Consider the following 55,312-nt stretch of genomic DNA (forward strand, 5'->3'; position numbering starts at 1 on the left):
GCGGCTGAGGCCGGGGTCGAGGCCGTCATGGGCCGCACCGGTCCAACCGACCCAAGTCCAGGGCCGGAACATCGACCTCGTCGAGGGTTGCAACGACGAGGCCGGCGCCGGCCGTGGCGAGCAGGTCCGTTTCACCGCGGCGGGCCACGCCCAGAGCCTGCATCCGCGCAGCGCGCGCGGCGGCGATTCCGGCCGGGGCGTCCTCAATAACGAAACAGGATGCCGGCGCTGCCTGCATTTCGAGGGCGGCGAGCAGAAAGAGATCTGGGGCGGGCTTTCCACGGGGCACCGCGCGTCCGGACACGTCGGCGTCGAAGAGATCGAACAGGCTGCCGCCGCCGTCGCCAGGGATGGATCGCATCATGGCGGTGGCGTTGCGTGAGGACGATGCCGCGGCCAGACGAAGACCTCGACCTTTCAGGGCCACGGCGAACCGGACAGCATCTGGAAAGGCCACGACGCCGCCGGCGGCGATGAGCTCTTCAAGCCGCGCCTGTTTGCGGATGGCATAGGCCTGCGCCCGCGTCCCGGCATCGGGCACGCCCAATATGGTCAGGGCCGCGAGAGCGCCGTCGAGGCGGGGCTTGCCCGCGACTTCGGTTTGATAGATCTGCGCGGTGAAGCGGCTGGGATCACAAATCCCGTCGAGCGCCTCGCGCCATGCCTGCTCATGCGGCGAGCGTAGGAGGACTCCGTCGACATCAAAGATCGCGCTGGTCAAGCGCGCCGTTGGCGTGGATCGGCCAGCGATCTCATCATCGGGCGGGGTTGAACTCATCGAGGCCATCTCATGGCGCAGATTGTGATCTGTCCGGATCCGTCGCGCCTTGAGCCAGATCAATGACCGATCCTCGTCACGCCCTGGCCGGGCTCACGGGTGGTGCGCGGCTCGCCCGCCAGGCGTGGGTCAGCCAGCGAGTCGGAGCGGCCCAGCCCCCGGTTACGGCGGCCACGCCAAGGGCCATCGCCAGGACCTCCATAGGGGGCGCTTCAAAGCGGAACAGGGTCTCCAAGGGTGGAACAAAGACGCACAGTGTCAGCACCGCCGAAGCCGTCGCCACAATGGCCCAGAAGATGCGGCGATGGGGGTCGAACAAGGGCACGCCAGAAGACGCGGAGTCCGTGAGCGCCAGCACCATGTTCGCCATGGCGAGGGCGACGAACGCCGCCGCCCGCGCTTGGGTCTCGGGGATCTGTTGCAGGGCCCAGAGATAGAAGCTCAGCACGCCGAAGAGGATCACGAGCCCCTGAAGGACGCCGAACGCGATCTGCCTCGGCCCAAACAGAGCGGCGTCGACCTTGCGCGGCGGTTTGCGCATGGCGTCCTTCTCGCTCGGCTCGGCCTCAAAGACGAGCGAGCAGACCGGGTCGATGACCAGTTCGAGGAAGATGACGTGGGCTGGGAAGAGCATGGGAGGCGCGCCGAGCAGGATTGGAAGGAGCGCCAGGCCCGCCAGCGGGACATGGACGGCCACGATGAAGGTCAACGCCTTGCGCAGATTGGCGAAAATCCGCCGGCCAAGCCTGATGCCGCCCACAATCGAGCCGAAGCTGTCGTCAAGCAGGACGATGTCGGCCGCTTCGCGCGCGACGTCGGTGCCCCGCCGGCCCATGGCGATTCCGATATCCGCCGCTTGAAGCGCGGGGGCGTCGTTCACACCGTCGCCGGTCATGGCGACCAGTTCGCCATTGGCGCGGAACGCCTCGACCAGCGCCAGCTTCTGGTCCGGCTGCACCCTCGCAAAGACCCGGATCCTGCGGACGCGATCTTGTAGGGTGCGCCCATCCAACCGGGCGAGATCATCGCCAGTCAGGACCCCCGCCTCGACATCGATCCCCGACTGCCGCGCGATTTCCAACGCTGTCGCCGGATAGTCGCCTGTAATCATGGCCACCGCGATCCCGGCGCGACGGGCCTCCGCGAGGGCGGCCGGGACGTCTGGCCGGACCGGGTCCAGGAACCCGACGAGACCCAGGAAGGCGAACGTCGCCTCCTTTGGGTCTTCAAATGCCGCATCCTTGCCCGAGACGTCGGCGACCGCCAGGACGCGCAGACCCTCAGCGGCCATGACGTCCAGCCCCCGCGCAATCGGGGCGGTCTGTTCGGGTGTCAGGCGGCAGAGGGCGAAGATGGCTTCAGGCGCGCCCTTGGCCGCCGCAATCAGGCCGCCGTCCTGCAGACGCCACTGCTGGACCACGGCCATGCGACCGCTTTTTAACGGCCAAGCCCCCGTGAGACGCGCTCCGTCTGAAACCACCGGGCAAAGAGCGCGGATGGCCCTATCCATGGGATCCGTCGGGGTGACTGCGCTGGCGCGGCCCGCCGCCGCCAGGATCAACTGAGCCCCTTGCGTGGGCTGGGCTGAGCGCAGGTCGCTGATCCCGTCCCGATGCCAGATCTGCGTCAGCGACATGCGGTTTTCCGTCAGGGTGCCGGTCTTGTCGACGCACAGGATCGTCGCCCCGCCCAAGGTCTCGATCACCGCGCCGCGTCGCACCAGAACGCGGTGCTGCGCGAGCCGCCAAGCGCCCAGCGCCATGAAGACGGAGAGCACCATCGGGAACTCCTCGGGGATGAGCGAGATGGCGACCGTGATCCCGGCGAGCACGGCCTGAATCCAGTCGCTTCTTAGAACACCGTAGGCGACGGTCACCGTGCCGCTCAGGGCGACCGCGAGGAGCCCGAACACCGCGACAAGCCGCCGTGTCGATTTCTGGAGGGGCGTCGCACCGGTTCGAATGGTCGCCAGCGACGCGCCAATCTTGCCCAAGGCTGTCCGGGGTCCGGTCTCAAGGACCTTCATAACCGCTTGCCCGCTGGCGATCAGGGTGCCGGCGAACAGTCGATCGTCACACGCAGGGCCGTCCAGGTCCGTGCGCGCTGTCGCCTTGGCGATCGGCGCCGATTCTCCGGTGAGCGCGGACTCATCGACGCTCAGCACATCGCCGTCCACGAGGCGACCATCCGCAGGGATGCGCTGGCCTTCGCCAATCAGAATGATGTCGCCTGGGACGAGCCCGTTGACGGGCGCGACCCTCTCTATCCCGTCCCTGATCAGCCTCACGCTCGGCTCCGCGAGGTCGCGCAGCGCTTTCAGGGCGCGTTGGCTGCGGGCCTCCTGCACCACAACGAGACCAACCGTCGCAGCAGCCGCCAAGGTCAGAAAAAGCCCCTCCCCCAGGTTGCCGATGAGGAGGTAGAGGACGGAAGCGGCCACCAGCAGCAAAAACATCGGCTCACGCAGGGTGCCGGCCAGGATCCGGCCCACCCCGCGTGAGCGGACCGGGGCGAGCGCATTGGGTCCAGACGTCCGAAGGCGCGCGAGCGCCTCGGTCTCGCTCAGGCCCTGCCATACGGTTTGCACGTCATCGTCTCCGGCGCGCCTTCTTTGGCGGCGTTCGGATCCTAGGCCAGGCCGACTCCGGCGCCTTGATGCAGGTCAAGCCTCAAGCCGCTCCAAAGGACCCTGGACCTCCGGAGCGCGCGCTCTCGGGACAGCCCCGCCCGCACCGTCAGGCTCACCCGGACACCCTCTCAGGGGCAGTACATCTCGGCAAGGACGGCGATCACCCGCAGAACAGAAGGCTCGGCGATGCGGTAGAATATTGTTGTGCCGTTCCGCCGTGTGGCGACGAGCCCCTCTTCGCGCAGTTTCGCCAGGTGCTGGGACAGGGCTGATTGGGACAGGCCGAGAACGGGCATCATCTGGCTGACGGCCAACTCCTGCTCGCCCAGCTGGCATAGGATCATCAGCCGCTTCTCGTTGGAGAGCGCCCGGAGCAGACCCGCCGCGTCTGCGGCGCTGGCTTGAAGGCGGGCGAGATCAGCATTTTCGAAGTCGGGCACAGCGTCACAACATTTATGTTTGCTAAATTAGCCTATACTAATATATAGGGCTTTCCCAGAAACTTACAGTCTTGGGAGCGTCAAGCGAGAGCCGTCTGCCTGCCATGCCTTTGCAACCTAGCGACCAAGCGCTTTTCCAACAGCGTCTCATCCCTTTCCAACCCGGAGCGGTCGTGGCGACCGCCGGTTGACCTGGGTCAACGACCTGCCCCGACCGCTTGTGTCACTGCACCTTCATCGCCCCTCTTCGATCCCTGCCAAACTTGGAGCCCGACATGCAAGACATACCCCTTCAGGACGCAGCGCGCCTCATTTCGCACGCACGGTCGGGCTCCGCCGCGGTTCCGACAGTGAGAAGCTTCTTCGACGAACCGACCAATACCGTCAGCTATGTCGTCCACGATCCGGCGACCCGCGAGGCGGCGGTGATCGACAGCGTTCTGGACTACGACGCGGCGGCGGGCCGGACGTCCTTCGCTTCGGCGGACGCCATCATCGCCCATGTGAAGGTCGAGGGGCTGAAGGTCGCCTGGCTGCTGGAGACCCACGCCCACGCCGACCACCTGTCGGCCGCGCCCTATCTGAAGGACCATCTGGGCGGACAGCTCGCGATCGGTCGCGAAATCATCCACGTCCAGACTGTCTTTGGAAAGATCTTCAACGCCGGCGCCGCATTCGCGCGCGACGGCTCGGAGTTCGATCGCCTGTTCGAGGACGGAGACGTTTTCCGGATTGGCGGGCTTGAAGCCATCGCGCTTCATGTGCCCGGTCATACGCCAGCGGACCTGGCCTATGTGATCGGCGACGCCGTCTTCACCGGCGACACCCTGTTCATGCCCGACTACGGCACGGCGCGCGCCGACTTCCCTGGTGGCGACTCCCGCCAACTGTATCGTTCGATCCGCCGCCTCATGGCTCTGCCCGAGCAGACGCGCCTGTTCCACTGCCACGACTATAAGGCCGCCGGACGCGACACCTTCGCCTGGGAGACCACGGTCGGAGCCCAGCGCGCGGGCAACGTCCATGTCCATGAAGGCGTCGGAGAGGATGAGTTCGTGGCCATGCGCGATGCGCGCGACGCCACCCTGTCCATGCCCAAGCTGATCCTGCCTTCGATCCAGGTGAACATGCGCGGCGGCCATCTGCCCGAGCCGGAATCCAACGGCGCCCGCTACCTCAAGATCCCGCTGGACGTTCTGTGATGACCGACCTTCTCGCCAACGCCATGCCGGTCCAGGGGCTGATCGGCGGCCTGATGATCGGCACGGCCTCGGCCATCATGCTGCTGGGCCTCGGACGCATCGCGGGTGTCAGCGGCCTCGCGGCGCGAGCCACAGGGATCACCGTCGACGGCGCGCCCCGTCCGCTCGCGATCGCCTTCGTGGTCGGTCTGCCGCTGGGCGCCCTGCTCGTGGCGCTGATCCTCGGACCCGTCGAAACACGGTTCGAACAGGGTTTCGCCGCCCTCATCATCGGCGGCCTGGTGGTCGGGTTCGGCACTCGGCTGGGCAGCGGCTGCACCAGCGGACACGGCGTTTGCGGCATGTCCCGACTGTCGGCGCGGTCGCTGGTGGCGACCGCCACCTTCATGCTCACGGGCTTCGCGACGGTCGCCGCCATGAACGCGATGGGGCTGGGACAATGAAGCGCCCGATCGTCTTCGCCCTGATCGCGGGCGTTCTGTTCGGCGCCGGTCTGGCCGTCTCCGGCATGGCCGATCCGCAGCGCGTGCGCGGCTTCCTCGACCTGTTCGGCGCTTGGGACCCGACGCTGGCCTTCGTCATGGGCGGGGCCCTGATCCCCATGGCCCTCGCCTGGCGAATTCAGAAGCGGATGCCTTCGCCGATGGCGGCCGAGCGGTTCGCTCTGCCCACCGCCCGCGATCTCGACCCCCGCCTGATCGGCGGAGCGGCCCTGTTCGGCATCGGCTGGGGCATCGCCGGGCTCTGCCCCGGCCCCGCCATCGCCGACCTCGCCATCGCCCCTGTCCCCGCCGCCCTCTTCGTCGCGGCCATGCTGGCCGGGATGATCCTGCACCGCCTGCTGCCCGCCGCCCCGGCGAAGCAGTCCTCCCTGGAGACATCCAATGTCTGAGATCCAAAGCACCGTCGGCCTGCCGCGCCTGAACGCGCCCGCGCCGAACTTCTCCGCCAAGACCACGCACGGCGACCGCTCGCTGGCCGACTACAAGGGCCAGTGGCTGGTGCTGTTCTCGCACCCGTCGGACTTCACCCCGGTCTGCACGACGGAGTTCATCGGCTTCGCCAAGGTCGCGGCGGAACTGAAGGCGAAGAACTGCGAGCTTCTGGGCCTGTCGATCGACAGCATTTTCTCCCACATCGCCTGGACGCGGAACATCGCCGAGAAGTTCGGCGTCAAGATCCCCTTCCCGATCATCGAAGACCTGAAGATGGACGTGGCACGCGCCTACGGCATGATCCACGAGGGGGCCAGCGACACCTCGGCGGTTCGCGCCACCTTCATCATCGATCCCGAAGGCGTCCTGCGCGCCATGCTCTATTATCCCATGAGCAACGGCCGCTCGATTCCCGAGATCGTCCGCCTGGTCACCGCCATGCAGACGAGCGACGCCAACGGCGTGGCCACACCCGCCGGCTGGCAGCCGGGCGACGACGCCATCGTGTCTCCGCCGAAGACTGTGGAAGCCGCCAATGCTCGCGAGGGCGAAGGCTTCAAATATACCGACTGGTATTTCTCGACCCGCCCGATCGCTGCCTGAGCCTTATATCGGCGCGGTCGCATCGACCGCGCCGGCGCCCTTTGAACCCAAGGACCCTCGCCGTGAAGAACATGGGAACGCTCGACCGGATCATCCGGCTCGTCGCCGTCGCCGCCGTCATCGGAGCCTATGGACTGGGCCTGATCGGCGGAACCCTCGCCCTGGTTCTCGGAGCCGTCGCCGTCGCCCTCTTGCTGACCAGCCTTACGGCGACCTGTCCGGCCTATTTGCCGTTCGGCCTGTCCACGCGCGCCCGACGCCGCTGAACCCAGTCACTCACATATCCTTTCGAGGACCATCGCCATGCCGTTCAAGACCCTTTCGGCGTCCCTCTCCGTCGCGCCCCAACTCACCGCAGGGGACGTCGCCGAGGCGGCGCGCGCTGGCTTCCGCGCCATCATCGACAACCGGCCCGACGGCGAGGAACCCGGACAGCCGACGGCCGCTGAAATTCGGGATCTGGCGGCATCTCACGGCATGAGTTTCGCTCATGTGCCGACGCTTGGCGGAGCGGTCGCGGACGAGCATGTCATGCAGATGGCGCAGACCCTGGCGCGATTGGACGGCCCGGCCCTCGCCTACTGCCGCACCGGCATGCGCTCGGCGACGCTTTGGGCCCTGACCCAGGCCGAGGCGCAGCAGACGGACGTCCTGATCATGACGGCCGCCGCGGCCGGCTACGATCTGTCGACGCTTCGCTCTCGGCTCGACGCCCGGCGCGACGCGAAGACTCCCATGGGGCCCAAACATCCCTGCGGGCGCCTCGGCTTTGAAGCCGCCGTAGCTCACCAGGATGACGTCCCATGAGCTTGGACCCTCTGCAGTATCTGCTCGGCGCCCTGTCGGGCGGTCTGGTCGGTTTCACGCTTGGCCTCGTGGGAGGCGGCGGGTCCATCCTGGCCGTGCCCCTGATGGTCTATCTGGTCGGTGTTCCAAACCCGCACGTGGCCATCGGCACCAGCGCCCTGGCGGTGGCCGCCAATGCGGCGGCAGGGCTGATGAACCATGCCCGGAACGGCACGGTGAAGTGGCGTTGCGCCGGCATGTATGCGGGGGCGGGCGTCGCCGGAGCCTTCGCCGGATCGACTGTGGGCAAGGCGTTCGATGGCGAGAAACTGCTGTTCCTGTTCGCCCTCGTCATGATCGTGGTCGGCATTCTGATGCTGCGCGGGCGGGCCGCAATCGGCAATCCGGGCGCCGAGTGCGACCGCGAGAACGCGCCCAAGGTGCTGGGCTTCGGCCTCGGGACCGGGGTCTTCTCGGGCTTCTTCGGAATCGGCGGCGGCTTCCTGATCGTGCCGGGCCTCGTCGCCTCGACCGGCATGCCGATCCTGAACGCGATCGGCTCGTCGCTCGTCGCCGTCACGGCCTTCGGTCTGACCACGGCGCTCAACTACGCCTTCTCTGGACTGATCGACTGGCCGCTCGCGGGGGTGTTCATCCTCGGCGGTCTCGCGGGCAGTTTCGGCGGCGCCCTGGTCGCCAGGAAACTGTCGGGCACCACCGGCCTGCTGACGACCGTTTTCTCGGTCCTCATCTTCGTGATCGCGGCCTACATGCTCTGGAAGAGCGCTGGCGCGTTCATCGGCGCAGGCGCCGCGACCTAAGTCCGTCGCCTGGGGCGCGGGTCTTGCTCGCTGGACCCGGATCGTCGCGCGGCCCTGAGCCAATAGCCCATCGTGCGCGAGCGCCAAGACTGCTGAGAGCGGTTGGTCGGCTGTGCGATCGCTCGGACAGCCTGGCCCAAGCGATGCACTCAAACCGCAGTTTTGAGAGGGTCTGGCTTCTTTCCGTCAGGGAGGAGGCGTCTCAGTTCTTCGTGGACCACCTCAGCCGAGAAGGGCTTCGTGATGAACGCCGCCTTTTCAGGTATGTCTTCCGCTGCGGGACGGACATTGCCGCTGGACACGACGATTTCAATGTGGGGCCAATGCTCGGCGACATGACGCGCAAGAGCGAAGCCGTTCACGGATCCTGGCATTTCGACATCCGTGAAGAGCACGACGATCGACTCCGCCATCTGAGAAAGGTGTTCCAGCGCTTCATCTCCGGAAGCGGCTTCGAGACAGCGGAACCCCGCCTCCTCAAGAATCTGATAGACATCGCAGCGGATGATCGCGTCATCGTCGACAGCCAGGGCGTACGGAATGGTTGACGTCTGCATCCCTAGACAATCCGACCCGGAGCATTGGGTTCAACGACACATGCCGTCGCGAACATGGATGGCGCCAGGACACTCCAAAACCGGCGAAGCGCCCTGAAGGTCGCCGACACTTTCCGCGATGCCTTGCGGCAGGCGGCTTGCGAGGTACTATGCCTGCGGCGGGCCTCGACCGGATAGCCTTCGATCTTGAGCCAGGGGACGTTCTGCGTCGGCGGCGATCGCGGGTGAAGACGTTGAGCTTCACACAGAAGTTCCCGGCCCGCCCCCTCCCCTCGTCCAATCCATTACGGACGTCGTGGTCACCATCGGGCTTTGCTTAGCCGGAGCCATCGCTCTTTCTCGGACATCGGCACCTCCGCCAAATCCGCATGGTCACGCCAGTGCGTAATGACGCCCTGCTCGACTTCGAAGATGCTGATGGCCCGGACGTCCAGCACGCCTCCGCGGCGCGCGGTCAGGAGGTAGGCGCTCTCGGCGATCACAAGATCATCTTCGGCGACGCATTTGAGAATATGAAGTTCGAAAAGCGAATAGGTCTGAAAAAGCCGGCGCCAGAACCCGAGCAGCGCTGTTCGACCGATCAGGTCGCCCGCGATGTCGAACCGCGCCACGACATGCTCCGCAAGATAGGTCTCAAGCCGCCGCACATCGCGAAACGCGATCTCCTGGGCGAAAGCTTGAACGACGGTTCCGGGCATCTACGACATGATCACGGTTCAGAGGATCGATCATGATCCGATTCTTGATCAAAAATCGCGTAGGGCGTGTGGCGCCAAATCAATCCGGTTCGACGACGCCGGCCCGCACCGCGACTGCGACCGCCTCAATTCTTGTCCGGACCCGGAGTTTCGAACAGACCTTTTCCAAATAGCTGTCGACCGTTCGGGGTGACAGCCCGAGGATGCTTCCAATATCGCCCGAACTCTTGCCGCGCGTGACCCAGATGAGGCATTCGTGCTCTCTCGGGCTCAACGCGAAGCTCTGAGATTCGACATCCGCTTGAGGGTCCGGGGGCATGATTTCACTCGCCTTTGACCGTCGCATCGTGGCCCGCCCTCTCCGACCCGACAACGCAAACCCGTTGCGGCGACTCCGCAAGAAACTTGCGGAAGTGCGTCAGCCAATGCGGTCGGACCGCTGGCCCGTAGCGCTTCACGGTCCCCTTGCCGTGCGAACTGAAGGCGCCTAATCCGTTTCACGTCGGGCGCCGTCAGATAGGGGCGGAACTTGAGCCGGGGTCTGCCTTAGGCGGAGGCGGCGTTTCACCCTGAAGTCGCGGGCCTCTTCGCAGAGGATTCCTCGCCCGACCCCTCCGCCTTGCACCCGGACTTGGTTTGATTCATGGTTGGACGTCGGCGTTCGCGTCGATAGGGGCCGGGAATCCCCTGTGCGAAGCTCAACCTTTACGACCGCGCCCCGACGCGCGGCGTCCGTCCGCCATCGACCGCGGCGCACCCCTGAGTGCGTCCGGCCTGCGCGGGCGCGCTCTCGGATTCCCGCCGTCTGACAGCCGGCTGGAGGTCGCGTTGAGCGATGTGAAGGAGATGAATCCGGGCGCAGCGGCGAGCCTCAACGGGCTCTACCGCCGCTATTCGGGATGGCTGGGAAAGCGGCTTCGCGGGCGTGTCGGCGTCGACGAGGCGGACGACGTTGTGCAGGAGACTTATCTGCGTCTCACCCCGTATCTCCTTGAAGAGATCCGACACCCCAAGGCGCTGCTCCTCCGCGTCGCGCTTAACCTTGTCCGCGATGAGCGGCGCCGCCTGGTCCGGCGTGACCGCGCGTTGCAGGGTGAGGCTTCGATCCTGGGCGCAACGACTGACACGCCTGTCGATCGCCTCTATCTTAAGCAAATCCTCCAGACGATGCCGCCTCTCTACAGGGACGTCTTCGTCTTGAGCCGGTTTGACGGTATGACATACCCAGAGATTGCTCTGGCTCACGGGATCAGCTTGGCTACAGTCGAACGACGTATGGCCAAGGCTGTCGAGCACTGCATGGCGCAACTGGACGTCTAAGGCACGAACGATGACTGCCGAGAAAGACCTGGACGCAAGACGCCGCGAAGCCGCGTCATGGTTCGCGACCCTCAACCAGAGGCGGGTCGCGGCTTCGGATATTACAGCCTTCAGCCAATGGCGCCGGAACCCGGAGAACGCCGAGGCCTATGCGCGCATCGAGACCATGTGGGAGGCGGCGGGAAGCCTCAAGGGGGACGCCGACATCGCAGCCTTGACGCAGGGTGCGCGCGCGCGCGCCGACGCATCGCGTCAATCTCAAGGCCGGGTGGCCAAAAGTGTCGTTCCCTTGGGGGCGATCGCCACGATCGCCGCGCTCGCGATCGGCGTCGCCCTATGGTCCAGCCGACCTCAGTCTTACGAGACGGATTTGGGGGAGCGCCGGGTAGTGGTCCTGGATGACGGGTCGCGGGTGACGCTGGACACTGCTTCCAGGATCCGCGTGAAGCTGACCCGCGGGCAGCGCGCCGTAGAACTGGCCAGCGGTCAGGCCTTTTTTGAGGTTGAGGGCGACCCCGACCGTCCCTTCGTCGTCAGCGCCGGGGCGACAGACGTCACCGCCGTTGGCACCCGGTTCGACGTGCGTCGATCGGGAGACGGCGCTCAGGTGACCCTCGTCGAAGGCAAGGTCGATGTCAGCGACCGTTCGGCGGTCTCTCAGGGGTGGTCCCTCACGCCCGGCCAGCAGATCGTCACGACCTCGCTTCGTCCTGCCGTCCGGACCGTGGACGTCGCTTCGGAAACGAGTTGGACGACCGGGCGACTGATCTTCTCTGGCGACACCGTCGAAACCGCCGTCGCCGAGGTCAATCGCTACAGCCGCACCAAGGTCGTTCTTCAGTCGCCCGGCATCTCCCGCATCGCTGTCAGCGGCGCTTTTAACACGGGCGACGTCGAGGGGTTCGTTTCCGCGCTCGTCGAACTTTATCCCGTCGTCGCCGAGCGGACGCCAACCGGTCAGATCGTCATCCGTGACGCGCCTGCGAAAAATGCAGCGGTGCGCTGAGGGGTTTTACCGCGCCCCATCGTCTCTTCCCCGACCCGCGTCTGTGCGGGTATCCATTTCGGGGGAGTGTTATGCGTATCGGTCCTTGTTCCACGGCGCTTGGCGTATTGATGCTGGCGGCGGCGACGCCCGTCATCGCCCAGGCGCAAACGGCTGCCGTGCAGTTCCGCGTTCCCGCCGGCCCGCTGCAAACCGCACTGCCCCTGTTCGCGGCCCAAAGCGGCGAGCAAATTCTCTACTCCACCGACCTCGTCGCAGGCCGCCAGTCCCCCGGCGTCAATGGCGCGCTTGGGACGGACCAAGCCCTCACCGCCCTGCTGCAGGGCACCGGACTACGGGCCCGACGGACGAGTTCCAATACTCTCGTCGTCTTCGATCCCACCGCCCGTGCAGAAGCGACGGACGAGGCGGTCGAGATCGCGGAAGTGATCGTCACTGGCAGTTTAATCCGCGGCGTCGCCGACGGCCCCTCGCCTGTCATCACCGTGACCCGGGACGATATCGACCGGCAAGGACATGGAACGGTCGCCCAAGCGCTTGCTGCACTTCCGCAGAATTTCGGCGGAACTGCGAATGAAGGGGCCTTGCAGAACGGCGCGGACAGAAGCGCTTCGAATGGCGGATTTGCATCGGGCGTGAACCTCCGCGGGCTGGGCAGCGATGCGACGCTGGTCCTGATCAATGGTCGGCGTCTTTCAGGCACCGGAGCTTTCGGTGACTTCGCCGACGTGTCCACCGTGCCGACAAGCGCGGTGTCCCGGATTGACGTTTTGCTCGACGGCGCCTCAGCCCTTTATGGCTCAGACGCTGTCGGCGGGGTCGTCAACATCATCCTGCGACGCGATTACGACGGCGCCGAGACCCGGGCGAGATACGGGCAAACCGGCGATGGGGCGACGCGGGAATATCAGTTCGGGCAAACGGTCGGCCGGCTTTGGTCGAGCGGCGGCCTGATGGGGTCTTACGAGTACAATAACCGCGAGCCGTTGGCGGTGGCGGACCGCCCCCTTGCTGGAAACGCCGACCTGCGCCCCCTTGGTGGATCCGACCGGCGCCTCAACTACGCCAATCCCGGCAACCTCGTCGCCTACAACGCGGCGCTCGGCGGCTATGTCTCCGCCTACGCCATTCCTGAAGGACAAAACGGCCGGAACCTCAGACCGTCGGATTTTCTTGCGGGCCAGACCAACCGCAGCAACCAACGCCAGGGGATGAATGTCCTTCCCCGCCAAGAGCGGCACAGCCTCTACCTCACCGGTCATCAGGACCTGGGCTCCCGTCTCACTCTCAGCGCCGATACGCGGTGGGGCCGCCGGGAATGGGAAACCGTGTCTGCGCCGATCGTCACGCTGATCACCGCGACGCCTGCAAACCCCTTCTTCGTCTCGCCGACCGGAGCCGCATCACATCTGATCGCCTATTCCTTCCTCGACGAACTGCCCAATCCGGTCTTGAGCGGAGACGCCGAGAGCCTTGGCCTTTCGCTAGGAGCGGATCTTGAGATCGCTGGCGACTGGCGGCTGAGCGGTTATCTCGCCTACGCCTCGGACGAATCCGAGAACAGGGGCTCCGGCGTTCTGAACTCGGTGTTCCTGCGTGAGGCGCTTGGCACCCTCGCCGACAATCCCGCCACCCCATTCAGCGCGTCACGCGATGGCTACTTCAACCCGTTCAGCGATGGCGGCTCCAGCCCTCAGGCTGTGCTCGATTTCATCAGCTCCGGCTGGAACTACACTCGCGGCAAGACCGAGGTGCGGTCGGCAAACCTTCAGATCGATGGAACGCTGTGGGCCCTTCCCGGAGGCGACCTGAAGCTGGCGGCAGGGCTGTCACTCCGGCGCGAGGACTTTTCCAGGGAGTCTGGCAACCTGACCTCGGCGGTGACTCCGACGATCGGCGCGCCAGCCGAGTTTGACCGGCAAGTGTCCAGCGCCTTCGCAGAAATCCGCGCGCCTCTCTTCAGCGAAACCAACGCGCGCGCCGGCCTCAAACGCCTCGAGCTCTCGCTGGCGCTGCGGTACGAGGACTACGACGATATCGGCAGCACGCTTAATCCCAAGGTCGGCATGGTCTGGGAGCCCGGAGCCGGCCTCCTGTTTCGCGCAAACTATGGATCCTCGTTCCGCGCTCCGGCCCTGCGTGAGATTCATGACCCCACCCGACAAAGCCCGACCTTCCTGACGCGCGGAGCGGGCACGACCCTGTCCCTGATCCTCTACGGCGGCAATGCCGACCTCAAGCCCGAGGAAGCAGACACCTGGACAGCAGGTGTGGAGTATCGCCCTGCGGCGATCGACGGCCTGCGGCTGGGGCTGAACTGGTTCCGGACGGACTTCGACCAGCGCATCGGACAACCGGCCCTGAACAGCGTCTCCACCGTCCTGACGGATCCGGCCCTGGCGTCCTTCGTGCGCCTGATCAATCCGGTCACGAATGCGGAAGATCGCGCAGCGATCCAGGCATGGCTGGATCTTCCGAGCACGGTGACCGGTGGCTATCCCGCGACCGCCTTCGGCGCGATCGTTGACGCGCGATATGTCAACACGACCCGCGTCGAGGTCGAGGGCTTGGACGCCAATCTCGACTACCCCTTCTCGCTCCGGGGCGAGGCGTTCCAGGTCTCGGCAAATCTCAGCTATCTCGACCGCTTTGAAAGCCAGAACACCCCTGGGGCGCCGGTTGTCAGCACGCTCAATCGCCCCAACGAGCCGATTGGGTTGCGCGGGCGAGGCACCCTGCGGTGGTCCCGGGGGCCCTGGACCGCGTCGACCAGCGCCAACTTTGTCGACAGCTACCGCGACTTTGACGGGGATCGTATCGGATCCTGGGTGACCGCAGATGCGCAAATCGCGTTTGCCCCCGAGCACGGCGCGCTCGCCGGGACTACGATCGCCCTCAATGTCCAGAACGCCTTTGATCGCGATCCACCATTCTGGGACGGGCTCGAAGGAATCGCGTACGACGCCGCCAATGCGAACGTGCTCGGACGGTTTGTTTCGGTTCAGCTGACGAAGGCGTGGTGACGTGCGCCACGCTCTTCACGGGTTCGTCTGCGCCCTGGCGCTTGGCTTCATGGGCGCCCACGCCCAGACACCGTTCAACATCGACGATCTTCTCGGCCAGGAATCGCTCGGCAACATCCGCATAAGCCCGAACTCGCGCTGGGTGGTGATCGACCGGGAGGCGGCTTGGAATCAGGCCGCCTCCTACGATCTCGGGCAATACACGGCACAGCTTCTGACGCGTCTGGAGGTGCATGACGCGTCTGGCGAAGGCCCGGTGAGGCGCGTTCAAGACCCAGGCCACGCCACCGGGTACATTTCGGGTCCCTTCTCTCCGGATGGTGGGCGGATGGTCGTCTATCGGCTCACCGCCCGCACGCTTCGACTAGGGGTCATGACCCTGTCGACAGGTTCAATCCGATGGCACGATCTGACCCCCGAGTGGCCCAACATGGGCCAGACGATCGCTTGGCGCTCGGATCACGAGTTGGTCCTTATCGCCCGTCCCGATGACGATCTGCCCCTCGGCATGCGTCATGGCTGGGAGGCGCAGGCGCGGGCTTCAGCGCTCTGGGCTGTTGCGGCGGCCGGACGCCGTCCGTCCAGCGTCGCCCTGATGAGCGGCGCGAACCGCGACGCGCATCGTAGGGCGCGGCCGAGCGCCCTGGTTCGTCTCGACGTGGCCACGGGCGATGTCACCACGATCGCGCGTGGCGAGTTCTTCGACTTCACACTGTCTCCGGACAGGCAGGCGGTGGCGGCGATGGCCGTGACCGACGACATCCAAACAGGGACAGACGAGCCAGTACTGACCGGAACGCCGGCACGGCGCCGACGGTTGACCATCGCCGCCCTCGATAACGGTCGAGTGCGGCCAGGTGACGAAGCGGCTGACTATCTCCCCTATCTATTGGCGTGGAGCCCGGACTCGCGTCGGGTGCTGACCTTCCGTCGCCAGGATGGCCAATCCTGGACGCAGGGTCGTTTCACGGTTCTTGACCGCACGAACGGCGACCAGACGCTCGACGTTCAGGGGGCCCGACCCCGCATAGACGTCAACGGCAGTCAGATCCCCTACGCGAGAGGGACGTGGGACGAAAACCGGCCTGTCGTTCTGGTGGAAACGGAGGATGGCGCACGGTTCTGGCGCCGGATCGAAGGCAACGGCCGGTTCGCCGACGTCACCGCCCGCCCAGGCCAGGTTCTGGCTCAGCGAAACGGCCATCTGCTTGTCGGAGAGGCGACGTCGTGGCGCAGCCTCGACGGACGGGACGAAGGTCAGCGTCCCGCCCGAGCCGTCTCCAGCGATCGCGCGCAAGATGAAGGCGGACGGGCTGCGGTCAATCCTGACCCTGTGACTGTCGCAGACTGGGTTGGTCAGGATGAGGCGGGCTGTCTGGTCAAACAGATCGCGCCGACGGTGAGGACCTGCCTCGGCCTTCCGCCTGCCCTGCCCTCCATCACCGCCGCCAGCAAAGACCTGAGATTTGTCATCGAAACGCAGATGTCCGCGACCGGGTCGACCGTCGTCCGGCTTCGCAACGCCGAGGGCGTTCGACCCCTTCTGACGCTGAACGCAGCGCTCGACGATCGTATGTGGGGCGAGATCCGGCCCATCGAACACAGCGCGCCGGATGGAACGCCCTTGACCAGTTGGCTTCTCCTGCCCCCCGGCGGGGAACACCGGGACCTGCCCGTCGTCATGATCATCTATCCCGGCACGATCTACCCTACGGCCCCAACCTGGCTGAGGCCCGGAAGCGAGCGACGCCACATCAATCCTGCCCTGCTCGCGGCCGCCGGCTACGCCGTCCTCGTTCCCAGCCTGCCGCTGTATGACCGAACGGGCCAGGCTCTCGCGGACCTCGCCCCCCGGCTCGAGGCCATCCTGGACCGCGCTGCGGAGACCGGCCTCATCAGCCCGGATCGCGCCGCCGTGCTGGGTCACAGCTATGGAGGGTACGGGGCGATGACCGTCGCAACCCAGTCGCGTCGCTTCCGGGCCATCGTGGCGTCCGCCGGTCGCTCGGACCTGACCGATCTCGCGGAACTACCACCGCAGTACGTTCTCACGCCTGAAAACGGCGTACCGTTCAACGTCAGCCTGGGCTGGGCGGAAACCGGCCAGGGCCGGATGGGCGCTTCGCTCGTGTCGTCGCCACAACGATATATCGACGCCAGTCCGATCTACAGCGCTGCGGCCATCACCACCCCCATACTGATGATCGACGGGGATATGGATTTTACGCGCGGTCGCGGCCTGTTCGGGGCGCTGTACCGTATGGACAGGGAAGCCGGTCTCGTCACCTACGCGGGCGAAGGCCACGTCTTCGTCAGCCCCGCCAATATCCGCGACCTTCATACCCGGATCATCGCTTGGCTGGATCGCTATCTCTCAGCGTCTGCTGAGGCGGGCCTCCCAGTTTCGCACCCAGCTCTCGAGGACGCCAACCAGGACGATGCGATTGTGCTGGCCGTCCCAGATCAGATGGTCGTCCGTCAGGACAGCCGAAAACAGCTCCCTGTCGACGACCCCTTCTTCAGCAAGCCTGCCTTTTAGGAGGTGTTTGCGAAGCATCGGAAGACTGAGTTGGTTGATCCGGCCGTAGTAGCGGGTCAGATCGCCCTTGTTACGCCGGTCTCGTATCATCGGTGACAGGCGTTCTTTGAAAGCCTTGCGGGCGAAGCCTCGATCCCGTTCGCCGACGGCGAGGAGGTCTGTCGGGAGGGCCAGACAATGCTCCATGACGGGTTGACTGAGGAAAGGGTGGATCAGCGGCGCGGCTCGCGCGCGCAGGCAATCTCGCCAGAAGACCTGACAGTTGGCGAGTTGGCGGATTTGCATGCGTTTGGCCGGTGGCAGATCGCCCGTCGCCCTGTTCCAGGGATGAGGGTCGTCGTCCATCCCAGGCCGTTGTCCAAACATCGGACCGAGCGCCGCTCGAGCAACGGCCCACGCCGACCGCCGAGTCCATCGCCCCACGTTCGCGAGGTAGCGGGGATGAAGGGCCCCGAAGTCCCCTCTGAACAAGCGATCGGCGGCGATCCACGGCGTTGCCTGCTGGAAAAACACCGCGTCCCCGCCCTGCCCGGTGAGGGACACCGCCCGACGCCGCGACAGGCGCGCTGCCATATCAGCGTCGTAGGTGGTGTCGACGCCCTGGAACGCTGGCCGGATCCCCTGACCCAATCGCGCCAGTTCAGACGCAAGCACTGCCTGAACAGGCTTGGCGACCTCCGTGAGTTCGGCTTCCAAATGGGCCGAGGTGGCCCGGGCGTAGGCGCGTTCGTCCCCCTCGATCCAGGGTCCATAGTAGTTCACAAGCTGCACTCCGCTGCGAGGCTTGCATTGAAGCAGGCTCGCCACCGTGATCGCGGAATCCAGACCTCCAGACAGCTCAGCGATCACCGTGGGGGCCCCATGCGTCAGCGAGGCGATGGTGCGGTCCACGACCTCAACGAGCGCGTCCGGATCCGTCTCATACCGGCGGCCGAAGACGTCTTTCGGTCGCCAGACGGCAATCTCGGTGCACCGGCCTAAATCAGCGAACCCGCCCGCGTCGATCGTCCTAACGCCGCGCAGGGCGACGTGACGCACAGAATACTGTGAATGAACCAACATCCGGCCCACCGCCTCCCAGTCGATCGCGACCTCTCGCGGAAGCAGGGCGTCAATCTCGGCAGGCCATTGATCGCTGACGACCGTCAGACCGTCACGCCGCCAATGCGCACAATCAATCGCACCCGAGGGGTCACGAAGAACTCGCAGGCCACTGTCGTCCGCCCGCCAGAAAAACACGTAGTTGCCCCAGCCCTCAGAGGTCACCGCCCGAGCGAGTGCGACAGGGTCCCGGTTCAACCCGACAAGGGCGGACAGGGTCCGCTCGCCATTGGGACGCCAGTCACCGATCAGGAGGTGCTTGGGACCTACCAGCCGCGCCGCGTGGCGAGCGCGAGGACCGAGCAGCAGGCTGATCTCCCCGACGTCCCAGACCAGGGACCAGCCTCCATTGAGAAGATCCGCCGTCAGGGTCTGGACCAGGGCCAGGGCTTTGCCTGCCGCTTGCGACCGGTCCAGGACGACGTAGCCGGTGTCCGATGGCTTCGCGGTCATCGACACAGGATCGGCGTGTACGCACGCAGGCGTTCGTGATCGTCGTTGAGGCAGACATCACCGGACTGAACCCAGCAGTGAGCGCTGAACGGCCAAAGCCTGACGCCGAACACCCAGTCTGCGGTCAGGCCCAACTCACGCAAAAAAGCGACGAGCAGCATGGACCGCTGGAGGCATTCCCCGTCGAACGGCAGCCAGGGCTGAATCCTCCAGAGGGCGCCCGCTGCGCGGCGGGCGGCGGCCGGGTCTTCTCGCCGTCGCGCGCGCCCGACGACGGAGAGTTGGCTCGCAATACCTTCGCGTCGCTCCGCCCTGCGCACGCTCAACGCCGCAGCAACCAGCGGCGCGACATCGGAGAGCCTCAGCGCCGCGGGAGCATCGTGAAGGATGGATCCAGACGGCGTCGCCGGCAGCCTCTGCGGTGGTTGCCCGGGCTCCGCTTGCGCCAGTCCCACCTCGTGCAGGGCGTCGGCCAGCGGGCCTGATACCCTGCAAGCGTTGTCCTGGCATGCCGGGTGAAAGTGCGCCGCAGCGCCTGGAATGCAGAGATAGTCGTCGCGAGCGAGATCGAGAACGACCAGGTCGTCGTCAACGGGCGCTGCGAACACATGCAGCCGCAAAAACAGCGGCTGCGCTGTCGGCGCGATGACGTCCTTTGAGGCCAGAGTCTCATGGATCAGCAAGACACGCTCCTAAGGGGCGGGTTGTGTCGGGAAAAAAGGCGCCGGCTCACGCCGACGCCTTTCCGTGTCAGGCCGAGCGGGCGCCCGGGGTGACGTAGCGCAGTTCCTGGATCTGCTCGAGGTCGCCTTCTTCCTCGACAGCCTTGGTCCGCAGCTTGGCGGAGCCCAGACGGATCAGGTTCATGGACTTCAACATGGTAGTCGCCTCCGATCGTGGCCGATCCGGGGATCGGCGGTTTACGGCGTCACTCGCCACTAATCTTGAGATGAGCGACCGGGCGCCGATCTAGAGCCGGCGAATGCCGGCAGGGTTCAGCGCGCCGCGGACGGCTGGCTATCCCATAGGAAGATCTGGATCTGCTCCATGAAGCCCGTCTCCGAGTCCGCACGGGTGGCGCGTTTGGCTGATCCTACGCGCACGAGGCGCAGTTTGGTTTTCGTCTGCATCACTGCCTCCTGAACGGGCGGAAGCGCCCGCTGAAGACAGGTCACGCCTTCGGAGGTGTATTTTCAAACTATATTTGCAATATACTTCAAGCGGACTGCCGCATCACCTTCTCCACGGACACCGAAAGGGCGATCCGGCCTTGGTGATATTCGTAGAGCGCGCTCGCCAACTCCGCGCTGTTGTTGTCTAAGCGCAGGCGTTCGATTGCGAGGACGATGTCCAATCCCGTGTTCTGCAGGAGCGCTTCAATTCTGCGGATGGGTCTAAGCTGCGTAGAAACGCGGCGATAGGCTTCGAAGACCGCGCTGTTGTCCCCATGCTGCGCGAGCCGGTCAAATATGGACTCGACCCGCAACACCGGATCCGCCGACGGTTCTGTGGTCGGCGCTTCGGGCGAGACACCGTCCGCGGAGCCCCAGCGCAGGAACTGGTGGTGAAGCTCGTAAAGCCCGACAATGTCAGACGCGGTGGGACTGGGCGCGAAGTAGCCGCGTCCTGGCCGATGCTCGATGATGCCTTCGCCAGCGAGATGGGCGAGCGCCTCGCGTACCGGCGTAGGACTAAGACCGAGCTCGTTCGCCAGACTGGTTGCGACAAGCGGAAGACCCCAGCCGAAGCGCCCCGCGGCGGCGTAACCGGCCAGGGCTGTGTGAGCCACAGCGAAATGATCTCTCTCGCGCATCACGACCCGCCCGTCCGCACGCGGCGCGACGCCTTGCAATCACACAGCCCCTCTAAAGGACGAAACAGAGCCGATCGGCGAGTAGCTGAATGGTGAACATTAGTTATCATAAAAGAACCGCATGTTCTTTGCGCACTTTCCACAAGACTCGGGACACCGTGAGCTTCCCGTCTTTCATTTGATGCTCAACTGCCGCATTTTTCAACCACCGGGAGTAAGGCGTCGAGAATCGCGTTGACCTCCACAACCCGAGGCAGCCGAGCTGATGGAAAGCGACCGACCCCGCTCTCAGAACGAAATCCTGGCTGCAGCGCTGCGGTTGATCCGGCTGCACAGGCGGATGAAGCCGGCCGAGGTCGCCGACGCAATGGGCATGGCCAAGCGGTCCTACGAACACTTCGAAGCTGGAAAGGGAAAGATCAATCTCGAGCGTATCCACCGCTTCGCGGAGGCCACGGACAGCGATCCCTATGCGATCATCGACTGCATGGCGCTGGGATCCCCGGAGTTCGCCGTCCGCTGCGCCGACAACAAGGCAATGCTCGCGCTTCGGGTCGTCACACAGGAGTTCGACGAGGAGGTTGGCGATGCGATCATGGAGCTCGACACACGCTCGATCATCAACGCCTTCACCCGAACCCTGAAGGATCTCGGAATGCAGGCCGTGAGACGGGATGACGCGGCCAAGGCCTGGCTCGATGAACGGATTGGACGGCTGGTAACGCCTTCGAAGGACGAGGAAGACTGATCGGGGTTCGCCTCACACCGTAGATTTCCTGTCCGAACCTTGCGGTCTTGCCGCAAACTTCGATCCGGGTCTGGCTTGAGTCCATGACCCAGTCGCTTCCCCTTTCCCCCGATCATGCCGCAACGCGTTCCAGCGACGGCCTGTCCGCTCGCCAGGCCGACTGTCTGCGTCTGGCCGGCCAGGGGCTGTCATCGCGTCAGATCGCGCGTCGCCTCGGCGTGTCGGCCCGCACGGTCGATGACCACATCCTCCTTGGGTGCCGGTGGCTCGGAGTCAGGACCCGGGTCCAGGCCGTCGCGCTTCTGGTGAGAGACGATCGCCGCGCCGCCGAGCCCCGTAGTTTCACCCCGTAGCTCTCCGGTGGCGCCCTAGCGGATCGAACGTGCGCGGCCGATGCGGTCTGCTGAGGGCTCTCAACGGAGCCCTGCCTTGCTTGATCTCGCCCTCGTCCTCGCCCTCTCCGCCCAGTGCGCACCCGGCGTCTCGCCGCAGACCCTGGCCGCGATCGCGCATACGGAAAGCCGCTTCAACGCCCTGGCGATCGGCGTCAATCGTGGCGCTGCCGTGCGCCAGCCCAGGACGCGCGAGGAAGCGGCGCGCGTCGCTCACCGCCTGATCGGCTCGGGCGCCAACATCGATCTCGGTCTCGCGCAGATCAACTCGAGCAATCTCGGATGGCTGCGTCTGACGGTGGAGGACGCCTTTGACCCCTGCCGCAACCTCACCGCGGCAGGGACCGTGCTGCGCGCCGGCTTCGACCCCGCATCCACGGGCTCTGACCGCCAACAGGCCCTGCGCGTGGCCCTGTCCCGATACAACACCGGTCATCCCGATCGCGGCTTTCGCAACGGCTATGTCGCGCGCGTCGAGGCCTCAGCGGCCCGCCTGGGCCTGGCCGTCTCCGCGCCGCTGCTAACCGAAGCCGCGTCAGGCTCATCCCCCGCTCAGGTCGCGCCGGATTCCTTCGCGCCACCCGCCGCCTGGGACGTCTTCGCGCGCGCCACCGCCAGCGCCGTCGTCCTCTTCGCCCCCGCCTCACAGACCAAGACATGGAGCGTCATCCCATGACCCTGTCCACCGTTCGACGCCGCCAATGCGCGGTCGGAGCGATCGCCCTGGCGACCACCCTGATGTCGGTGCAGCCCGCCTTCGCCCAGGCCAATGTCGAGGGCCTGCTGCAGAACGTCGTCGACATGCTGACCGGCAACACGGCCAGGCTGTTGGCCATTCTGGCTGTCGTCATCGTCGGCATTCTGTGGATGTTCGGCCTGTTCGATCTGCGGCGCGCCGCCATCGTCATTCTCGGCATCGTCGTGGTCTTCGGCGCCGCCGAGATCGTCGGCCTGATCACGGGCGGCGCCTGATGGCCCGGACCGACGCCTGTCTGATCGTCGCGGGGATCGCCGGCGGCCTGGCGCTGACGCTGATGCTCGGCGTCCGGCTGATCTCGCCGGCACGCTATGCCCAGGCTCTGGGGGGCGGCCTGGTCGGGCTCGCCGTGGCGAAAGCCGCCCTCGTCCTGAGCGGGGCGGACCATGGCTGAGGAACGACTGATCGAAGAGCCTCTGTTCCTCGCCTGCACCCGGCCGGCGATGATCCTGGGCGTGCCCATGGAGGCCATGGGCGTCAACGTCATGATCTCCGGCCTGGCCTTTCTTGTCGGCGGCAGCCTGCTCTATCTGCTGATCGCTCCGGCCCTGCATCTGGTCTTCCGGGCGATCTGCAAGGTGGACCACAACGCCTTCCGGCTTCTGCTGGTCTTTGTCGATACCAAGGGCCGGTCCCGCAACGGCGCCCTGTGGGGCGGGAGCTCGGCGACCCCCCTCCCCCTGGTCCGGCGTTACAGCGCAAGGGAGCTGGTCCGTGGGTGAGCTCCGTCTCTCGCCGTCGCGTCTGCGCAGGGAGGGCAACGCCCTGGCCGGCCTGCCCTATGCGCGCCACGCCTCAGACCACATCATCACGCTCGATAGCGGGGCGCTCATGATCGCCTTCCAGCTTCAGGGTGCGGCGTTTGAGACGGCCGACCCGCGCGATCTGAACGACTGGCACGTCAAGCTCAACCAGACCTGGCGCAACCTGGCTGACGACCGGTTGGCGGTCTGGCACCACATTGTCCGGCGCGAAGTCCAGCCCGAGGTCATGAGCGGGTTCCGCTCCGACTTCGCACAGGATTTGAACCAGGCCTACGAAGCACGGCTCGGAGGCCGGCGGCTGTTCGTCAACGAACTCTTTGTCACCCTAGTGCTCCATCCCGGCCGTGATCCCGGCGATCGCGCTGCGGCGCTCATGCGTCACCTGCAGACGGCCCGCCGTCAGGACACGGAGGTCGCCCCCGAACAGATCAAACGGCTCGAGGACGCCGCGCGAGATCTTGAACAGTATCTCGGCCGCTATGCGCCGCGCCGCCTTGGCCTCTACCAACACGGAGACATCTGGTGCTCCGAACCGATGGAGCTGGTTCGGCTCATCCTCACCGGGCGGCCGGGGCGCGTCCCCATCGTCTACGGCCATCTCGGATCCGCGGTTCATACGGTGCGGGTCATCTTCGGACGCGAAAGCCTGGAGCTTCGGGACGTCGACGCAGGCCGTTACGCCGGCGTCCTCGCCATCAAGGAATATCCGGCCTCGACCCGGCCCGGACTGTGGAACGCGCTGCTGAGCGCGCCCTTCGGTTTCGTCATGACCCAGTCCTTCGCCTTCCTGTCCAAGGCGGCCGGGCGATCGGTGATGGAGCGCAAGCAGAACCAGATGGTCTCCGCGCGGGACCGCGCCGCTTCCCAGATCGATGGCCTTTCGGACGCTCTGGACGATCTGGTCAGCAACCGGTTCGTGCTCGGCGAACACCAGGCGTCCGTCCTGGTCTACGGCGACACGCCCGCCGCCCTCGCCGACCACCTTTCGAAGGCGCGGGCGCATCTGGCGGACTCCGGCCTGGTCGTCGCCCGCGAGGACCTCGGCCTCGAAGCCGCCTTCTGGTCCCAGTTCCCCGGCGGCTTCGCGCGGCGCACGCGTCCGGCCGCGATCACCTCCCGCAACTTCGCCGCCCTCGCGCCTTTCCATGCCTATCCCGTCGGAAAGCCACACGGCAATCACTGGGGACCGGCTGTGGCGACGCTGCGCACGACAGCCGGATCCCCCTTCTACTTCAACTTCCACGTCGGCGATCTCGGCCACACCTTCATCTGCGGCCCCTCCGGGTCGGGCAAGACGGTCGTCCAGAACTTCATGCTGGCGCAGCTGGAGCGGTTCGACGCCCAGCAGCTGTTCATCGACAAGGACCGGGGCGCCGAGATTTTCGTTCGGGCCTGCGGCGGGACCTATCTGGCCCTGCGCAACGGCGTGTCCACGGGGTTCGCGCCCTTCAAGGCGTTGGAGCCTTCACCCGCCAATCGCGCGTTCCTCAGCCGACTGGTGCGGACCCTGGTCGCCCGGCCGAACGAGACCCTGTCGGTGCCGGAAGCGCGCGCCATCGACGAAGCGGTCGCCGCGCTCGAGGCTCTCCCGCGCGAGCGACGCTCGCTTTCGGCCCTGCGCAGCCTGCTCGGTCAATCGGACGTCGGCGGCGTCGGAGCGCGACTGGAACGCTGGATCCGGGGCGGGCCGCTCGGCTGGGCTCTGGACGGCGACGACGACGCCCTGTCGCTGGACGCCCGCTTCGCCGGCTTCGACATGACCGATGTGCTGGACCACCCCGAGGTCCGCACGCCGATGATGCTCTACCTCTTCCACCGGATCGCCCAGCGGGTGGATGGGCGTCGGCTCGTCCTCGACATCGACGAGTTCTGGAAGGTCCTGGGCGACGCCGCCTTCACCGACCTGGCCCAGGACGGCCTCAAGACCTGGCGCAAGCAGAACGCCCTGATGGTGTTCGGCACCCAGTCCCCGGCCGACGCGCTGCGCTCGCCGATCGCCCACACCATCCTCGAACAATGCGCGACCAAGATCTTCCTGCCGAACGCGCACGGCCAGGCCCGCGACTATGTCGAAGGCTTCGGCCTGAGCGAGGAAGAGTTCCGATTGATCCGGGACGAGCTGACGCCGGAGTCTCATCGCTTCCTGGTCAAACAGGGTCACGACAGCGTGGTCGTCGAGCTTGACCTCAAGGGGCTGGATGACGCGCTGGCCGTCCTGTCCGGACGATCCGAAACCGTCGCCCTTCTCGACCGGCTGAGAGCCGAGACCGGGGACGACTACGCCGACTGGCGTGGCCCCTTCCATACCCAGAGGAGACTGACATGAGACGCTCCATCCTTTCGATCGCTGTAGCGCTCGCCGCGATGACCGCTGTTCCGGCCCATGCCCAGCAGATTGTTTACGACCCCACGTCCTTCGCCCAGATGGTCAAGGATGCGCGCACTGCCATCGAACAGCTCGACAGCCTCAAGGCCCAAGTCCAGCAGGGCCAGGAACTGTTCGCCAGCCTCAACGAACTGTCCAACGTCAATGCGATCGCCGAGCGGCTGGGTCTGCCGGAAATCCGTAATCCGCTCCCGGACATGGCGACGCTCCGGTCGGCCGCCGACGGGGATCTGTCGGCGCTCGTCGAACTGGCCGAGCGCGCCGACGCGATCCGCCGCGAGACCCGCGTCTATACGCCGGACGCGCCCTCCCCCGCCGCCGACGCCCTGGAGCGGTCCGGGGCGCGGACCGCCCGTGATCTGGCGATCGGCGAGACCGTCGACCGGGCAGCCACCGATCGTCTCGAAGGCCTGGAGACGCTGCGCCGCGCGCTCGACACCGCGCCGAACGCGCGGGCCGTGATGGACCTGAACGCCCGGCTCGCGGCGGAACAGGCCCTGATCCAGAACGAACAGGTCCGGCTGCAGGGCCTGGCCCTGACCCAGGCGGCCGAAGCCCGTCTCGAGGACCAGCGGGCGCGGGAGCGGATCGCTGCGGAACGGTCGGCCCGCATGGACGCCTACCGCCAGGCCTTTCAGTGAAAGCCGCCCTGCTCCTGCTCGGCCTGCTCGCGGGTTGCGGCGAGACGGAAGCGCCCAAGGCTGAACCGCGCCCGGATCGCGCCGCCCTCGAGGCGGCTGTCGAGGACTGCGACCGCGGCGCCCGCCGGCAAGGCTGTGACGCCGCCCAGGCGCGTCTCGCCGAGGTCCGGCGGGACGACCGGATAGCCGCCTACCGGCAGGGCTTTTAGGAGGTCGCCATGTCGTTTCGGGTCTTCGAGCCGGCCTACACATTCCTCGACGAACGGCTGAGCGCCTTCCTCGGGGACCGGCTGGGCGCGGTGATCGCCGAGGTCGAAGGCCCGCTGCGCATCGCCCTGGTTCTCTACATCGTCCTATACGGTTTCGCGATCTTCCGGGGCGCCATCAGCGAACCCGTCATGGATTTCGCGATCCGCGCGATCAAACTGCTGTTCATCTATGTGCTGGCGACGACGCCCGCCTATTCGGACTTCGTCACCGAGCCCCTGTTTCGCGACCTGCCGAACCTTCTGACGCGGGCCATCAGCGGCGCGGAGACGCCGAACGTCGGCGCGGCCTTCGACCAGTTCCTCGCCTACGCCGGCTATCTCGGAGAAAAGATCGGCAGCGAGGGCTCGGCCTTCGACCCGTCGCCCTGGATCGTCGCCGCGGTCGTTTTCATCGTCGGCGCCCTGGCCTGCGCGCTCGGCTTCAGCGTTGTTCTCGTCGCCAAACTGGCTCTGGCCTTGTTGGTCACCCTCGGCCCCATCTTCATCGCCTGCGCCCTGTTCGACGCGACGCGGCGCTTCTTCTTCGGCTGGCTGTCCCAGGCGGTGAACTATCTGGTCCTGTTCGCCCTGATCATCACCATCTTCCAGCTCGTCCTGTCGCTGGTCCGGGATCAGTGGGGCGCGATCGAGGGCGGCGACCCGATGGTCGGCGGCCTGATCTTCATCGCCCTCTGTTTGCTTGGCGCGATCTTCTTCCTGCAGACGCCCGCGATCGCGGCCGGCATCGCCGGCGGCGCCAGCGCCGGGCTCGCCGACTTCGCCAACGCCGCCTCCTTGGGATCCAGCCCCAGCGCCGTCGCGCGGGGTCCTCTCGAGGCCAGCCGTCAACCGCCGCGCGGCGGCGGATCCATCCGTCCCACAGGAGCCCGCTAATGCCCTCTTTGCGAACACTGTCACGCGTCGTGTCGATCGCCCTGGCGGTCCAGGCCCTGTCCGCCTGCGCCACCTTCCGGACCGCCGATCCGCCGGTCTGCGACGGCCGCCATCGTCGACCCGCCAATCCCTACGGGTCGATCCTTTCCCCGGCAGCGCCATACGTGCCCGCGCCCGCAGCGGACGCGTCTTCGTCCATCGATCCTGGCGCAGGAGGCTGCGCATGACCGGCGTCCCCTCCTCCGATCTGAAGGCCTATTTCGCCGAGGCGCGGCGATGGGATCAGGACCGGCTCAGCGCCGCCCTACGATCGCGGCGGCTGGCCTGGACCGTGGCGGCTGTGGCCGCCGGCCTGACCGTCGTCGCCGTCGCGGCGGTGGTGGTGCTGACCCCGCTCAAGACCACCGAACCCTTCGTCGTGCGGGTCGACCAGACCACCGGCGCGGTCGATGTGGTGCGGGGTCTGTCCTCGGCCGAAGGCCCGGCCACCTATGACGAGGCCGTCAGCAAATATTTCCTCGGCCAGTACGTCCGCGCCCGGGAGGGCTATCTCGACCCCGCCGCCGAGGAAAGCTTTGCCCTGGTCTCGATCCTGTCGGGCGCAACGGAGCAACGCCGCTGGGCCGACCTCTATCGCGGCTCCAACCCAACCAGTCCGCAGAATCTCTACGGACCTGAGGCGGAGGCCGTGATCGCGATCCGCGCCATTGGCTTCATCAACGAAGGCGTCGCCAATGTGCGCTTCCACCGCACGGTGCGTCAGGCCCAGCAGATCGTGGAGAGCGATTGGATCGCCACCATCGCCTTCACCTATACGCGCGCGCCGATGTCGGAGCCGGATCGCCTGCGCAATCCGCTCGGATTCCAGGTGACCTCGTACCGCGCTGATCCGGAGGTGGTCCGATGAGAAGCCTGTTGATCGCCCTGGCCACCGGCCTTGTAATGATGACGTCGGGGCCGGCCTGGGCCGAAGACCGCGACGCCCGGATGGTCGAGGTCGACTACGCGCCGGGCGCCGTCTACCGCATCGCCGGGGCCTTCCGCACCGCCACCCAGATCGTCTTTGGTCCGGACGAAGCCATCCGCCATGTCGCGATCGGTGACAGCGTTAGCTGGGAGGTCGCGGCCGAGGGGTCCGTCCTCTTCCTCAAACCCCGAGAACGTCTGCAGGCGACCAATCTGCTTGTGGTCACCGAACGCGGAGTCGCGACGCGTCACTATGCGTTCGAACTGGCGGCGCGAGACGCCCGCGATCGATCCTCCATCGCCTACCAGATCCGGTTCCGCTACCCGGCCGACCTCCAGGCCGCGACCGTGGCGTCGCTCGACGCTGCCGCCGAGGCGATCGAAGACCGCGTGATCGATCTGGCGCTCGATCAGGCGGCCCTCTCCGGCCCCCGCAACCTCGCCTACAGCGTCCAGGGCGCGTCGGACTTGCAACCCAGCGAGGTCACCGACAACGGCCGCTTCACCGTGCTGAGGTTTCCGGCCAACCAGCCCATCCCCTCGATCTTCGCTGTCTCCGCCGACGGCGAGGAAAGCCTGGTCCCCTTCGATGTGCGCGGCGAGTTCGTGGTCGTCCACGCCGTCGTCCCTGGTCTGCGGCTGCGCCGCGGTGCTTCGGTGCTGTGCATCTTCAACGAAGCCTACGACCCGCGCGGTGTCGCCACCGGGACCGGAACGGCCTCGCCGATGGTGGATCGGAGCGTGACGCAAGGAGCCCGACCATGACCGCCTCGCCTGAACCGAAGGACGACGCCGCGGTGGAATCCCGTGCCGAAGGCCAGGGTCTGCCGCCGACGATCGACCGGGGCATATCCCCCATCGCCGGCCGTTTTGGCGGCCGCGGGTCCAAGGTCGTCACTTTGGCCGCCCTGGGCCTCGGCTGCGCGGTCTTTCTCTTCGCCACATGGGATCGTGGCGAGGCGGATGACCAGAAGGCGGCGGCGGACCAACCGGCCCGGCAGGTCGTTCCGTTCGAACCGGCACGCCGCGACACCGAGCCGCCCCTGCTGACGGATCAGCCTCTCGATCCCGAGGCGCCGATCCTGACGTCATCGGACGAACAGGTGCCGGCGCTCGAGACCTCGCCTTCCTCTTCATCGAACGGCCCCTCGGCAGCCGAAAGGCGCCAGACCCTGATCGACGAGGCGAGGCGATCCCCGGTCCTCGCCTACAGCCGCCAAGGCTCCGGCGTCGCACCGACCGGCGGCCTGGCCGCTGCGGGCGTTGCGCCCGGGACCACCGCGCCGATCCAGGCCCGCGTCACGCCGCTCGACGGCTTGCGCCAGACCTCGCCGGTTAGCGAGGCGCGGGCCGGCCAGCTGGGAGATCGCAACCTCTTGCTGACGGCGGGCGCCTCCATCCCCTGCATCCTCCAGACGGCGATGGACAGCGCGACCCCGGGGTTCGTCAGCTGCATCCTGCCGCGAGACGTCTACTCGGAGAGCGGAACCGTGGTGCTGATGGAGCGCGGCACCCGGGTGCTCGGCGAGTACCAGGGCGGTCTGCAGCAGGGCCGCAATCGGCTCTTCGTCCTGTGGACCCGCGCCGTCACGCCCGCAGGCGTCACCGTGGGCCTGGCGTCACCGGCCGCCGACGCCCTCGGGCGCGCGGGCTTCGATGGCCGCGTCGACACCCATTTCTGGGACAGGTTTGGCGGCGCTCTCCTGCTGTCGCTGGTGGACGACGGTCTCTACGCCGCCGTCGGACGTGACGACGCCGTGCGCGAGACCGCGCGGGCGCCGTCGGACGCGGCCGCCGTCGCGTTGCAGACCTCGGTCGATATCCCCGCGACCCTGCGCAAACCTCAAGGCGCCGAGGTCTCTATTTTCGTGGCCCAGGACCTGAACTTCGCCGGTGTCTATCGGCTGAGCGCAAGGTGATGGACGACACCGCTGTTCTGGAACACTACCTCGCGCCGCTGCGACCCCTGCTCGCGCCAGACGACGTGACCGAACTGGTGATCAACCGCCCCGGCGAGGTCGGAATCGAACAGGGCGGCCGGTGGCGCTGGCATGAAGAGCCGCTGCTCACTGAGGCCTGGCTCAGGACGCTTGCCGTCGCCGCCGCCGCCTTCACCAAACAGGATGTCAGCGACGCTCGGCCGATCTGCTCGACGACCCTGCCCGGCGACGAACGATGCCAGATCGTTCTTCCGCCTGCAGCCCCGACTGGCACTGTGTCCCTCACCATCCGTAAGCCCTCGCGCCGGCAGTTCGGTCTCGACGCCTTTGCGACCGGGGGATTGTTCGACGCGGTCGTCGCGGCGGATGACGCGTCTGCGGATCCGGTCGACGCCGACCTCCTCGCCCTGAAAAGATCGGGAGACTGGTCGGCCTTCTTCAAACTGGCCGTGGTCTCACGGCGCAATATCCTCGTCTCCGGCGCCACCGGCTCCGGCAAGACCACCTTCGCCAAGGGTCTGGTCGAGGCCATTCCCGACCATGAAAGGCTGCTGACGATCGAAGACACGCGCGAACTCGTCGTGCCCCACCGCAACGTCGTTCACCTGACCTATTCCAAGGAAGGCCAGGGTTTGGCGCAGGTCACCGCCAAATCCCTGCTCGAAAGCGCCCTCAGGATGCGGCCCGACCGGATCCTGCTGCAGGAACTGCGCGACGGCACGGCCTTCTTCTATCTTCGCAACGTCAACTCCGGCCACCCCGGCTCGATCACGACCGTCCACGCGGACAGCGCCTCTCTGGCCTTTGAGCAACTGACGCTGCTGGTTCGCGAATCCGAGGGGGGAGGCGATCTGCCGCGGGAAGACATTCGGGCCCTGCTGCACCTGCTCGTCGATATCGTCGTCCAGATGCGCAAGACAGATGGCCGGTTCCGGGTGACGGAGGTCTGGCATGACCCGCTTCGAAAACGCCAGCCCGGCCGCTAGACTTGCCCTCACGTTGGCAGGCCTGAGCTGTCTCACGGCGCTCGGCTTGATCGGGGCCGTGCTGATCGCGTTGGCGGGACTGAACCGGCTGTCGCCGGATATCGACCTCACCCGGGTGCCGGCCTGGCTCTGGTACTATCGTCACGACTCCGATCTCCAACGCTGGCTTCGCATCGGGTCGCTGATAAGCGCATCGGCTGTCGGGATCACAGGTGTCGCGGTCGCGCTGAGCCAGAATCGCCCCCTGCACGGCGGAGCGCGCTGGGCCTCGAGAGCTGACCAGGCGGCGGCGGGTCTCAGGTCCCGCGAGGGCATTCTCCTCGGCCGCACCGCAACCGGCCTGCTCATCTCGGGCGGTGCCGATCACGTCATGCTCTATGCCCCGACCAGAACAGGCAAAGGCGTGGGCGTCGTCATCCCCAATCTGCTGACTTGGCCCGGTTCGGTCGTCGTCTTGGATATCAAGCGCGAAAACTATGAGGCGACAGCGGGGTTCAGGGCTGCAGCGGGCCAACGCGTCCTGCTCTTCGACCCCCTGGCGCTTGATGGACTCACCACGCGTTTCAATCCGCTCGGTCATATCGACCGCACGAGTACGATGGCTGTCCTGGATGAACTCCAGCGGATGAGCATGATGCTTTTTCCCGGCCACGACCATGCCGATCCCTTCTGGTCGGAAGCGGCCCGCACCGGCTTCATCGGGATCGGTGCCTATGTTGCTGAGACGCCTGATCTGCCGTTCTCACTTGGCGAGATCTTCCGCCAGCTGACCCGTAACGATGCCCGCACCCGCTTGCCGGACATTATCAATGCGCGGGGCCAGACCGACGCGCCTCTGTCTGCGGGCTGTATCTCCGCCCTGTCAGACTTCTGCGGCTCGAGTGAGAACACGTTCGCCTCGATCCGCCAGACAATCACCAGCCGGATGGGCTTGTGGCTCAATCCGACGGTCGACGCCGCGACGGCTGCAAGCGATTTCGATCTGCGCGACCTCCGCCGGGGCCGCCTGTCGCTCTACCTCGGCGCCTCGCCAGACAACATGCTACGGGTCGCACCACTATACAGCCTGCTCTTTCAGCAGCTCGTCGATCTCAACTCCCGCCGCCTCTTCGCCACAGGAGATCAACCGGTTCTCGTCCTTCTGGACGAGTTCGCCCGGCTCGGTCGGGCGCCAGTTCTGGCCCACGCCTTCTCCTATCTCGCAGGCTACGGGTTCAGGTTGCTCCCTGTCATTCAGAGCCCGTCTCAGCTCCGGGCGCTCTACGGTCCTGAAGGGGCCGACGAGATCATGACCAACTGCGGTGTCGAAGTCGTATTCGCACCCAAAGAGCTGAAGGTCGCCCAAGAGCTCAGCGAGCGGCTTGGATATACGACTGTGACCTCCAAAAGTCGCAGTCGTCCGATGGGTCTGGGGTCGGGACGACGGACCACCACGGCTTCGGACCAGCGCCGCGCCCTGATGCTCCCGCAAGAACTCATGCAGCTTCCGGCCGGGACCTTGATCATTTTCAAGGCCAGCGTCCCGCCGACGCGCGCGGAGAAGATCGTCTTCTACCGCGACAAGCGGTTCACCCGTCGACAGAGACCCGCGCCCCCCCAGAAACGCCTTTGCAAAACCGCCGTCGTGGGCGCCGGCACAATCCAAGTTGACCCTCGCCCCGCCGTGGAGACATCCGACATGGACTACGACGCCATCGTTCGCCGTTTCTCGGCCGAAGGTTGCCCCCCGCCTGAACCGGGCGCGTCCGAACAGGAGGTCGCGAAATGGCTCGACAGGATGATCGACGCGGCCGCTCGTCCTGACCTCGCCCACGGGGCCGACCGATGAGGACGCCCACCCAAACCGCCGGCTCGGTCGCGTCCGAGAACGCCGTCTCGCCATCACCTCAGAAGAGGACCGGCGGCCGTTCCGTCACAAAGGGTGAAATCCCGGCTTCGATCCTGGATCGATATCTGATTGAGCGCGACCGTCAGGGCCGTCCTGAACGCTTCTATCGCGATCACCGAGCCGTCGATCCAATGTTCAGGGATGAGGGCAAGCGACTGGTCACCCGGCAAGCCTATCCCGACGCGGTGGCGGATATGCTCAAGGTGGCTCAACACCGCGGTTGGACGCAGGTCCGGGTGTCGGGCGACGAGACCTTTCGCCGGGAGGCCTGGGTGCAGGCGCGAGCCTTGGGCGTCGACGTCAAGGGCTACCAACCGCGCGACCGGGACAGACAGGCTGCGGGCGACAAGGTGAGGGAACCGCCGACGGGGCCCGATCGCTCGGCGGGTCCATCCGCCATATCCGCCGAAAGGCGCCTGAAGGAAGCGGCCATCGTGGTGCGTCGGCTGATCACTGATCCGGCCGCTCAGGCCCGGCTCATAGAGCACGCCTATCAGCGCGCCCGAGACATGATCCCTGGCCTGCCTCGCCACCCGGATGGGGACCGATCGCCGCGCCGTGAAAGCGATCGCATTCGCCGGTAGATTCCGGATCGCGCCTGATAATCGGAAAAGGGGAACGTTGCGGTGGTTGCTGACCTGGCGCAGGCGGGTCACCCGCCCTCTTTCGTCGGTTTGATGCCCATCTTCGATCCGAAATTGGTGGCGAAATAGTCGATAAGCTCAGCGCCGTGCGACCCCTCGCGGAACGCCTTCTGGGCCTCGAAGTCGAGATCCGGAACCAGATGGATCAGTTGTTCGTCCCCGAACAGTGATAGCAGAACCTGCGGATCAAGGCCGCCCGTCCGCTCGCCGATCAGACTATTCCCCGCCTCGACCACCGCGCCGATCATCACATCGGCGATTTGGACAGCCGGGCTGGCTTTGGAGTTGACCTGAACCACCTCGGTCAGCTTCAGCGGAAACTTCACCGTCGCGATTTTCGATGACCGGAACTCAGCCTCACCTTTGTGGTCGATGAACGCCTGCAGGAGGCCGCTGTAGGTGGCGAGGTTCTTAGACTCGTCATGCTCGACCCGGTAGGGACCTGAAGCCATCACCTCCATCCGGGTAATCAGGGCCTGCATCACGACGATCGCGGCATCGGTTGAGACCCCGGGCGTCGCAATCGCCCGCAAACAGTCGGGATCGGCGTACTGGGCGAGCGGTCCCAAAGCCTCGGGAAGCTCGGTCCAGTTGGTTCGCCGGACCGCTGCGACCAATGCCTGAAGGCTGTCTGGCGACTTCTCCTTCACCGCCCGTTGAAAGGCGGCCAGCATCGCTTCAAAGGCGTCCGCCCCCAGGATCGATGGGCCAACCCTGAGCAGGAGCGAGCCCATCCCGTAGTGCTGGCCGTCCTGGTAGAAGTTCAAACCGCGCGCGTAATAGTAGGGCTCCGCCGCCCAATCCAGGAACATCATCACCAGCAGGAAGCGCTTGTCGCAGATGTAGGTGACCGACTTGAAGCCTTGCAGGACGTCGCGCACGAGAGCGATCAGGTGAGGATGGTTGCCCGGGCGCCGGGACAGAGACCTGTATTTCAGCTCGGTCGCCTGAAGCTTGGGAAAGTGCGTATTGATTAGCCGCCGCGCGTCGTCGTCGGAAATGGCGACCGCCGCAGCGCCCTGAAAGCGCTGTTGCGGGTTCAGGAGGTCGAAGCCTGTGTACCCGCTTTCGTCGATCCGAAAACATTCCATTGTTGGTCCTGCTTTCCGTGTCGCCCGCATTAGATCCCACGCAACGACCGGTGCGGCCACGTAGCGTCCTGGCGATCAGAGCTTATGATAATAGTTGGCGATCGAGGTGGCATAGCTTGCACCCAGCGCGGTGCTGGTCATGCCTCCGATGTGATCCCGGAACAGACCTGCAGCCCTGCCGGCGACGTGCCAGCTGCTCGCCTTGGGCTCTGACTGAGCCCATAGATGGTACTGGAAGAGGATCTCGTGTCCCCCGATCAGCGGACCGAAGACCGGCTTGTCCACGGCGGCGATGAAAGCCGAGACCACCTTGATCGCCGTCTCGCAGTCCTCCCGGGTGAGCTCAATATGCTTGAGCGGCTCCCACTGCGCCAAACGCGTGGGACCATCGAGACCGAACTCGTGCGCAATATCGTTCCGTGTGTCCTGAAGCTTCTGCAAGGCCGGCTCGAGCGCCATCGCCTTGGCCGGCAATGGGCCGAAGACCGCGGCGAGTTGGGCCAAACGGTTGACCCACAGCCCCTTGGTGAAGGTGGCGACCTTATCCTTGAGCTTGCGGTTCCACCCTGTCGGCGGCGCCTGTTTGCCCATGACGAAAAGGTAGCCGTCCATTCCTGACCAAACGCTATCGATAAGTTCAGGATGGGCGGTAAGAGCGCTCCGCGCGGCGGAACTGAGATAGACCTCAAGCAGTGAAGCGGCCGAGACGAGAATGTACTGGCGGGTCCAGATCTGATGCTCCGCAACGGCTGCGCGCCAGTCGGCGTCAGAGGTGTAGAGGCCGTGAAGGTCGGGCGCGTAGGGCGGGAATACGATGTTGGGAAAGCCCGCCTCCAGGTGATCGTAGCCGCGCTCGCCAACCCAGAAGACATGGTTGAAGCGGGTCAGGTTCTGCTTCGCCATCTGCCGAGCGAGCGTTGTTCCGAAGGGGAGCTTGGTTAGGGTCAGGGACATGCCCCACCATGACGGTCTCCAGGATCGGACTGCAAGCTATGGTTACGCTTGTTGGCGACGCGGCGATTGGAGAGGTCCGAGGTTTATCGATCGCGGCTTGGTCGCTCTTGTGGACCCTCCGGCGGTCGGTCTGATCGATCCCGCCGTTCCTGGATCATTCGGGCGAGCTCTTCTCCTCGGGTCTCCACACGCGGCATGCGCTTGATAAAAGCTTCAAGCACCTTCCCCAATGCCAGGTCTTCGGCCTTGGGCGACAGCGACAGCGCGACGGCCTGCGCCACGAAGAACGTGCGCACGGCCGTCTGACGATCCCGAACTTTTGCGAGCCACGGCCTGTCCCGCTTGCGATCCGCAGCGTCCCTTATCGCGCCGATGTCGGTCCGTGAGGGCGGCCCGACCTGCTTGTCGAAACGATCCCGCATGCGTCGAAGGGCTCCGACCTCCGCCTTCTTGACGACGCCCCGAGCGCGACGCGGAGTCGCCTCCGCCTCAACGCCCCGCTCACGGAGCGCTGCGGCAAAGGTCTGTCGCCACCGCTCGAGGTCCGCCTTGCGCGGGTTCAACTTTCGCCCGTCGTGACCAAGCGTTCTCACGGTGAGATGAACGTGGGGGTGGCGCTCATCCGTATGGAAGGCAAAGACGTAAGGATGGGTCGCTCCAAACGTCCGGTCGGCGAACGCGCGCGATGCGTCGTGCGTGCGGAACGGGTCTGTGCCCGGCGGCATACTAAGAACGATGGAAAGGCTGACCGATCCGTCCGCGCGCCGGCGAGGGTCCGCGTCAACCTCCGCCATCCAGTCCCGAGCCAAGTTGCGCACATCCTCTCGCCCGGACAGCAGCTCCCCGTCCGGCCCCTCGATCGGCAACTTTCCGTTGCGAGCGATATAGCTAAGATGGTTCGCCAGATGGACGCCATCACGCGTCCGTCCCGTGATCTTGACCATGACCTCCGGGACGCGTCGCGCGATCCTGTCGAGGCGGGCTCGCGGACTCATGTCAGCCGGCGAGCGCGTCACCCTCCCGGGCCGGTCGGTCACCCGTGCGCGTTTCGGACGAACAGGCGGACGGATCGCCTCCTCAAATCCGCGCATCTGAATGAAGTCGGCCATCAGCGATCCGACCAGTAGTCGAGGTTGCCCCGGAGGGCCTCCTGAAGCCCGGACAGGTGTCCACGAATTTCTGCGGCGAAGGCGTCTAGTTGGGCCACCTCCAGATCGAGCACCTTCCCCTCCAGGACGGCCGTATTCAGGGCACGGGCGATCTGGTTCACATTGACGCCGATCCGTCTCAGCTCGCGTTGAACGCCGATGAAGGCCAGAGCGTCCGGCGGCGCGAGCTGCGGCCGATCGTGAAGCCGGCGACGGATCAGAGCCGTGGTCCACTGTGTCCGTGATAGCCCGCGATGGGCGGCCTCGGCCTCCAGCAGCACCATGTCGATGGGTCGCAGCCGCAGACCCAGCTTGACGCCGGACGGGCCAGGCGGCTCTTCCCCTTGCTCCGGAAGTGCCGTGTCCGCAGCCCCCTCGATGAGCCGTCGCAGTAAACGCGACCGGCCGCCCTGGCGTCCTGCGGCCGCGTCGAAACGACGGGCCAGAGGGCCAGGAAGGCGAACGGTGAAGCGGTCCATTGGGGGCGTGCTTGTCTGACATTGCCGGCGCAAAGCCTATCCTGCCCTAGACCGTCACCCCCTTCGCCCCGTAGGCCTACGGGGCTGCCCGCCCTCCCCTCGGCGGTCGAAGCCGTCCGCTCGCCCGCCGCCCTGAAGGGCACCCCAGCCTGGGCGGTTCAGTCGCTGATCTTCGTCTGTTTGAAACGAGGTAGGTATTTTTGATGACCCACCGGTCTGGTTCGAGGATTCCATACCTGGGTCGTCAGACCGCCACTGAATCATCGCGACGGTAATCATCGCATTTGGCGTAACGATCGTAAGCATACCTAGTCAGGTGGGTCATGGCGGCGCCCTACCCCGAGCAGGCGAGAACCTTGTTCGCCAGCCACGGCGACCATAGGTTGGGTGTGAAGGAGCATTCCTATGACCACGCCCACGACAACCACCGTGCTACCATTTCCGCTTCCGGCGTCTGCGCCCGCTAAGACCGTCGCCTCCCAGGACCGGATCTGGGGCAAGGCGGTGACGGCCAACGGCTATGCGGGGATACCGTCGATCCTCATTCAAGCGCAGTCCCGGCTCGGCCTGACCGCGATGCAGTTCAACATTCTGGTCCAGCTGCTCGACTACTATCGCGATCCCAACCGGGCGCCGTTCCCTTCACGCGCGGAACTGGGCCGTCGGATCGGCGTGAAGCCGAAGACGATCCAGACGAACATGCGTCAGCTCGAACAGGCCGGTCTTGTGCGCCGGGAGATGCGTAAGACCGCAGCCGGCGACTGGGCCTCAAATGTCTATCATCTGGATGGGCTGATCGACCGTGTCCGCAAGTTGGAGCCGGAGTTCACCCAGGCACGCAAGGAACGGGAAGCAGTCCGGCTCCGCGTCTCGACCCCCGTGGGCCGCCGAACGTCGTAGAAACCCGGGGCTGAAATTGATTTACCCCGGGGGCATGCTTTGCAGCAGAGGCGATCCCGGGGTGTACGAAGGTAGAGATAATCCATGACCCCCCCCGTTGCAAGGGCGGCCGCCGACGCCGACGCGGTGGAGGCGGCGCTCTCTCTGGAACGCTTCGCCCGGTACGTCGCCTGGGCCGACGGCGATCGCGAGCGCGCCGTCTCCCTCTATACGCTGAACACCCAGGTGTCCGAAGCCCTCTACGTGCCTCTGCAGGCGTTGGAAGTGGCGCTGCGCAACCGTATACACACGGTCATGTCGGCGGCTCACGGCCCGGGTTGGTTCCAACCCGAGGCCGGACATGTCACCGACCGCCAGGCGGAACAGGTTCGTGCGGCGGTCGCCGAGTTGACCGAGGCGGGCAAGCCGATCGAGGACGGGCGCGTCGTCGCCGCCCTGACCTTCAGCTTTTGGACCTCGATGTTCGGGCGGGAGCAGGACGATCTTTGGAAGCGGACCCTGCACAAGATCGCGACCCGCGACGGCCGCTTCCTGTCGCGCAAGGACTTCACCGCGCGGCTGACACAGGTGCGCCTGCTCCGTAATCGGATCGCCCACCATGAACCCATCCTCTACTGGAACCTGCCCAAGCTGCATCAATCCATGCTTGAGATGACGCGCTGGCTGTCGCCGGCGATGGATGATTGGCGTGGCACGGTCGATCGCTTTGCGCAGGTCCATCCGGCGGAACGGCTCGCCCTGCCACGTCCCGGAAAGGACGAGGCATGACCGAGGATGACCCCGAGCCGAAACGGGTGATCGACGTGAACGAGATACGCGATCCGTCAATCCTGGCGCACGGGCTCGATCGCGCCGACCGAGCCTACTGGCTTTACTACGACGAGACGCAAAACATCCGCCGACTCCATCTCGAACGCGGCACGCTCAACATCGCCGCTCCGGACTGCTGGGTGCTCGGCGGCGTCGGTCGGCCCGACGACACCCCAATCGACCTCGCGCCCCTGCGCCAGCGCGCGCGTATCCAGGCCTCGGCGGAAGAGCTGAAATTCCACCTGTTTGGACAGAAGGGCGGCGACCTCCTCGACGCTCTGGCCAAGCCGAAGATGGAGACATTTCTCGACTGGGTGATCGAGCAGGATCTTCTCGTCCACTATCTGGCGCTCGATCCCTTTTATTGGGCGATCGTGGACATCATCGATTCCGCTCTGCCCGATGATCCGGGCATGCTCGTCATGGCCATCCCGCAGTTGAAGTCGGACCTGTTCCGGCTTCTCCGGTCAGATCGCGACCGGGCGGCATCCCTCATGGTGCGGTTCAACTACCCGGACATCGCGCCACAAAACCGGGCGCCGTTCATGACGGCCCTCATCGACTGGCTGAGCGAGGCGGAGGAGGCCTTCGACCATTTCGACTACCAGATGCTTCGCGGCGTCCTGCAAATGGGCCGACGAAAGCCACTGACCTTCATCGAGGGCGAAACACCTCATGTCCTGATCGACGGGTTCAGGACATTCTTCATCGAGCGCATCTGTCTCCTGAAAAATGCCCGCCATGTGTTCGATCAAGAGGATGTGGTCGCCGCTGAGCTCGCGAAAATGGAGTTTGAAGACGACGGGTTTCAGTTCTGCAACCATCGCTTCGCGCCGCGGTCGCATGACGAGCCCGGCGTTCAGGCATCCGACATCATGGCGAGCCTGATTGGCCGGTTGTTCAGTTGGGCGGCCGGCGTGGACGATGAGGATGTCATGGAGACACGCGCGGCGCTCACCCCACTCCAGGAGCGAAGCCGCCAGCGCCTCTCCACCCTGATCCGCGCAAGCCGAGCCGAGAACGACGCCCTGACCAACGCGGTCGTGAGTCTGGAAGACCAGCGCAAGATCGCCGGGTTCCTGGACCTGTGATCGAATCGGCGCCGTCAGGCGCCGGTTCGCCCTGCTCAGGTCTGGTAGCTTCTGAGATGATCGACGGCCTTCTGAGCGTGAGACGCGGCCGAGATGATGAACCGCTTGTCGCCGCGCAGGACCTGCAGCCATGAGCCGATGTAGGCCGCGTGATCCTCGCGGGGTTCGAGCGCCAGACCCAGGTCGGCGCAGAGGAAGGCCGCACCGAGTTCGGCCACCAGCTCTTCGCGCGCATACCCTTCATCGCCATGGCGACGTCGGCCGAAGTCCCGGTCGAGCCGAGCGGGGTGGCGCGTCCAATGCGTCAGCTCGTGGCCGAAGGTGGCGTAGTAGGCCTGGGGATCCAAGAAGCTCTCGAACGGCGGCATCTGCACATAGTCGGGTTCGAGAACGTAATAGGCGCTCCCGCCCCCATGGCGGACATCGGCTCCAACGGCGGCGAAGAACGCTTCCGCGTCGGCGACCCGTTCGCCGGGATTTATCGCGGGCGCCGCGACCGGCGCGTACCTGTCGCCCAGACCGTCGATCTGATCGACGTTGAAGACGGTGTAGGCCTTCAGAAAAGGCACGCGCGAGGGCTCCTCGTCTCCGCCTTGGGGAGACGGGTCGCGCTGAAGCGCGCCGGCATAGACGACCGTTGCGCCCTTCTCGCCCTTGCGGACGCGGGCGCCGAGGGCGAGCGCCTGACGGAAGGTCATCCAGGTGTCGGACTGGAAGCCCCGGCTGGCCGCCTCGGACCAGAGCAGCAGAACGTTAATGCCGCTGTAGGCTTCACCGTTGTGGCGCAGCGGCCGGGCCACATTGGTCTGCGAGGCCCAAGGCTGTGTCCAGGGCCGAACGCCGACCTCAAGCTGAGCGATGATGCTGTCGGTGATGCGAGTGTAGAGATCGGGGCGAGCGGGATCGGCGGGGCGCGACATGGCGGCCTCCTCGATAAGGGGTTTGAAGGAAGGGGCGGCGGCGCTTTCGCCAGCGCCGCCGCGACTTGGGTCAGCGAGACCAGATCAGGCTGTGACCGCCGTCGATCTCCACCAGGGAGGCGTAGATCGGGGCCGGGAAGCTGGGGTCATCGAGCTTGACCGAAAGGTACTCCCGATCTTCCCGCGAGGTGCGCTTCCAGGCGGCGCCGAACTCGGTGGAGCCGGAGAAGATGCGGAAGTCCGGCGCCTTCTCATCGGTCTTGTCGTTGGCCCGAAGCTGGGCCGACTTGACGTTCAGGCTGAGGGTCTTGATCGAGCCGCTGTAGTTGCCGTCCGATTGCTGGGTGAAGGTTCCGATGGTGGCCATTGAAGTCTCTCCTTGCTGATTTCGGGCCACGCCTGCCGCGGCCTCGATGGCGATCGACGGACCGGGGGCCGGGCGGCGCGCAGGGCGAGCGGAGAGAGCCCCCGCAGCAAAGCGGAGGACCGGGAAGAGCGAGTTTCTTGTTTCGCGAGGAAGGCCGCAGGCCGGGGAAGAAAGTCGCGCGAGCGGTTGCGCAAGCCGACCGGACCTCGGTCAGATCAGGCCATTGAGAGGCCGCGCCGGCTGGACCGACCTTCAGGAGAGATCACGGTCGCACTCGCCGCCACAACAGATCGACCACGTCTACAGGCTTGACCTGCTCCCGCCCTCAACCTCATGCCGCCAGCGGGAACACCTTCTCGACCGACAGGGACCCAGGCGGCAGCGGTCGCAACAACTCCGTCTCCGGCCGCTCCAGCCCCAGCCAGGCCGCGCCCTCCTCGGGACGCAGCAGTACAATCTGTCGGTCGTGATAGGGAGCGATGTCCGGGCCCGGCTCCGTCGTCAGGAGAGCGAAGGCGTCATTCTTTATGATCCCAGCGATCCAGAAGATCGGTTCTTCGGCGAGAGTGAAGCGCCATTTGGTCTTTCGCTTCTGGCCCGCCTCGGACGGCGTAAACTCGAAGAACCCGTCCGCCGGCGCCAGACATCGGGTGCTTCCGCCAAATGTCCGGCCGTCGGAACGGAAGTTGAAGACCGGAGCGCCGGTCGGCCCCTTCCACGCCCACGGCAGGGTGACCATCTCCGGCCCGGCGGCTCCCTGAACGATGATGGGTGCGCGATCGCCGATCCGGATGGACGACATCGGCCCGAAATTCGGCATGCCGCCGGGGAAAACCACCCGGCTGCCGGTGCGGTTGAAGGCCTCGATCACGTCATCGAAGGGCAGGATCAGTTGGTACTCATTGCACAAGTTTCGGTCCTCCGGCGTCCAACCTGTCCCCAACGCAGGCGGACCATCCTGGTTGACTCCAGACCAAAATGAGAACCAGAACATTTCAGGAACATTTATGACCTTGGAAAGGAGGCCGCTATGGCGTTTCGGCCTGCCGCCGAGCTGTCGGCGCTACGCGAACAGATTCAGCGTTTGGAGAATCCGGGTCGCACCCGCGCGGGGATGCTTCCGTTCGGCGTGCCCGGTCTGGACGCCGCGCTTCCGCAGGGAGGGCTTGCGACGGGCGCGCTGCACGAAGTCGCAGGCGGCGGCGACGGCGCCGTAGATGGCGCCGTCGCCGCCCTGTTCGCAGCAGGAATTGCCGCCCGTCTGCCGGGGCAGGTGTTGTGGTGCGTGACACGTCCGGACCTGTTTGCACCCGCGTTGCGGCAGTCAGGTCTCGATCCCGATCGGGTCCTCTACGTCGAGGCTGGCGACGAGACGACCCTGTTGGCGTGCTTCGAAGAAGGGCTACGTCACCGCGCCCTCGGCGCGGTCGTGGCCGAGATCTCCCGCCTCTCGATGACGGCCTCGCGCCGTCTGCAGTTGGCGGCCGAAAGCTCGGGAGTGACCGCCCTGGCCGTCAGGCGATGGCGACGCGCCACCGAGGCTGCCGATTTCGGCCAGCCAACGGCGGCCGCGACCCGATGGCGGGTCACGCCCCAGCCCTCATCCCCGCTGCCCGCGCCAGGTGTGGGACGTCCACGCTGGTTCATCGAACTCTTGCGCTGCCGCGCTGGCGGATGCGCCGAATTCACTCTGGAAGCCTGTGATGAGAAGGGTCGTCTCGCTGTACCTGCCGAACTGGCCCATCGATCGGCTGCGCCGGCGACTGGGCGCCGCCGCGCCGCCGCCTGACGCCCCGACAGTCCTTGTCGGCCGGGACCGCCGTCGCCGCATCATCACCGCCTGCAATCCTTCCGCTCGACTTCTGGGTCTTCGCCCCGGTCTCGCCGCCGCCCAAGCCCACGCGCTCGCGCCGGGCCTCCTTCCATTCGACGCCGATCCCGAAGGCGACGCCGTTGGTCTCGAGCGGCTCGCCCTATGGGCGCATCAACGCTATGCGCCGGTCTGCGCCGCCGATCCGTCGGACGGCGTCGCCATTGACGCGACGGGCGCGACGCACCTCCGGGGCGGCGAGGCGGCATTTCTGGCTGACCTGGAAAACCGGCTCACGAGCGCCGGTGTTCACGCTCGAGCAGCCATCGCGCCGACCTATGGCGCGGCGCATGCGGTTGCCCGATTCACCCGCGGGCCGGCCATCGTCGCCGAAGGCGAGATAGGCCGTCGTCTGGGCGCGCTCCCTTTGGCCGCGCTCCGGCTTTCCGAAGACCTGCGAGACAGCCTCGGCCGCTTGGGGTTCGAGACCATTCTGGATGTGGAGCGCCAACCCCGGGCTCCGCTGACGCTGCGTTTCGGCCCGGAGCTCGGGAGACGCCTTGATCAAACCTTCGGCCGAACATCAGAACCGATCGTTCCCGTTGTGGACGAGACTCAACCCCGAGCGGAGCGGGTCTTCGCCGAACCGATCGGGGCGCCCGAGACCATCGCGCGCTACATCGACCAGTTGGTCGAGGTGCTCACGGCGACACTCGAGCGCGACGGCCTCGGCGCTCGCGGCCTCGATCTCCTCTGTCACCGGGTCGACAACCGTATCGAGGCCGTCCGGGTGGCCACGGCGCGGGCGATCCGGGATCGCAAACGGATAACGCGACTGCTTCACGATCGGATCGAAGCCATCGCCCCCGGTTTCGGCATCGAGCGCATGACGCTGGTCGCATCGATCGTTCAGCCCCTGGATTGGCGGCCAGCCGACACGCGGTTTGGAGAAGCGGATGTCCCCGATATCTCCAACCTCGTCGATGTGCTGTCGAACCGCATCGGCCCAGGACGCCTCTACCGTTTGACGGCGGTGGAGAGCGATGTCCCCGAGCGTGCCGTCCGCAGGGCGGCTCCGCTCGAGACAGTCGCCGCGACAGGCTGGACGCAGGACTGGCCCCGGCCCGTCCGGCTTTTCCAGCCCCCCGAACCTGTCGAGACCATGGCGCTTCTCCCCGACAACCCGCCGACGCACTTCACCTGGCGCGGGGTCCGCCGACGCATCCGAAGGGCCGACGGCCCTGAACGGATCTACGGCGAATGGGCGCGTCGAGATGCTGAGCTTTGGGCCGTTCGTGATTATTTCCAGGTCGAGGACGACGCGGGCGAGAGGTTCTGGCTGTTTCGCGCCGGTGACGGGGAGGACGCGCGGACAGGCTCACAGGCCTGGTTCATTCACGGGAAGTTCGGATGAACTACGCCGAACTTCAGTGCGCCTCCCATTTCTCATTCCTTCGCGGAGCGAGCTCCTGCGAGGAGCTTTTCAGCCAAGCAGCCGTCTGCGGTCTGGACGCTCTGGCGATCACGGACCGAAACAGCCTGGCCGGCATCGTCCGCGCCCACGTCGCCGCCAAGGTCACGGGGGTTCGCCTGATCGTGGGTTGTCGACTGGTCCTGACGGACGGCTCGGAGGTGCTGGTCTACCTGATGGGACGCGCCGAAGCGAACGAACGGCTTCTACCGCTTGCGGCTCGCCATGCGGACCAAACAGCCAACAATCGGAGAAACGCTCGGAAGCCGCGACGGCGTGGAGAAGAAACACGAGAGGCCGCGATGAGCGTGATTGCCCAGAACGAAACCATTTCAAAGCGCCGGTGCGCCGAGCGGGTGGCGGAAATCCGAGAGTTGACGGACATTCGCTCGATCGAGCAGCGGATCTCGGAATATTTCGAGAAGCTACCGAACGGCCGATTTAGACCGACAGCAACGGCTGTCGCCAAAGCTCGGGCTGCGAAAAGGGGGGGTTAGCGACGTTAGGTCCGGAAAACTTGAGGGGGTTAGCGATGCTACTCCCCTCTCCCACGACCTTGGCCGCCTCGGATGATGCTCGAAACTGGAGCTCATCCCATGAAACCTCGCCCCATGCCGTCACTGGCTTTCATCGCCGACCTGATCCGCCTGACCGCAGCAGTGGTCACTCTCATAGCCGCGATACTGCGGGTGTAAGTACTCACCTTCCAGCAAAGCGACCAGAACAGGGGCTTCCTAGTCATCTCGGGCTAGCGGTTACGTCTCCATTCCGTGCTCTGGGTGGAAAACCAAGCTGGCGTGACGACATGGCCGACTCCGAATGCCCGCATGACTGGCCCCGCCAGCAGAGCCGCTACCTCTGTCCAGTTCGCCTCCAAGGCTCCGATGGTCGCGGTCGCCCGGGACTTTCGGACATCGTCCGTCGCCTCATGCCCTTGGAACATCCATCGGTGGTGAAAGTCATGAAGGGTACGGCCCTTCAGCCCGCGCCACTCGCAACGGAAGTGGACTTGGGTGGCGAAACCAAACTCACGCGCCATCAGCGTCGCGTGGCGAACGACCTCGGCGATCCCCATCGCCATCTGGTTGGGACTAAAGGCAGCGCCCGGCGAGGTGCCCTTCCACCAGCTGGTATCTTCGATATAGCCGCGCTCGATGCTGGCGAGGCCGGTCGCTGACACACGCCACACATCCATTAAACCGACGCCGCTATCGGCCTCGAGCAGGTTCATCTCGAGGAACTCCAGCTCCCCGCCATCAAGCTGCTGATCTGTTTTCGAGCGAGGGGTCAATGGCCCATCAAAGACATGGAAGGCGCCCCAGCCCGTGTGGATCTCAGGATCGAGCTCATTGGCGACACGGCGAAGCATGTCCGACAGCTCGTTCGGGCTCGGAAGTTCGCCGGAGGTCTCGATCAGATAGGAGAACCGGTAGTTTGACTTCGCGATGATCTCAGGCCGGCCGTTCTCGGCGACGCCCTTGAGAAAGGCGGCGGCCATCGCAGCATCCCAGTTTTCCAGGCGCTCCATCGCCGATACGGCATCAGGCCCTGTGGCGCCGCCGCGTAGGGCAAGCTCGATGGCGCCGAGGATGCTCGACCGCTCCGCCATGGCGCACCTTCGGATGAGCGGTGTCCATTCTTCCGGGGTCAGGATCGGAGCGCTCTCGGGCCCGACCTTTCGAATGTAGTAGGCGCCGCGGTTGATGCCTTGGACCTTGCCGCTTGGATTCTGAGGGCCATCCGCGCGACAGCAGACCGGGGTCGGCCCGTGGGTTGGCACAATGACTACGGCGTAGGTTCGGCCTTGCGGGTCATCCAGCAGCCGCACGTCGCACTGGAAGACCGGGATGAGATAGTCTTTGACGACGCGTGCGATCGTGTCTCGGCTCGGCAGTTGTGGCCGTGGAGATGCAGGCTCCAGATTGTCGTCAAAGCCGATGACGATGTGCCCGCCGCCGTGGTTAGCGAGAGCGGCGATATGCCTGGCGAGTTTCGCGCGGCCCAAGGGCGTCTCGAGATCGACCTGTGCCTTGTACTCGGCACTGAGCGTCTCGTTCGGATCGTCGACGAGAAGCCGAAGCGCATCAGGTCCGAGGGTGTCAGTCGGAGTCACGTCCCGCCTCTTCGCGAAGTTCGCGGAGCCGCTCTTCGCACACCGTGATCGCGAGGCTGCGCAGCACTTCGACCCGTTCTGTCAGCCACACGAGCTCCTCGTCGGTGATCCGATAGTGCTCGGAGTAGCGCGCCTTCACGTAGGCCTCGCGCAACAGCTCGAAGCACCGGCGCTCGAACTTGGTCTCGCGCGGCCAAGCCTCCGCGAGCCGGGCGTTGATCGCCTCGGCCTTCTTGCGGAGAAAAGCCAGATTGTGGGCCTTGCCGCTGTAGAGCGTCACCACGAGCAGGATGCAGTGGTAGAGATGCTCTGACGCCTGGTGGAGACTGAATGCCGCTAGGCTGTTGTTATCGCGCTGCGCGTAGAAGACAGCTCCCGCTTGGAACTCCTTTGAGCTGTGCATCCACTTCGAGAAGAAGCCCTCAGCTTCGGCCAGCGCAGCCTTGGCTTTGATCGTCGCCGGCTTGTGCAGTTTGGCTCCAGGTGTGTCGTACAGGACGACACCATCGCGCAGGATGTCGGCAAAGAAGTAGCGGCCTCTATCCAGCTGTTCGTTCACGTCATCGAGCGTGTGAACAATGATGCTGACGGGCGTGCGGATTTCGCCTTCGCCGGGCATGGTCCGGTTATTGGCGTCGAACCAGAACTCGCCGTCCGTCAGATCCTCATGATCGACGATGACCAGGAGATCGAAGTCCGAAAAGTAGCGTCCGACCGGATCGTGGACCCAGTCCCCTCGCGCGTATGATCCGTAAAGGACGATCTTGAGGATCTTGCCGTTCTTCAGCCGCTCGGCGCGACGCGTCGAGATCGCTTCGTCGAACGAAGTACGGATCACATCGACGACGTAGCGGAGCTCGGACTGCTTGGGCAGCGGCAGATGATCAAGAGACTTTTTCACGGGCAGATTCTCCCCGAACGGCTCGCGCGCCGCAAGGCAAAGTTGAGCGCACCCCTTATCATTCGCCGGTCGAAGCGGGCTGCGGCTCCTCGCCTTCGATGACGACGGCAGTCGAAGAGAAGTAAGGCGGGGGCGTATCCGGCATCAAGGACATGATCCGCCCGTCGGGCCGAACGAACTCATGCGTGGCGCCGCGAATGAGCGCCGGGTCGAGCGGGATGAGGGCGTTCGGATTGTGAATGACGACCATCCCCTCGACCCATGTCTCGGCATAGCCGGGCGCGTGCACCAGATCCCGGAAGGGACGCGGCGCTGGATCGTCCGGATCGCCTTCGTGGCGCCTGTAACCCTCACGCAGCATCCGAACGCGAGGGTCACCGAAGCCGGCGAGGAAGCCCATGCGATTGAACTTCAGCAGCGTTCCTTGCGGATTGATTAGAACGGCGCTGACGTTTTCAGCCCGCTCATAGGCGAAGAAGCCGCTCGGCTCGTTAGCGGCGCCGTAGATGTGGCGCTCGATGCGCTCGACGTGAATCTTCCCCTCCCGCATCGAGTGACGAACACCGAACAGCAGCTCGTTCGCAGCCGGCGCGATGAACCGCATGGAGCCCTGCGCGTGGAAATCCTGGAGCGCCAGAACGAACGGCCGGTCAGCCATGCCTTCAGCCGCCCAGTAGGGCGGCTGTTTGCGAAGCTTGCGACGAAGGGGCCGCACCAGCTTGATAGGGATGAAGTTGGTCAGATAGTCGTCGAATGTCTCCCGAGTGAGCGGCGGCGCCTCAGCTTCACCCTGCGGCGCGTTGGCGGTGGTCGCCTCCACACCGAGGCTGCCGTTCAGGCCCGAGAACTGAAAATCCGGTGCGACCGCGTCGCCCTGACGGGCGAAGCCGCGCTCGGTAAAAGCCGCGAAGAGGTAAAGCTCCCATAGGCGCGCATCGAACCCGACGGTCTGGAACTGCTGGACAAAATTGCCGTCGACGTCCTGATGATAGCGCATCATCGCGGCGATAAGCTCGCGCGCAGGTGAGTATCGCGGGTCGGAGATCAATTTGCGAAACGCAGGGTGCTGATCCGCCTCTGGAGTGATCGGCTCGAAGAAGTCCATCGGAGGGGGGCCATCTTCACCCTGAAGAAGGTCTTCCGGGGGGCCCGCCTGCAGCCGATCCATCGCCGCGACGAGTTGCGCGCGCGCCTCATCGGCGGTGGCGAGGGTGCTGTTGACCTCCACCGCGCGGAACTGCTCCCGTTCGTCCCGGCCCAGCGCGATCCAGCCGAAGTCGTGATCGTGGCGGTCCCAGACCAAAACGCCAATGACGCGTTCATCGTCGGTCGCCAGCCACTCGAACTCCTGCGCCACTCTGACCAGACGGGGATCACGGGTATAGCCCGCCAGGGCGTTGAACCGGATTTCACTCAGCGCTCGCGCGGCCACGGCGTTGCTCCTTTCGCCAGTCTTCGGGGAGTTGAAACTCGCCGGCCCATACGCCTCTGGCTGCCCGGCGGGCCTTCGCCTCTTCAGTCCGATACGCCAGACCGGCGTATCGCGCATAACGAACCGCCAGACCTTGACCGACTAGCCAGGCGCCGAGGTCATCGCCTGCGACCTCGCAACGCGCGACCATGCGGCCGTATCGGTCTGTATCCTGCTCGAAACAGGCTACGGGCCGCCCGTCCAGAAACTGATCGAGCCGGTTTGCGGCAATGCGTCCGCAGGCGACGTCGCGACCCCCGAGCCGACACGACTGACGACTCTCGGGGGCGTCAACGCCCCAGAGCCGGACGCGCTGACCGTGAACCTCCAGCGTGTCCCCATCGATCACCGAGGCCCGGCCCTCTATCGTCGGAGGTAAGGCGGCGCCGCAGCCCGCAAGACACAGCGCCGCGACGATCGCACCCTTGGTCCAAAGCCTGAAACCCTTAGCTGGCCAGCGATCAGACACGCCCAAATCAGACCTCCACCGCGCCGTAGAAATCCTCCGCATCGACGTCGAACTCCTCGAGAAAGGACTGGCGGCGATCCGTAGAGCCCAGGACCGTCTCTTTCTGAAGAAAGACCTGGGCGTTGTGATAGCGCGCCAACCATTCGAACTTCCGCGCCGTCCGCCGGTCCGCTTTCGTCTCTTCACGACCCCTGCGGATCAGCGCCGCGTGGCGTTCCAGAAACAACAAGTAGTGCGCCGGGCTGTCGAACTCGCCCAACTGCGCCAGATAGTCGATGTAGCGGATACCGTCGTCGCCGGTCGCCAACAGGCCATCAATCGCGCGCTCTTCGTCAGCGTAGCTGTTACCCGACATCCAGAGCCGTTTGTCGGTGCGATGCGCCTCGAGCAAGGCGTCATCGACGACGATGCGCGGATAGACGGCCTCGTCGGTTTCAATCTCATAGGCTCGGGCCAACGCTGGACCGAAGACCGGCCCCTGCCCCTTCAGGCCGATATAGGCCTTGCCGACGGTCATGCCCCCTCTCACGAGCACACCCCGGTTCACCAGTTCGATCTGGGCGTGCACAAGATCGATAAGCTCCCAGACCAAGGCCCCATCGCGATGCTGGGTATCATAGGGGCGAACCCGTACGATGGCGTCGGACATTGCGAACGCGAATGGTCGGCTCGTGAGGCGCGCCTCCTTGACCTTCACAGGCTTGCCATCGTCCACCGACTGCCTGAACAGCTGCATCTGGTTCAGCACGTCCATGACGTCAGCCGCCTCGCGATTTTTGAGGAGGTGGCGAAATCCGAGGACATCGGTGAAGCTGACGATGCAGTCTTCGTAGGCCACATTCTGGGACGCGCTCGCCTCAGACTTCCGCGCCTTACCCGGAGCCTTGGTCATGGCCGGTGCAGCCGATCATGACGTGCTTCGCCCTCCCACAGACTCACGTGCGCCATTGCCTTCTCTTCCGTCTCGAACGGGAGCACGCGCTGAATGCCGACCTTGGTCTCCCAGTGCTGGGCGCCGTCCTCGCCGGTCACGCGCCAGACCGTCGCGTCGCGGTTCTCGTAGATGACTTCACGCATGAATATCAGGACCTGATTAGAATGACTTATGGTTGCGAGGGAGCTTCGCCATATCCATACAGGTGGTGCGTCGGCCCTGTCTCGGCGTTCGTTGGGGAAACGGAAAATGGCGACCGTGATTTACTGGCTGAGCTTCAAGGTCTCGACGGATCGGTCTCCCTCGAAAGGCGTCGATGGGGTCCGTCGCCAATCCATCTACGACGCCGTCACCACCTTTGATCCTGGCTATTGGGAGGAAACGACCTCGTTCATCCTCTTCGACGCCGAGGACGATATCGATGCGGTCGGCAGAGCCGTCGTGGCCGGCCTTGATGCCGATCTCGACACCGTGGTCATCCGCAAGATGTCCACCGCCACCGGCCGCTTCTGGGGGAAGGTGACGATGCCCACGTTCTTGCGCGGCTATGTCGCCAATATCACCCGCCTCTCCTGACACGGCGGGCGGAGTTGGGGGCGGCCTTGAAACCGGTCTGGGTCGCTGAGTTCCCGAGGCTTGAGGATGGGTGCTGAACTGTCGCACTGGCTTCCCGACATCGACATCGCCGTCGGCGATGATCGAGGCGCCTTTCTGAGCCGGATGGCTGATCTCGGCCGGGCGTCCGGCCGCTTCGATATCGAACATCATCGCGACGCCGCCGGTACGGCCGGCTTCGACGTCGTGAACTTCAGGGATCTGGAGGCCAGTCCGCATCGGGAGTTGGGCTTTCAACTGCTGACACGACCGGACACTCCAGACCGGGTCGCCGTCGAGGTGCGCGCGCAGCGGTGGACGCCGGATCCTCCGACAAACGCGGTCTACTGCGACGCGGCCCGCCATCTGGTGTCGCCATTGCTGACGATGTTGAACCGAAGTCACTCCACGCGATATCGACTTCGGATCGAGCGATCTGCTTCGGACCGGTTCAAACTCTCCCCGCGCAACAAGGTCCTAGTGGACCGGTTCGCCCTGCTCGCCAACACGTCCTCGCTGCACCCGCTCGATTGGAAACGGTTCTACGAACTGGTCCGTGAAAGCCGCCAGGAGATTCCCGAAGCCGAGCTTCGGGCCCTGCTGGGCGCGCGGGGTTTCTCCACGGCCCGGTCCGTCGAACTGGCCGAGCTCTACGGCCACCTCTGGGCGTTCAAGCGCCTTCGATAGACCTAGTGGCCTCGTCTGGCGTCGGGGGCTCGTGCCCGGCCGCCTCAGCCAGAAGCTGGAGATAGTCCGGCGCCAGTCGGACACCGTCGGCTTCGAGCAGGAAGCGACTGATGTGATGGACGTGATTCGTGAGATCGTCGTTGGACATCACGCCGTTGAAATACGTGCCGTAGGTTGCGAGCAGGACGTCCACGACGTCGTTGCGAGCCTTCTCGGGTTTTCGAGCGCCGATCCCGCGTTGGATAAAGGACAGCATATAGACGCCGTTGCAGAAGGCGTTTCGCAGGATGAAGTGGTTGGGCCAATTTTTGGGGCTGGGGTAGGTCAGCGGGCTCGGCGCACTCCGGAATATTGAATGAGCGACTGCGCCGACGGCGGTGTCGAACTTGTCGTGCATTTCGGGGGTCAGCGTACCACCACGACGCATATGGGCGACGTCCGACGCCGTGAAGAAGGCCTCGAACTCGGCCAGGTCAGCGGGAAAGTCGGAAGCGCCCTTGAGCACGACCGACATCTGCGTTTGCGCCCATTCGGCGCGTTCCCGAAGCTGGCGCAGGAGACTCGCCTCACCTTCGAGGGCGCGATCAAGAAGCTCGCAGAATTCGCCGAAAGCCTCGGTCTGATCGGCATCGACCATGGCCTGAGGAAGAGGTTCAGCGTCGGGATTCAGGCGTGAGATTTCTCCGGTGCCTTTCAGGATCACGACCTGATCGGCAAACGGCCTGATCACAGAGAAGCCGTCGCGGAGGGCCCGAAGGTTGTCCGGCTTGAACCGCTCCATGGCAACATAGTCGGGAAGGATGGCGCGGTTCTCGCTCGACGCGGAGAGGAATGCGCGCAGCTCATCACTGGCCAAGGCATTGGTGTCGATGACGACTCGCAGCGGCCCGGACTTTTCACTGATCGCTTCGAACATGCCCATCGTGCCCGTCAAGACGTTTGTATCAGACCCACGATGAGCCTCCTGCGGTCTGACCGCGCGCCTCCCGCTGGAGGCTGAGCCGATTTTTCAGGCACGAAGCGCCGTCAGCGAGGACGCCCTTTGCCATCCCGCTATGGGTTCGCACAACCTGATCGCCCCCGTGTTGTTACGGTGCAACGCAAAAAAAATGCCGCGCGCCCCCAAAGGGCGCGCGGCAAGTTTTCAGGTTTAGAGCCGAACCCTATTCAGCGGCGAACGGATAGGCGTCGGGGTCCGTCCCCTCCCCCTCGCTTGTGGCGGGCGCAGCCTCTCCTTCCACTTCCTGCGCCGCCGGTTCGGTTCGCAGGACAGCGGGCAACCAGCCCTTGCCCTCGACCAGACGCTCGGCGGCCTCGGCCATATCGCCCTTCTTGAACCCGGCGATCCGACCGGCCTCCTCGGCGCTGGTCGCTTCGATCACGTCCTCCAGCACCCGCGCCTTGGCGACCCGGCAAAAATAGCTGGACGCGGTGGCGCTCCACGTCCCGGCCATGTCGAGACCGACCTCGGTCGCCAGCCGCTCGGCCTGCGCCAAGGCGCCCGGCCTGCGGTCATGCGGATCGCGCACGGCGTAGAGGCCGACCCCAACGCAGCAGGCCATCAGGTCCAGAAGGTCGGCCCGGCGCATCGGCGCCAGAACCTCCCAAAGGGCATCCACCCGCTCGGGGAGACGCGCGCCCCACGCTTCACACCGGTCGCGGACCCGGCGCCCTGCCGGGCCGTCCTCCACCCCCGGCGCCAGCCTATCCAGACCGTTGACGGTCAGCCGAAGCTGCAGGGGCGTCCACACGCCGTAGCCGGGATAGAAGACCTGCAATGCCAGGGCGTGAACCACCGTGGCGAGAGCGGCGGCGGGGTCGGCCTGGACTGCATCGCGGAGGCCCATGGTTTTGTGAGCGGTCAGGTCGATCAGAAGACGATCCGAAAGGCCCGGCCCTTCGTCGGGCTCGCCGTCACGACGCCGGTCGTCTTCGTCGCCGGGCCGGACCCCAGCCCCCTCCTCCTCGCTCTCGACCTCAGGCGCGTCCGGATCGGGCGCCCGATCCGAGACGACATCCTCGCGCCGGACCAAACCGCGCTCGAACCGAGCGAGACCGTCGTGGCCCAGAAGGACCATGACCCCGGCCCGCGCCTTGACCTCGACCGGATAGTCATAGTCCGGACCAAAGGCCTGCAACGCCTTGTCGATCTCCTCCAGCCGCGCGTCCACCTCGGGCGGCAGGGTCTCGGCGCTGTCCGTCTCCGAAACCAGCCGGTCATACTCTTCCGACAGGGCTGTGATGGCGGCGGCGTCCACTTCCGAACGTTCGACCGCGACGGGATAGACCCGCCCGAGCGCGGAGACCTCGGCATACTCCCCAGCGGCCTCGGCCCATTTCCAGCCCTCCCGTTCGCGCGCCTCGAGCGCCAAACCGGCCAGCTTTTCGGACACCAGCCGGTCCAGAAGTCCCACGTCCTCGAACCATCCTCCGTCATCCTCGGTGAAGAGGTCGCGCAGGATGGCGCCGCCCGCCGCCTGATAGGCCTCGTTGCCGACGAAGGCCGCGCGCCGGTCATCTGCGCGGACCTTGGACTCGGTCATGGCGCGCCGGATGGCGTAGGCCGGAGTGTGGGGACCGATCTGGTCCAGCACCTGACGCTGCCGCTCCTGATCCTCGCTGATACAGAAGGCGGTCAGTTGGTCCAGAGCCAGACGTTCCTCCCGATAGGCCGTCATCAGCTCCGGCGCCGCCGCCGCGAGCCGAAGGCGTTGGCGCACCACATGGGCCGACACCCCGAACCGGGCGCCGATTTCCTCGGCGCCGTAGCCCTTCTCTTCGGACAGCCGCCGGAAGGCCTCGAACTGGTCGGCGGGGTGCATGGCCTCGCGGGTGATGTTCTCGTCGAGGCTGATTTCGTGGGCGTCGTTGTCGGCGTCCACGATCACCTTGACCGGATGGGTCCGCTTGATCGCCTTGCGCTTGGACAGAAGCCGCAACGCCAGCCGCCGCCCCTCCCCGATGGTCACAAGATAGTTTCCGGTCGGCGCGCCTTCTTCGTTCGTCTCGACCTCCACCACCGGCGGCTGCAACACCCCCTTGGCCTTGATCGAGGCGGCCAGCGCCTCGATGGCCGCCGCCGAATGCGGGGTCTTCCTCGCGTTTCTCGGCGAGGCCTTGAGTTGATTGAGGGGCACGAAAACC

At 65.6% G+C, this 55,312-nt stretch carries 61 protein-coding genes and 1 pseudogene (2 of these 62 cut by a window edge); 35 read left to right on the top strand and 27 right to left on the bottom strand.

Annotated elements, in window-relative coordinates; translation table 11 throughout:
* From DI624_RS00305 to DI624_RS00320, 4 genes are all read right to left on the bottom strand, one after another.
* Positions 1-29: the start of a glycosyl hydrolase family 65 protein gene (locus tag DI624_RS00305; RefSeq protein WP_291535315.1), read on the bottom strand. It extends 2,290 nt beyond the left edge of the window; the window shows 29 of its 2,319 coding nt (coding positions 1-29); it begins with the start codon at positions 27-29; the stop codon falls past the left edge of the window.
* Positions 26-841, bottom strand: a complete 816-nt coding sequence (locus DI624_RS00310) for an HAD-IA family hydrolase (protein ID WP_291535316.1) — start codon at positions 839-841, stop codon at positions 26-28. Before DI624_RS00310 ends, DI624_RS00305 begins: the two co-directional genes overlap by 4 nt.
* A 13-nt stretch (positions 842-854) precedes the next feature.
* Positions 855-3,365 (bottom strand): cation-translocating P-type ATPase, encoded by a 2,511-nt coding sequence (locus DI624_RS00315; protein WP_291535317.1) that lies wholly within the window; start codon positions 3,363-3,365, stop codon positions 855-857.
* Positions 3,366-3,535: 170 nt separating this feature from the next.
* A complete protein-coding gene (locus DI624_RS00320; RefSeq protein ID WP_291535319.1) occupies positions 3,536-3,847 on the bottom strand; it encodes a helix-turn-helix transcriptional regulator in 312 nt (103 codons plus the stop codon).
* 275 nt (positions 3,848-4,122) lie between these two features.
* Between DI624_RS00320 and DI624_RS00325 the strand changes: the two genes are divergently transcribed.
* From DI624_RS00325 to DI624_RS00355, 7 genes are all read left to right on the top strand, one after another.
* Positions 4,123-5,049 carry an MBL fold metallo-hydrolase gene (locus tag DI624_RS00325; RefSeq protein ID WP_291535321.1) on the top strand — a complete coding sequence of 309 codons (927 nt, stop codon included), beginning with the start codon at positions 4,123-4,125 and terminating at the stop codon, positions 5,047-5,049.
* Positions 5,049-5,492 carry a YeeE/YedE thiosulfate transporter family protein gene (locus DI624_RS00330; protein ID WP_291535325.1) on the top strand — a complete coding sequence of 148 codons (444 nt, stop codon included), beginning with the start codon at positions 5,049-5,051 and terminating at the stop codon, positions 5,490-5,492. The genes DI624_RS00325 and DI624_RS00330 overlap by 1 nt, the downstream gene beginning before the upstream one ends.
* Positions 5,489-5,941 carry a DUF6691 family protein gene (locus DI624_RS00335; protein ID WP_291535327.1) on the top strand — a complete coding sequence of 151 codons (453 nt, stop codon included), beginning with the start codon at positions 5,489-5,491 and terminating at the stop codon, positions 5,939-5,941. The genes DI624_RS00330 and DI624_RS00335 overlap by 4 nt, the downstream gene beginning before the upstream one ends.
* Entirely contained in the window at positions 5,934-6,587 is a 654-nt protein-coding gene (locus DI624_RS00340) for a peroxiredoxin (protein ID WP_291535329.1), read from the top strand. Before DI624_RS00335 ends, DI624_RS00340 begins: the two co-directional genes overlap by 8 nt.
* Before the next feature lie 71 nt (positions 6,588-6,658).
* Positions 6,659-6,853, top strand: coding sequence for a DUF2892 domain-containing protein (locus DI624_RS00345; RefSeq protein ID WP_003170583.1), 195 nt, complete (start codon positions 6,659-6,661; stop codon positions 6,851-6,853).
* 37 nt (positions 6,854-6,890) lie between these two features.
* A complete protein-coding gene (locus tag DI624_RS00350) occupies positions 6,891-7,394 on the top strand; it encodes a TIGR01244 family sulfur transferase (protein WP_003170582.1) in 504 nt (167 codons plus the stop codon).
* A complete protein-coding gene (locus DI624_RS00355) occupies positions 7,391-8,194 on the top strand; it encodes a sulfite exporter TauE/SafE family protein (RefSeq protein ID WP_291535333.1) in 804 nt (267 codons plus the stop codon). The genes DI624_RS00350 and DI624_RS00355 overlap by 4 nt, the downstream gene beginning before the upstream one ends.
* Before the next feature lie 149 nt (positions 8,195-8,343).
* On the opposite strand, the gene DI624_RS00360 is transcribed toward DI624_RS00355, so the two are convergent.
* The 3 genes from DI624_RS00360 to DI624_RS00370 all read right to left on the bottom strand — a co-directional run bounded on the left by DI624_RS00360 (position 8,344) and on the right by DI624_RS00370 (position 9,795).
* Positions 8,344-8,751, bottom strand: coding sequence for a response regulator (locus DI624_RS00360; RefSeq protein ID WP_003170580.1), 408 nt, complete (start codon positions 8,749-8,751; stop codon positions 8,344-8,346).
* Between the two features lie 299 nt (positions 8,752-9,050).
* Positions 9,051-9,449 (bottom strand): nuclear transport factor 2 family protein, encoded by a 399-nt coding sequence (locus DI624_RS00365; RefSeq protein ID WP_003170576.1) that lies wholly within the window; start codon positions 9,447-9,449, stop codon positions 9,051-9,053.
* A 79-nt stretch (positions 9,450-9,528) separates the two neighbouring features.
* On the bottom strand, positions 9,529-9,795 hold the full coding sequence (locus tag DI624_RS00370) for a helix-turn-helix transcriptional regulator (RefSeq protein ID WP_313553214.1): 267 nt from the start codon (positions 9,793-9,795) through the stop codon (positions 9,529-9,531).
* Between the two features lie 491 nt (positions 9,796-10,286).
* On the opposite strand from DI624_RS00370, the gene DI624_RS00375 reads away from it, so the two are divergent.
* The 4 genes and pseudogenes from DI624_RS00375 to DI624_RS00390 form a co-directional block, all read left to right on the top strand.
* The gene (locus tag DI624_RS00375) at positions 10,287-10,769 is read left to right on the top strand and encodes an RNA polymerase sigma factor (protein ID WP_291535402.1); all 483 of its coding nucleotides are present in this window, start codon (positions 10,287-10,289) and stop codon (positions 10,767-10,769) included.
* A gap of 10 nt (positions 10,770-10,779) precedes the next feature.
* Positions 10,780-11,775 carry a FecR domain-containing protein gene (locus DI624_RS00380; RefSeq protein ID WP_291535337.1) on the top strand — a complete coding sequence of 332 codons (996 nt, stop codon included), beginning with the start codon at positions 10,780-10,782 and terminating at the stop codon, positions 11,773-11,775.
* Positions 11,776-11,846: 71 nt separating this feature from the next.
* Positions 11,847-14,798 carry a TonB-dependent receptor gene (locus DI624_RS00385; RefSeq protein WP_291535339.1) on the top strand — a complete coding sequence of 984 codons (2,952 nt, stop codon included), beginning with the start codon at positions 11,847-11,849 and terminating at the stop codon, positions 14,796-14,798.
* A gap of 1,681 nt (positions 14,799-16,479) precedes the next feature.
* Positions 16,480-17,163, top strand: a pseudogene (locus DI624_RS00390) (alpha/beta hydrolase family protein); the annotation flags it as partial.
* A 9-nt stretch (positions 17,164-17,172) separates the two neighbouring features.
* On the opposite strand, the gene DI624_RS00395 reads toward DI624_RS00390, so the two are convergent.
* From DI624_RS00395 to DI624_RS00415, 5 genes are all read right to left on the bottom strand, one after another.
* Entirely contained in the window at positions 17,173-18,891 is a 1,719-nt protein-coding gene (locus DI624_RS00395; RefSeq protein WP_291535341.1) for an asparagine synthase C-terminal domain-containing protein, read from the bottom strand.
* A complete protein-coding gene (locus DI624_RS00400) occupies positions 18,888-19,574 on the bottom strand; it encodes a lasso peptide biosynthesis B2 protein (RefSeq protein ID WP_291535344.1) in 687 nt (228 codons plus the stop codon). Before DI624_RS00400 ends, DI624_RS00395 begins: the two co-directional genes overlap by 4 nt.
* 67 nt (positions 19,575-19,641) lie before the next feature.
* Positions 19,642-19,770: a hypothetical protein gene (locus tag DI624_RS00405; protein ID WP_291535346.1), complete on the bottom strand. Its 129-nt coding sequence runs from the start codon at positions 19,768-19,770 to the stop codon at positions 19,642-19,644.
* 116 nt (positions 19,771-19,886) lie between these two features.
* Positions 19,887-20,021, bottom strand: coding sequence for a hypothetical protein (locus tag DI624_RS00410; RefSeq protein ID WP_291535347.1), 135 nt, complete (start codon positions 20,019-20,021; stop codon positions 19,887-19,889).
* A gap of 86 nt (positions 20,022-20,107) precedes the next feature.
* Positions 20,108-20,743, bottom strand: a complete 636-nt coding sequence (locus DI624_RS00415) for a GntR family transcriptional regulator (RefSeq protein ID WP_291535349.1) — start codon at positions 20,741-20,743, stop codon at positions 20,108-20,110.
* A gap of 226 nt (positions 20,744-20,969) precedes the next feature.
* On the opposite strand from DI624_RS00415, the gene DI624_RS00420 reads away from it, so the two are divergent.
* The 16 genes from DI624_RS00420 to DI624_RS00495 all read left to right on the top strand — a co-directional run bounded on the left by DI624_RS00420 (position 20,970) and on the right by DI624_RS00495 (position 33,898).
* Positions 20,970-21,452 (top strand): helix-turn-helix transcriptional regulator, encoded by a 483-nt coding sequence (locus tag DI624_RS00420; RefSeq protein ID WP_291535351.1) that lies wholly within the window; start codon positions 20,970-20,972, stop codon positions 21,450-21,452.
* An 83-nt stretch (positions 21,453-21,535) separates the two neighbouring features.
* Positions 21,536-21,805, top strand: coding sequence for a helix-turn-helix transcriptional regulator (locus DI624_RS00425; protein WP_291535353.1), 270 nt, complete (start codon positions 21,536-21,538; stop codon positions 21,803-21,805).
* Between the two features lie 76 nt (positions 21,806-21,881).
* Positions 21,882-22,520 (top strand): lytic transglycosylase domain-containing protein, encoded by a 639-nt coding sequence (locus DI624_RS00430; protein ID WP_291535355.1) that lies wholly within the window; start codon positions 21,882-21,884, stop codon positions 22,518-22,520.
* A complete protein-coding gene (locus tag DI624_RS00435; protein WP_291535356.1) occupies positions 22,517-22,816 on the top strand; it encodes a TrbC/VirB2 family protein in 300 nt (99 codons plus the stop codon). The genes DI624_RS00430 and DI624_RS00435 overlap by 4 nt, the downstream gene beginning before the upstream one ends.
* Positions 22,816-22,995, top strand: a complete 180-nt coding sequence (locus tag DI624_RS00440) for a hypothetical protein (RefSeq protein WP_291535357.1) — start codon at positions 22,816-22,818, stop codon at positions 22,993-22,995. Before DI624_RS00435 ends, DI624_RS00440 begins: the two co-directional genes overlap by 1 nt.
* Entirely contained in the window at positions 22,988-23,323 is a 336-nt protein-coding gene (locus tag DI624_RS00445) for a type IV secretion system protein VirB3 (RefSeq protein ID WP_003170565.1), read from the top strand. Before DI624_RS00440 ends, DI624_RS00445 begins: the two co-directional genes overlap by 8 nt.
* Positions 23,316-25,691: a VirB4 family type IV secretion/conjugal transfer ATPase gene (locus DI624_RS00450; RefSeq protein ID WP_291535358.1), complete on the top strand. Its 2,376-nt coding sequence runs from the start codon at positions 23,316-23,318 to the stop codon at positions 25,689-25,691. Before DI624_RS00445 ends, DI624_RS00450 begins: the two co-directional genes overlap by 8 nt.
* The gene (locus DI624_RS00455; protein WP_291535360.1) at positions 25,688-26,392 is read left to right on the top strand and encodes a type IV secretion system protein; all 705 of its coding nucleotides are present in this window, start codon (positions 25,688-25,690) and stop codon (positions 26,390-26,392) included. Before DI624_RS00450 ends, DI624_RS00455 begins: the two co-directional genes overlap by 4 nt.
* The gene (locus DI624_RS00460) at positions 26,389-26,601 is read left to right on the top strand and encodes a hypothetical protein (RefSeq protein ID WP_291535362.1); all 213 of its coding nucleotides are present in this window, start codon (positions 26,389-26,391) and stop codon (positions 26,599-26,601) included. Before DI624_RS00455 ends, DI624_RS00460 begins: the two co-directional genes overlap by 4 nt.
* 9 nt (positions 26,602-26,610) lie before the next feature.
* On the top strand, positions 26,611-27,534 hold the full coding sequence (locus DI624_RS00465; protein ID WP_291535363.1) for a type IV secretion system protein: 924 nt from the start codon (positions 26,611-26,613) through the stop codon (positions 27,532-27,534).
* A gap of 223 nt (positions 27,535-27,757) precedes the next feature.
* Positions 27,758-28,441 (top strand): VirB8/TrbF family protein, encoded by a 684-nt coding sequence (locus DI624_RS00470; RefSeq protein WP_291535364.1) that lies wholly within the window; start codon positions 27,758-27,760, stop codon positions 28,439-28,441.
* 8 nt (positions 28,442-28,449) lie between these two features.
* Complete coding sequence (locus tag DI624_RS00475) at positions 28,450-29,265, top strand: TrbG/VirB9 family P-type conjugative transfer protein (RefSeq protein ID WP_291535366.1); 816 nt, start codon at positions 28,450-28,452, stop codon at positions 29,263-29,265.
* On the top strand, positions 29,262-30,419 hold the full coding sequence (gene virB10, locus DI624_RS00480; protein WP_291535367.1) for a type IV secretion system protein VirB10: 1,158 nt from the start codon (positions 29,262-29,264) through the stop codon (positions 30,417-30,419). Before DI624_RS00475 ends, virB10 begins: the two co-directional genes overlap by 4 nt.
* Entirely contained in the window at positions 30,419-31,426 is a 1,008-nt protein-coding gene (gene virB11 / locus DI624_RS00485; protein WP_291535368.1) for a P-type DNA transfer ATPase VirB11, read from the top strand. Before virB10 ends, virB11 begins: the two co-directional genes overlap by 1 nt.
* Complete coding sequence (locus tag DI624_RS00490) at positions 31,392-33,254, top strand: type IV secretory system conjugative DNA transfer family protein (protein ID WP_291535369.1); 1,863 nt, start codon at positions 31,392-31,394, stop codon at positions 33,252-33,254. Before virB11 ends, DI624_RS00490 begins: the two co-directional genes overlap by 35 nt.
* Positions 33,251-33,898, top strand: a complete 648-nt coding sequence (locus tag DI624_RS00495; protein WP_291535370.1) for an LPD7 domain-containing protein — start codon at positions 33,251-33,253, stop codon at positions 33,896-33,898. Before DI624_RS00490 ends, DI624_RS00495 begins: the two co-directional genes overlap by 4 nt.
* A gap of 68 nt (positions 33,899-33,966) precedes the next feature.
* Here the strand turns inward: DI624_RS00495 and DI624_RS00500 are convergent, their stop codons facing one another.
* The 4 genes from DI624_RS00500 to mobC all read right to left on the bottom strand — a co-directional run bounded on the left by DI624_RS00500 (position 33,967) and on the right by mobC (position 37,630).
* On the bottom strand, positions 33,967-35,049 hold the full coding sequence (locus DI624_RS00500) for a DUF3800 domain-containing protein (RefSeq protein WP_291535372.1): 1,083 nt from the start codon (positions 35,047-35,049) through the stop codon (positions 33,967-33,969).
* 75 nt (positions 35,050-35,124) lie between these two features.
* The gene (locus DI624_RS00505) at positions 35,125-36,003 is read right to left on the bottom strand and encodes a hypothetical protein (RefSeq protein WP_291535373.1); all 879 of its coding nucleotides are present in this window, start codon (positions 36,001-36,003) and stop codon (positions 35,125-35,127) included.
* 83 nt (positions 36,004-36,086) lie between these two features.
* Entirely contained in the window at positions 36,087-37,112 is a 1,026-nt protein-coding gene (locus tag DI624_RS00510; protein WP_291535374.1) for a relaxase/mobilization nuclease domain-containing protein, read from the bottom strand.
* On the bottom strand, positions 37,112-37,630 hold the full coding sequence (gene mobC, locus DI624_RS00515) for a MobC family plasmid mobilization relaxosome protein (protein ID WP_291535375.1): 519 nt from the start codon (positions 37,628-37,630) through the stop codon (positions 37,112-37,114). The genes DI624_RS00510 and mobC overlap by 1 nt, the downstream gene beginning before the upstream one ends.
* Positions 37,631-38,035: 405 nt before the next feature.
* Between mobC and DI624_RS00520 the strand changes: the two genes are divergently transcribed.
* The 3 genes from DI624_RS00520 to DI624_RS00530 all read left to right on the top strand — a co-directional run bounded on the left by DI624_RS00520 (position 38,036) and on the right by DI624_RS00530 (position 40,431).
* Positions 38,036-38,530, top strand: coding sequence for a helix-turn-helix domain-containing protein (locus tag DI624_RS00520; protein ID WP_291535377.1), 495 nt, complete (start codon positions 38,036-38,038; stop codon positions 38,528-38,530).
* Positions 38,531-38,614: 84 nt separating this feature from the next.
* A complete protein-coding gene (locus DI624_RS00525; RefSeq protein ID WP_291535378.1) occupies positions 38,615-39,298 on the top strand; it encodes an Abi family protein in 684 nt (227 codons plus the stop codon).
* Positions 39,295-40,431 carry a hypothetical protein gene (locus DI624_RS00530; RefSeq protein ID WP_291535380.1) on the top strand — a complete coding sequence of 379 codons (1,137 nt, stop codon included), beginning with the start codon at positions 39,295-39,297 and terminating at the stop codon, positions 40,429-40,431. The genes DI624_RS00525 and DI624_RS00530 overlap by 4 nt, the downstream gene beginning before the upstream one ends.
* Before the next feature lie 35 nt (positions 40,432-40,466).
* Here the strand turns inward: DI624_RS00530 and DI624_RS00535 are convergent, their stop codons facing one another.
* The 3 genes from DI624_RS00535 to DI624_RS00545 all read right to left on the bottom strand — a co-directional run bounded on the left by DI624_RS00535 (position 40,467) and on the right by DI624_RS00545 (position 42,628).
* The gene (locus DI624_RS00535; RefSeq protein ID WP_291535381.1) at positions 40,467-41,351 is read right to left on the bottom strand and encodes a zincin-like metallopeptidase domain-containing protein; all 885 of its coding nucleotides are present in this window, start codon (positions 41,349-41,351) and stop codon (positions 40,467-40,469) included.
* A gap of 70 nt (positions 41,352-41,421) precedes the next feature.
* The gene (locus tag DI624_RS00540; protein WP_291535382.1) at positions 41,422-41,718 is read right to left on the bottom strand and encodes a DUF736 domain-containing protein; all 297 of its coding nucleotides are present in this window, start codon (positions 41,716-41,718) and stop codon (positions 41,422-41,424) included.
* Positions 41,719-42,049: 331 nt separating this feature from the next.
* Positions 42,050-42,628, bottom strand: a complete 579-nt coding sequence (locus DI624_RS00545) for an SOS response-associated peptidase (protein WP_291535383.1) — start codon at positions 42,626-42,628, stop codon at positions 42,050-42,052.
* A gap of 120 nt (positions 42,629-42,748) precedes the next feature.
* On the opposite strand from DI624_RS00545, the gene DI624_RS00550 reads away from it, so the two are divergent.
* The 3 genes from DI624_RS00550 to DI624_RS16055 are packed head-to-tail and all read left to right on the top strand — an operon-like array spanning position 42,749 to position 45,496.
* A complete protein-coding gene (locus tag DI624_RS00550) occupies positions 42,749-43,507 on the top strand; it encodes a damage-inducible protein (protein ID WP_291535384.1) in 759 nt (252 codons plus the stop codon).
* Positions 43,422-44,942: a DNA polymerase Y family protein gene (locus DI624_RS00555; RefSeq protein ID WP_291535385.1), complete on the top strand. Its 1,521-nt coding sequence runs from the start codon at positions 43,422-43,424 to the stop codon at positions 44,940-44,942. Before DI624_RS00550 ends, DI624_RS00555 begins: the two co-directional genes overlap by 86 nt.
* Positions 44,939-45,496, top strand: coding sequence for a PHP domain-containing protein (locus tag DI624_RS16055; protein ID WP_367142064.1), 558 nt, complete (start codon positions 44,939-44,941; stop codon positions 45,494-45,496). Before DI624_RS00555 ends, DI624_RS16055 begins: the two co-directional genes overlap by 4 nt.
* A gap of 251 nt (positions 45,497-45,747) precedes the next feature.
* Here the strand turns inward: DI624_RS16055 and DI624_RS00565 are convergent, their stop codons facing one another.
* Genes DI624_RS00565 through DI624_RS00590 form a run of 6 tightly spaced genes read right to left on the bottom strand, consistent with a single transcriptional unit; the run spans position 45,748 to position 51,030 of the window.
* Entirely contained in the window at positions 45,748-47,112 is a 1,365-nt protein-coding gene (locus DI624_RS00565; protein ID WP_291535387.1) for a hypothetical protein, read from the bottom strand.
* Positions 47,099-48,013, bottom strand: coding sequence for a HEPN domain-containing protein (locus DI624_RS00570; RefSeq protein ID WP_291535388.1), 915 nt, complete (start codon positions 48,011-48,013; stop codon positions 47,099-47,101). The genes DI624_RS00565 and DI624_RS00570 overlap by 14 nt, the downstream gene beginning before the upstream one ends.
* Before the next feature lie 58 nt (positions 48,014-48,071).
* On the bottom strand, positions 48,072-49,445 hold the full coding sequence (locus DI624_RS00575; RefSeq protein ID WP_291535390.1) for a hypothetical protein: 1,374 nt from the start codon (positions 49,443-49,445) through the stop codon (positions 48,072-48,074).
* A complete protein-coding gene (locus DI624_RS00580) occupies positions 49,423-49,995 on the bottom strand; it encodes a thermonuclease family protein (protein WP_291535391.1) in 573 nt (190 codons plus the stop codon). Before DI624_RS00580 ends, DI624_RS00575 begins: the two co-directional genes overlap by 23 nt.
* Positions 49,961-50,845: a hypothetical protein gene (locus DI624_RS00585; protein WP_291535393.1), complete on the bottom strand. Its 885-nt coding sequence runs from the start codon at positions 50,843-50,845 to the stop codon at positions 49,961-49,963. The genes DI624_RS00580 and DI624_RS00585 overlap by 35 nt, the downstream gene beginning before the upstream one ends.
* On the bottom strand, positions 50,842-51,030 hold the full coding sequence (locus DI624_RS00590) for a hypothetical protein (protein WP_291535394.1): 189 nt from the start codon (positions 51,028-51,030) through the stop codon (positions 50,842-50,844). Before DI624_RS00590 ends, DI624_RS00585 begins: the two co-directional genes overlap by 4 nt.
* Positions 51,031-51,136: 106 nt before the next feature.
* Between DI624_RS00590 and DI624_RS00595 the strand changes: the two genes are divergently transcribed.
* Both DI624_RS00595 and DI624_RS00600 read left to right on the top strand, forming a co-directional pair.
* A complete protein-coding gene (locus DI624_RS00595; RefSeq protein WP_291535395.1) occupies positions 51,137-51,463 on the top strand; it encodes a hypothetical protein in 327 nt (108 codons plus the stop codon).
* 66 nt (positions 51,464-51,529) lie between these two features.
* Positions 51,530-52,168 carry a hypothetical protein gene (locus tag DI624_RS00600; protein ID WP_291535396.1) on the top strand — a complete coding sequence of 213 codons (639 nt, stop codon included), beginning with the start codon at positions 51,530-51,532 and terminating at the stop codon, positions 52,166-52,168.
* Here the strand turns inward: DI624_RS00600 and DI624_RS00605 are convergent.
* Together DI624_RS00605 and DI624_RS00610 are read right to left on the bottom strand one after the other, a co-directional pair.
* Positions 52,152-53,084 (bottom strand): hypothetical protein, encoded by a 933-nt coding sequence (locus DI624_RS00605; protein WP_291535397.1) that lies wholly within the window; start codon positions 53,082-53,084, stop codon positions 52,152-52,154. The genes DI624_RS00600 and DI624_RS00605 overlap by 17 nt on opposite strands.
* A gap of 247 nt (positions 53,085-53,331) precedes the next feature.
* On the bottom strand, positions 53,332-55,312 hold the 3' portion of the coding sequence (locus DI624_RS00610) for a ParB/RepB/Spo0J family partition protein (protein WP_291535398.1). 62 nt of this gene lie beyond the right edge of the window; 1,981 of the gene's 2,043 nt are visible here — the last part of the coding sequence; its start codon lies off the right edge, out of view; the stop codon is at positions 53,332-53,334.

This window comes from Brevundimonas sp., from assembly GCF_003248455.1.
GTDB lineage: Bacteria > Pseudomonadota > Alphaproteobacteria > Caulobacterales > Caulobacteraceae > Brevundimonas.

Bases quoted from the DNA above. Each gene is read 5' to 3' on its own strand.
- DI624_RS00345 (WP_003170583.1), top strand. From the start codon at position 6,659: ATGGGAACGCTCGACCGGATCATCCGGCTCGTCGCCGTCGCCGCCGTC.
- DI624_RS00335 (WP_291535327.1), top strand. From the start codon at position 5,489: ATGAAGCGCCCGATCGTCTTCGCCCTGATCGCGGGCGTTCTGTTCGGC.
- DI624_RS00455 (WP_291535360.1), top strand. From the start codon at position 25,688: ATGAGACGCTCCATCCTTTCGATCGCTGTAGCGCTCGCCGCGATGACC.
- DI624_RS00380 (WP_291535337.1), top strand. From the start codon at position 10,780: ATGACTGCCGAGAAAGACCTGGACGCAAGACGCCGCGAAGCCGCGTCA.
- DI624_RS00500 (WP_291535372.1), bottom strand. From the start codon at position 35,049: ATGGAATGTTTTCGGATCGACGAAAGCGGGTACACAGGCTTCGACCTC.
- DI624_RS00495 (WP_291535370.1), top strand. From the start codon at position 33,251: ATGAGGACGCCCACCCAAACCGCCGGCTCGGTCGCGTCCGAGAACGCC.
- DI624_RS16055 (WP_367142064.1), top strand. From the start codon at position 44,939: ATGAACTACGCCGAACTTCAGTGCGCCTCCCATTTCTCATTCCTTCGC.
- DI624_RS00410 (WP_291535347.1), bottom strand. From the start codon at position 20,021: ATGCAGACGAAAACCAAACTGCGCCTCGTGCGCGTAGGATCAGCCAAA.
- DI624_RS00540 (WP_291535382.1), bottom strand. From the start codon at position 41,718: ATGGCCACCATCGGAACCTTCACCCAGCAATCGGACGGCAACTACAGC.
- DI624_RS00405 (WP_291535346.1), bottom strand. From the start codon at position 19,770: ATGTTGAAGTCCATGAACCTGATCCGTCTGGGCTCCGCCAAGCTGCGG.
- DI624_RS00520 (WP_291535377.1), top strand. From the start codon at position 38,036: ATGACCACGCCCACGACAACCACCGTGCTACCATTTCCGCTTCCGGCG.
- DI624_RS00580 (WP_291535391.1), bottom strand. From the start codon at position 49,995: ATGCGGAGGATTTCTACGGCGCGGTGGAGGTCTGATTTGGGCGTGTCT.
- DI624_RS00490 (WP_291535369.1), top strand. From the start codon at position 31,392: ATGACCCGCTTCGAAAACGCCAGCCCGGCCGCTAGACTTGCCCTCACG.
- DI624_RS00385 (WP_291535339.1), top strand. From the start codon at position 11,847: ATGCGTATCGGTCCTTGTTCCACGGCGCTTGGCGTATTGATGCTGGCG.
- DI624_RS00395 (WP_291535341.1), bottom strand. From the start codon at position 18,891: ATGACCGCGAAGCCATCGGACACCGGCTACGTCGTCCTGGACCGGTCG.
- DI624_RS00530 (WP_291535380.1), top strand. From the start codon at position 39,295: ATGACCGAGGATGACCCCGAGCCGAAACGGGTGATCGACGTGAACGAG.
- DI624_RS00525 (WP_291535378.1), top strand. From the start codon at position 38,615: ATGACCCCCCCCGTTGCAAGGGCGGCCGCCGACGCCGACGCGGTGGAG.
- DI624_RS00600 (WP_291535396.1), top strand. From the start codon at position 51,530: ATGGGTGCTGAACTGTCGCACTGGCTTCCCGACATCGACATCGCCGTC.
- DI624_RS00465 (WP_291535363.1), top strand. From the start codon at position 26,611: ATGTCGTTTCGGGTCTTCGAGCCGGCCTACACATTCCTCGACGAACGG.
- DI624_RS00420 (WP_291535351.1), top strand. From the start codon at position 20,970: ATGGAAAGCGACCGACCCCGCTCTCAGAACGAAATCCTGGCTGCAGCG.
- DI624_RS00585 (WP_291535393.1), bottom strand. From the start codon at position 50,845: ATGACCAAGGCTCCGGGTAAGGCGCGGAAGTCTGAGGCGAGCGCGTCC.
- DI624_RS00365 (WP_003170576.1), bottom strand. From the start codon at position 9,449: ATGCCCGGAACCGTCGTTCAAGCTTTCGCCCAGGAGATCGCGTTTCGC.
- DI624_RS00470 (WP_291535364.1), top strand. From the start codon at position 27,758: ATGACCGGCGTCCCCTCCTCCGATCTGAAGGCCTATTTCGCCGAGGCG.
- DI624_RS00595 (WP_291535395.1), top strand. From the start codon at position 51,137: ATGGCGACCGTGATTTACTGGCTGAGCTTCAAGGTCTCGACGGATCGG.
- DI624_RS00440 (WP_291535357.1), top strand. From the start codon at position 22,816: ATGGCCCGGACCGACGCCTGTCTGATCGTCGCGGGGATCGCCGGCGGC.
- DI624_RS00325 (WP_291535321.1), top strand. From the start codon at position 4,123: ATGCAAGACATACCCCTTCAGGACGCAGCGCGCCTCATTTCGCACGCA.
- DI624_RS00370 (WP_313553214.1), bottom strand. From the start codon at position 9,795: ATGCGACGGTCAAAGGCGAGTGAAATCATGCCCCCGGACCCTCAAGCG.
- DI624_RS00505 (WP_291535373.1), bottom strand. From the start codon at position 36,003: ATGTCCCTGACCCTAACCAAGCTCCCCTTCGGAACAACGCTCGCTCGG.
- mobC (WP_291535375.1), bottom strand. From the start codon at position 37,630: ATGGACCGCTTCACCGTTCGCCTTCCTGGCCCTCTGGCCCGTCGTTTC.
- DI624_RS00425 (WP_291535353.1), top strand. From the start codon at position 21,536: ATGACCCAGTCGCTTCCCCTTTCCCCCGATCATGCCGCAACGCGTTCC.
- DI624_RS00330 (WP_291535325.1), top strand. From the start codon at position 5,049: ATGACCGACCTTCTCGCCAACGCCATGCCGGTCCAGGGGCTGATCGGC.
- DI624_RS00360 (WP_003170580.1), bottom strand. From the start codon at position 8,751: ATGCAGACGTCAACCATTCCGTACGCCCTGGCTGTCGACGATGACGCG.
- DI624_RS00445 (WP_003170565.1), top strand. From the start codon at position 22,988: ATGGCTGAGGAACGACTGATCGAAGAGCCTCTGTTCCTCGCCTGCACC.
- DI624_RS00555 (WP_291535385.1), top strand. From the start codon at position 43,422: ATGAGAAGGGTCGTCTCGCTGTACCTGCCGAACTGGCCCATCGATCGG.
- DI624_RS00605 (WP_291535397.1), bottom strand. From the start codon at position 53,084: ATGTTCGAAGCGATCAGTGAAAAGTCCGGGCCGCTGCGAGTCGTCATC.
- DI624_RS00550 (WP_291535384.1), top strand. From the start codon at position 42,749: ATGGCGTTTCGGCCTGCCGCCGAGCTGTCGGCGCTACGCGAACAGATT.
- DI624_RS00510 (WP_291535374.1), bottom strand. From the start codon at position 37,112: ATGGCCGACTTCATTCAGATGCGCGGATTTGAGGAGGCGATCCGTCCG.
- DI624_RS00350 (WP_003170582.1), top strand. From the start codon at position 6,891: ATGCCGTTCAAGACCCTTTCGGCGTCCCTCTCCGTCGCGCCCCAACTC.
- DI624_RS00435 (WP_291535356.1), top strand. From the start codon at position 22,517: ATGACCCTGTCCACCGTTCGACGCCGCCAATGCGCGGTCGGAGCGATC.
- DI624_RS00355 (WP_291535333.1), top strand. From the start codon at position 7,391: ATGAGCTTGGACCCTCTGCAGTATCTGCTCGGCGCCCTGTCGGGCGGT.
- DI624_RS00340 (WP_291535329.1), top strand. From the start codon at position 5,934: ATGTCTGAGATCCAAAGCACCGTCGGCCTGCCGCGCCTGAACGCGCCC.
- virB10 (WP_291535367.1), top strand. From the start codon at position 29,262: ATGACCGCCTCGCCTGAACCGAAGGACGACGCCGCGGTGGAATCCCGT.
- DI624_RS00590 (WP_291535394.1), bottom strand. From the start codon at position 51,030: ATGCGTGAAGTCATCTACGAGAACCGCGACGCGACGGTCTGGCGCGTG.
- DI624_RS00535 (WP_291535381.1), bottom strand. From the start codon at position 41,351: ATGTCGCGCCCCGCCGATCCCGCTCGCCCCGATCTCTACACTCGCATC.
- virB11 (WP_291535368.1), top strand. From the start codon at position 30,419: ATGGACGACACCGCTGTTCTGGAACACTACCTCGCGCCGCTGCGACCC.